Consider the following 57671-nt stretch of genomic DNA (forward strand, 5'->3'; position numbering starts at 1 on the left):
AGGGCGTGCGGCCGATGGTGCGCTTGGCCTCCGAGCCGACGGCGACCACGTCGCCCGCGGCGTTGACGGCGACCACGGACGGCTCGTTCAGCACCACGCCTTTGCCGCGGGCGTAGACGAGGGTGTTGGCGGTGCCGAGGTCGATGCCTATGTCGTACGTACCGGACGAAGTGCTGGCGGCCATGGGGAGTTCGTTTGCTCTCTCTCGGGAGGACATTGCGCCGCAGAGAGCGCCATTGGCTTACCAATGACGCTAATTACGGGCAATTATCTAGACTACTGGGGGTGCTGAATGGTTCCTGCGGGGGCGGTCTGCGGGGTAAAGAGGCGGCAAGGAGCGGGGGCGGAGGGCTGAGGGTCAGGGGTCGGGCGGCAGCGCCTCGGCGAGGTCGTCGAGGGCGTCCAGGAGGAGTTCGCAGGCGCGGACGGCGACGCCGGTGTGCTCGCCCTCGGCGTTCCACTGGGCCCAAGTCCCGTGCGGTGCGCTCCAGTCGAGGGGGGTGCCGTCGCGGATGGCGCGGTCCGCGCGGTCCAGGGCGGGGCCGAGGGCCGCGGCGAACGCGGCGGCGCCGGGCGAGGGCGCGGCGGTCGGGTCGGGCGGATGGGCCTCGACGATCATGGTGACCCGGCCCATGGTGGCCAGCGCGACGCTGGCGGCGTGGGCCGCGGGGAGCGAGAGGCCGCGGTGCCGGACCGGCTCCTTCTCGGCGCGGGCCTCGCTCGCTTCCCAGGCGGCGCGGGCCGCGCGGGCGTCCAGCAGGGCCTCGCGGACCTGCCGGGGGCGGCGTTCGGCGGGCCGGGCGTAGCCGTCGAGGACGGCGAGCGCGTAACGGCCGTTGGCGGTGAGCCAGTCCGCGAGGCGGTCGCGGAGCCGGGGCGTCTCCCAGGCGGGGAACAGCGCGTAGGACAGCATCGCCAGGACGCCGCCGATGAGGGTGAGCACGATGCGTTCCTGGACGGTCTGCTCCCAGCCGGCGCCGACGATGCCGAGCAGGAAGACGACGTAGCCGGCGACGCAGGCGGAGGTGACCGAGAAACCGGTGCGCATCAGCAGGTACATCAGGAAGATGCAGACCAGCGCGAGGGCGGCGCTGACGTACACGCCCGGGTGGGCCAGGGCCATCAGGGCGCCGGCGACGGCGACGCCGACGAGGGTGCCGGCGAAGCGGGCGACGCCGCGGGAATAGGTCTGGGCGAAGTCGGGGCGCATCACCATGACGGAGGCGAGCGGCGCCCAGTAGCCGTGGCCGAACCGCAGGGCGGTGGCCAGCACGTAGCCGGTCGCGGCGACCGCGGCGACGCGGAAGGCGTGCCGGAGGACGTGGGAGGACCAGCGGGACTCGCGGCGCAGGGCGCGCAGGGCGACCGGGACGAGTCTGGGGACGCTGGGGCGCAGCAGGTGGCCGCGTTCGGCCTCGGTGGTGGGGCGGGTGGCCTCGACGGGCTCGTCGGTGAGTTCGACGGCGTCGGCGAGGAGCGAGATCAGGCGGTAGGCGGACCGGCGGGCGGGGCCGGTGAGCATCGGGCCGGTGGCCGGGACTTCGAGGGCGGCCGTCGCCTCCGGTGGCAGCCGGACCGGTCGGTCGTGGCGCACGGCGTGCGCGACGGCGTCCAGGACGGTGGCGGCGGCGCCGAGCAGTTCGCGGGCGCGGTCGCGTTCGGGGCCTTCCAGGGGGGCGCCGACGACCGGGTCGGCCAGTGAGGCGAGCACCGGGCGGACGCGTTCGGCGAGGCCCCGGGGGCCGTGCAGTTGCACCGGGCGGCGCTTGGCCTGGCGGGGGGTGACGGCGGAGGCGAGACGGGCGTCCATCAGGGGCGCCGGGTCGAAGGGGGCGACCGGGTCGTGGCGCAGCCGGCGGGCGTAGTCGGCCTCGGCGGCCAGGGCGTCGGCGAGGGCGTCGCGCTGGATGCCCCAGGGGCGGACCGGGAAGAGGACGATGAGGGTGGCCTGGACGAGGCCGCCGAAGGCGATGAGCGCGGCGTGCGCGAGGGCGCCGAGGACGGACGTCGGGAGCGTGACGGTGATCAGCATGATCGCCACGGTCTGGGTGCCGATGAGGCCGGAGACCGGGCCGATCGCCCAGGCCAGGCCCGCCAGGAAGGTCCAGCCGGTGAGCAGCAGGACGAACGCGACGAGGTGGGCGGCGGCCAGGTAGCCGAGGAAGGTGGAGACCGCCAGCGCGCCGGCGACGGCCAGCGCCAGGACCGGCCGGGGGCGCATGCTGCGCTGGAAGGTGGCGATGCCGGCGGAGAACGCGCCGAAGGCGGAGGAGACGGCGAGGGCGGGGCTGCCCTGCCACAGGCACAGGCCGATGACGACGGCCACGCCGGCGGTGCCGCGGATCGCGACCAGCGGGGTGAGTTTGGCCCGTTCGATGGTCAGCCCCGAGCGGGCGGCTTCCTTGAGCGCGCGCGACCAGGTCATAGCGAGAGGATACGGGCCGGGAGCTGGGGTGACGGGGTGTCGGGCGGCGGGAGCGGGAGGGCGACCCGGATGCCTGCCCGACGGGGTGCGGACGGGGTGAGCGGCGGGCCGGGGAAGGGCGCGCGGAGGGGTTCCGGAGGGGGAAGGAGCGCCGGGGCGCGGGCGGGCGCCGGGGTGCGGAAAGAGGGGCGCGCGGGGGTCCGTCCGGCGTCAGCGGTGCGCCCGCACCGGGAAAATCACGGTAAACCAGGTCTCCGTTGAGCGTAAACACCACAGGTCAGAGCGGGGTTGCCGGTTTCGGGCCGGGACGGTGCGAGGAAGCAGACACCGCGGGAGGGAAACCTGTCCCCGTCCGGCCCCCTCTTGCTGGCCGGTCGGGACAACTCCCGGCCGGTCCGCCAAGGAGAAGGTCCCGTGCGCACATCCCTTTTCAAACCGGTGATCGCCTTGATCGCCCTGACCGTACTCGGAACCACGGCCGGCTGCGCCACGAGCGACCAGGCCACCCCCGTACGGTTCAGTGGCCCCCGGACGGGCGCCGCCATGCAGACCGCGCCGACCAGCAAGAACTCGCTGGTGCAGATGCCCACCCACCCCATCAGCTTCCAGGAGACCAGCAAGGTCGGCGGGGCCGGCGGGAACACTCCCATAGCCTTGACCACCTACCACGGCAAGAAGTCCGGCTTCACCGGGAAGGTATGGGTCTGGGCGCCGCCGGAGTACTACGAGAAGAAGAACGCGAACAAGGGCTTCCCGGTCATGGAGGCGCTGCCCGGCGCCTACGGCTACCCGGTCAACTACTGGATCGGTGCCGACCTCAAGCTGGAGGAGAGCCTCGCCACGTGGTCGAAGGAGGGCAAGAGCCTGCCCTTCATCGTCGTGATGCCGGTGCTCAACCCCAACGACAAGCAGTACTACGACGGCAGTGACATCCCCGGTCAGCCGAAGATCGGGACGTGGCTGAGCAAGGACGTCCCCGACCTCGTCCGGGAGAACTTCCGCACCCTGAAGACCCGCAACGCCTGGTGCATCATGGGCTCCTCGTCGGGCGGCTTCTCGGCACTGAAGAACGTGCTGCAGAACCCGAAGGACTTCAAGGTGGCGATCCCCAACGGGCCGGACATCGTGCCGGACTCGCCGCTGTGGCGCGGACACCTGTCGGCGATGCGGGCGAACAACCCCGAGGTGCTGGCGCACCAGCTGATCGCCCGCGGCGGGCCGGACGTCTACCTGGCCTTCCAGGACGGCTCCAAGGAGAACACCGTGCTGCCGAAGGTGCGGAAGTTCATCGCGCAGTACGGCCGCGGACCGGTGAAGACCCGGCTGCAGGTCGTGCCGGACGGCACGCACAGCGGCGCCACCTACGTCCAGGGCCTGGGCATGGGCACGATGCAGTGGGTCAGCGCCCACATGCAGGGGCCGACCGGCTGAGGGCGGCACGCCCCGAGGGCAGCACGGCACTGAGGGCAGCACGGCCCTGAGGGCAGCACGGCCCTGAGGGCGGTCGCGGCGGACACCGGTCCGCGGCGGCCGCCCTCGTCGTACGCCGGGTCACGGTGCGCAGTCGACGTCCTGGAGGGTGATCGGGTGGGAGTCCAGGCCGACGTAGGCGGTGAAGGAACGGCGGGTTCCGCCGTCCCAGTGGGTGGTGACGGTGGCCCATCCGACGCCCGCGGACTGGGCGGTGGTGACCTTGCCGACGGTGATCGACCGCGGGGCGTTCTGGGCGCAGAGCAGCAGGTCGTAGCCGTCGGTGTGGGCGGCGCGGTCCTTGAGGTGGGCGGAGACCTGGTGGTCGCGCTGGTGGCGGGTGGGGCCGTGGTGGCCGTAGAAGCCGGTCAGGAAGCGGTGGACCTCGGCGGCGGTGTGGCGGCCGTTGGGGTCGCTGCGGACCGTGGCGGCGGCCGGGCCGGTGGCGGCGAGGGTCAGGGCGAGGGCCGCGGCGCAGGCGGCGACGGCGGTCGTGACGCGGGTGGGATGCGGTGCGGTACGGGACATGGCAGGTCCTCACCTTCGGGCGGGTTACTGCCTAGACACGCACACCCGACGGAAGGTTGCGTTCCGGGGCGGCCCGGGCAAAGGGGACAGGTGTTCGTGGCCGGGCGGCCGGGCCCGGGGGCCCGGCCGGCTAGGACACCACGTCCTTGCGGGCGAAGCCGCGGAAGGCCAGCGCGGTCAGCACCAGCGCGTAGGAGACCGACACCGAGGCGCCCTGGAGCATCCCGGTCCACTCCAGTTGGGGCTGGAGCGCGTCCGCCCACGAGTACTGCCAGTGGGCGGGCAGCACCGCGCGCCAGTCGCCGAGCGCGGTGACCTGGTCCAGGACGTTGCCGACGATGGTCAGTCCGACGGCGCCGCCGACCGCGCCCAGCGGCGCGTCGGTCACGGTGGACAGCCAGAACGCCAGCGCGGCGGTGACCAGTTGGCTGACGAAGACGTAGCCGGTCACCACGGCCAGCCGCAGCACCGCGTCGCCCGGGGCGAGCGCGCCCCCGGTGGGCAGTTGCAGCGGCCCCCAGCCGTACGCGGCGGTGCCCACCGCCAGGGCGACCACCGGCAGCAGCAGCATCGCGGCGGCGCTGAAGACCAGCCCCACGGTGAACTTGCTCAGCAGCAGGCGGGCCCGGGGCACCGGGGCGGCCAGCAGGTAGCGCAGCGAGGACCAGCTCGCCTCCGAGGCGACGGTGTCGCCGCAGAACAGCGCCACCGGCACCACCAACAGGAAACCGGCGGAGACGAACAGCGCGGTGGCGGCGAAGTTGGCACCCGAGGCGGTGGCGGTCGTCATCAGGCTGATCCGGCCGGTGGAACGGGTGCCGGGGTCGCCGCCGATCGCGAACGCCGCGACGAGGACGAACGGCAGCAGCGCCAGGATCGCGCCGATCACCAGGGTGCGGCGGCGCCGGAGTTGGCGGCGGGCCTCGACGCGCAGCGGCAGGGTGCGCCGGGCGCGGTAGCCGGGCGCCGCCGCCGGGGTGGTCGCGGTCATCGTCCGTCTCCTTGGATCAGGGTGAGGAAGGCGTCCTCCAGGCGGCGGTGCGGGCCGACGCGGTGCACCGGGACGTCCATCCGGACGAGGTCGGCGAGCAGCTGCGGGGTGCCGCCGGGCGCGGCGAGCCGGACCAGCAGGCCCTCGTCGGCGCGGGCCGCGAAGTCCACGCCGGACAGCGCGGCGACCTTCTCCACGACGGCGTCGGACAGCGGCGCGGCGTCCCCGACGTCGATCAGCACGGTGTCGCCGGAGCCCACGACGTCGCCGACCGGGCCGGCCTGGACGAGCCGGCCGCGGTCCATGACGACCAGGTGGGTGCAGCTCTGCTCGACCTCGGACAGCAGGTGGCTGGAGACGATGACGGTGCGTCCGGCCGCCGCGTAGCGGATCATCACCTCGCGCATCTCGCGGATCTGCGGCGGGTCCAGGCCGTTGGTCGGCTCGTCGAGGATCAACAGGTCCGGCAGGCCCAGCATCGCCTGGGCGAGGGCCAGGCGCTGCCGCATGCCCTGGGAGTAGGTGCGCACCGCGCGCTGGAGGGCGTCGCCCAGGCCGGCGATCTCCAGGGCCTCCTCGGTGTGCGCGTCGGCGGCGGGCCGGCCGGTCGCCTGCCAGTACAGGTCGAGGTTGGCCCGGCCGGACAGGTGCGGCAGGAAGCCGGCGCCCTCGACGAACGCGCCGACCCGGGACAGCACCGGCGCGCCCGGCCGGATCGCCTGGCCGAACACCCGCACCTCCCCGCCGTCCGGCCGGATCAGGCCCATCAGCATCCGCAGGGTGGTCGTCTTGCCGGCGCCGTTGGGTCCCAGCAGCCCCAGTACCTGGCCGCGTTCGACGCGGAAGGTGAGGTCGCGGACGGCGTACCGGTCGGTGGACTTGGCGTAGCGCTTGGTCAGGTCGGTGATCTGCAGCGGGACGTCGGCCAGGGCCGGGTCGGGGGCGGGCGCCGCGGTCCTGCGGCGGGCGGTGAGCAGCAGCAGCGCGGCGAGGGCCGCGGCGCCCGCGGGCAGCGCCCAGGTCCAGGCCGGCAGCGGGGCGGCGGCGCTGCGCACCTCGGGCGCGGTGGGCACCTCCAGGGTGCCGGTGGCCGCCGGGCCGCCGGCCAGGGAGACGGTGTAGGTGGCGGGCTCGACCGGGGTGGCGTAGGCCAGGTCGGTGGCGGACAGGACCAGGCGCAGCCGGTGGCCGGCGGCGAAGTCGTGGTCGACGGTGGGCAGGCGCAGCCGCACGGTGCGGCCGTCCCCCGCCCCTTCGACGCGGTACGGCGTGACCAGTTGGGAGGGCAGCAGTTGGCGGCGGCCGTCCGGGGCGACGTCGTAGAGCTTGGCGAAGAACACCGCGTCCGGGGAGCTGGAGCGGATCCGGACCGTGGTGGTGGGGCTGCCGGTGAGGTGGACGGAGCCGCGCAGCGGTGCGGAGTCGAAGTGCGCGTACTGGCCCGGGAAGTCGAGGGAGAGGCCGCCGGCGCCGAGGGCGGAGAGGTTGCCGAGGGCACCGGCGCCGGGCACCGCGGAGATCGCCGGCGGGGCGGCGCCGGCGGGGTTGGCGAAGCGCTGCTCGCGCCCCGTCAGCGGGATCGGGCGCGGGTCGTGGTCCAGGCCCGGGTACTGGTCGGCGCTGGCGCCGCGCAGCCGTACGGTGCCGGCGGTGGAGTCCACTCCCCCGGTGCGGCTGACCCGGAACGCGGGCCCGGTGGCGGCGTGCCGGTCGCCCTTGAGGTAGCGGTCGAACCAGGCCGTGGTGCGGGCGGTGAGGCGGGCGGTCTCCCGGTCGCCGCCGTCGTGCCCGCCGGCGATCCAGTCGACGGCGACGGGGGCGCCGTTGCGGCGCAGCGCACGGGCCGCGGCGTCGGCCTGGTCGAGGGGGAACAGCGAGTCGGTCTGGCCCTGCATCAGCAGCGCGGGCACCTTGATGCGGTCGGCGACGGCGGACGGGCTGCGGGCCGCCAGCAGGTGGCGGGCCGCGGCGTCCGGCTTCCCGCTGACCGCGACCCGCTGGTACATCGCGCAGAGGGCGGGCGCGAACCGTCCGCAGCCGCCGGCGGTCGCGGACGCGCCGGCGGGACCGGCCGGGTTGGCGGAGTCGGACGGGCCGGGTGGGGCGGCGGGGCCGGCCGGGGTGGGTGCGGCGGACGCGCCGGTCGGGTCGCCGGTGGGGGCGGCCGAGCCGGTGGTGAAGAAGATCCCGGCCCACAGCTTCTTGAACACCCCGTTGGGGAACAGGGCGTCCGCGAGGTTCCAGTAGGTGATCTGCGGGGCGATGGCGTCGACCCGCGGATCGTGGCCGGCGGCCAGCAGCGCGACGGCGCCGCCGTACGAGGCGCCGGCGACGCCCACGCGCGGGTCGCCGGGCTTGTCGAGCCGCACCTCGGGGCGCTTGGCGAGCCAGTCGATCAGGCGGCTGACGTCGGCGACCTCGCCGTCCGGGTCGTTCAGTCCGATCGTGCCGGTGGACTTGCCGAAGCCGCGCGCCGACCAGGTCAGCACCGCGTAGCCGTCCCGGGCCAGTTGTTCGGCCTCCGGGCGGACGTCGGCCTTGCTGCCGCCGAAGCCGTGGCCGAGGAGGACCGCGGGCCGCCGGCCGGCGGCACCGCCCGCGGTGAAGAAGGAGGTGTCGATCCGCACCGTCCGGGCCGCGCCCGGTGTCTCGGGCATCGTCAGGACGTGGTCCTCGCGGTGCACGGCGGGCGGGGCGTCCGAGGCGGCGGCCGCCCAGGTGCCGCCCCCTATCAGCAGGGTCAGCGCGGCCAGGGTGGCGTGGAGCCGGCGCCCGCGCAGTCGGAGATCCATGGCTGAATCCTAGGGAGCGGTCGGGGCGGGCGGCCCGTCCCGGGGGCGGAACCGGGCGCCCTCCCGGGGGAGTAGTCCCGGCCGGCGCCGTACCGCGTCCGTGGTAGGCCGGGTGCGGCCGGTGGTCCGGCACCCCGCCGCCGGGCCTGACCGCACGTCAACCGGCTTCGGCCGTGCGCACGTACGGAAGACGGCGGTCACCGGCCCTCGGACCGGTGACCGCCGTCTTCACTGCGTTCCCGGCGTCAGTACTGCGGCGGGCCGAAGCCGCCCGGCGGGGGCTGCGGGACGCCGGGCGGCACGGGCGGGACGCCGGGCGGCACCGGGGGGCCGCCGACCGGGGGCATGAGCGGCGGGCCGGGCTGCTGCCAACCGGCCGGCGGCGGGGCCGCGGGGCCCGGGACGAAGCCGGGGGCGGCGAACGCCATGGCCGGCGACGGCGGTTGCCAGGCGGGCGCGACCGGCTCGCCGCGGACCATCAGCGCGCCCAGCGCCAGCGAGCCGAACAGGTCGAGCGCCAGCTGGGCGCAGATGATCACGCTGAGGCCCGGCGTCGACTTGGTCATCTCCGCGAACGCGTCGGTGCTGAGGAACGAGACGACACTCAGCACGGCGTTGGGCAGCAGCGCGACGGCCAGGCCCAGGGCGAGGCCGCGGGCCGCGCAGCCGCGGGCCAGGCAGGTGATCCCGGCGATCGCGGTGAGCAGGAGGAACACCACCGCGTACCAGCCGGGGGCGAGCGCCAGGAGCGAGGAGAGCGCGCCCTTGCCCAGGTAGAGCAGGGGGAGGGCGTCCGTGCCGTACTGCACCAGCAGGTAGAGCTGGTAGGCGACGTAGCCCAGGGCCATCGCGCCGAGCGTCAGGCCGCCGATCACGCCGGCCGCCTTGGCCGGGCGGGCCGGCGGTCCGCTGGGGGCCTGGCGCGGCCAGGACCGCATCCCGGCCAGCAGCACCACGCCCGCGACCAGGGTCAGCAGGAACAGCGGCAGGCTGCTGAGGAAGACCCCGTCGAAGGTGGCGGTGCCGGTCTCGGCGTTGCGGAACCAGCGGTCGTCGCTGGTGTGGTTGCCGACGCTGATCAGGGCCTGCAGTGCGGTGGCGAAGGTGACGGTGGTGGCGACGGCCAGCAGCCCGCCGGCCGAGCGGCGGCCCGCGAACGCCGCGCCGGCGGCGGTCAGTTGCAGCAGGCAGAAGCCGAGCTGGACCGGGTCGGTGACCTGGTTGGTGCCCGGCGCACGGCTGCCGGTCCAGCTGTCCCAGACGCCCACGACGCCGAACTCGCCCACGTCGACGGCGAGCCAGTACGCCGTCCAGAAGAAGAACAGCAGGCAGAGAACGCCCGCGGTGATCCGCGCGCCCTTGGCCAGCGCGGTGCCTTGTGCCATGTGGTCCCCCGTTGTGTCGGTGCCGCGCGGCGGTTGCGTCCCGCGGCGCGAGCAGCACCGTAGCAATGCCCGACCGCGGGGTCCGCCCCGGACCGGGGCCGTGCGGCGCCGCCGGCCTCGGCGGTCTCCGGCGCCCGGCGCCGGTGGTGGCGGACGTGCGGACTCCCTGCCGGCGGGGGACCGGCAGGGAGTCCGGACGGCAGCGCCCGTGAGGGGGGCGCGTCCGTCGGTCGGGGGCGGGCTCCGGTCAGTGGTTGCTCGGGAAGCCCAGGTTGATGCCGCCGTCGGACGGGTCGGGCCAGCGGGTGGTGACGACCTTGCCGCGGGTGTAGAAGTGCACGCCGTCGTTGCCGTAGATGTGGTGGTCGCCGAAGAGCGAGTCCTTCCAGCCGCCGAAGGAGTGGTAGCCCACCGGGACCGGGATCGGCACGTTGACGCCGACCATGCCGGCGTCGACCTCCAGCTGGAAGCGGCGGGCCGCGCCGCCGTCCCGGGTGAAGATCGCGGTGCCGTTGCCCCACGGCGAGGAGTTCATCAGCTCGATGGCCTGCTCGTAGGTCTCGACGCGGACGACCGAGAGCACCGGGCCGAAGATCTCGTCGCGGTAGGCGTCCATCTCGGGCGTGACGTTGTCGAGCAGCGAGACGCCGATCCAGTGGCCGTCCTCGTAGCCCTCGACGGTGTAGCCGGTGCCGTCGATGACGACGTCGGCGCCCTGGGCGGCGGCGCCGGTGACGTAGGAGGCGACCTTGTCGCGGTGGGCCTTGGTGATCAGCGGGCCCATCTCGGACGCCGGGTCGTCGCCGGGGCCGATGCACAGCTTGTCGGCGCGCTCCTTGATCTTGCCGATCAGCGGGTCGGCGGTGTCGCCGACGGCGACGACCACGGAGATCGCCATGCAGCGCTCACCGGCCGAGCCGTACGCGGCGTTGATCGCGGAGTCGGCGGCCAGGTCGAGGTCGGCGTCCGGGAGGACCAGCATGTGGTTCTTGGCGCCGCCCAGCGCCTGGACGCGCTTGCCGTTGGCGGTGCCGGTGGTGTGGATGTAGCGGGCGATGGGGGTGGAGCCCACGAAGGAGACGGCGGCGACGTCCGGGTGCTCCAGCAGGGCGTCGACGGCCACCTTGTCGCCGTTGACGACGTTCAGCACGCCGTCGGGCAGACCCGCCTCGGCGGCCAGCTCGGCGAGCTTGTAGGCGGCGCTGGGCACCTTCTCGCTGGGCTTGAGGATGAAGGTGTTGCCGCAGGCGACGGCGAGCGGGAACATCCACATCGGGACCATCGCGGGGAAGTTGAACGGCGTGATGCCGGCGACCACGCCCAGCGACTGGCGGATCGCGGCCACGTCCACCCGCGTCGACACCTGGGTGGACAGCTCGCCCTTGAGCTTCTCCGTGATGCCGCAGGCCAGCTCGACGATCTCCAGGCCGCGGGCGACCTCGCCCAGCGCGTCGGAGTGCACCTTGCCGTGCTCGGCGGTGATCAGCCGGGCCAGCTCGTCGCGGTGCGCGTCCACCAGCTCGCGGTACTTGAACAGCACCGAGGTCCGCTTGGCCAGCGAGCTGGTGCCCCAGCTGCGGTACGCCTCCTTGGCGGTGCGGACCGCGGCGTCGACCTCGTCGACGGAGGCGAAGGCGACCTGCTTCTCCTGGGCGCCGGTGGCCGGGTTGTAGACCGGCCCGAAGTTGCCCGAAACACCCTCGACGGGCTTCCCGCCGATCCAGTGGTTGATGGTCTTCATGCGAGGGGCCTTTCGTACGGTGCGGCGGAGCGGATGTCAGAGGTGGCGGCGGCGTGCGGCGGCGTGCTCGTCGTACGCCCGGCGGGCGGCGACCGCCGCCGGACGCGTCGCGGTCTCGGCAACGGGTACATCCCACCAGGCTTGCGCCGGTGGCGCGCCCGGCACAGTGTCAGTCGTTTTGGTCTCCACGTAGACACATGTGGGCGTTTTTGCGCCGCGGGCCTCGACGAGCGCGGTGCGCAGTTCGGCGACGGTCGTGGCACGCAGCACCCGCATGCCCAGGGAGGCGGCGTTGGCGGCGAGGTCGACGGGCAGCGGCGCGCCGGTGTACGTGCCGTCCGGGGCGCGGAAGCGGTAGTCGGTGCCGAAGCGCTCGCCGCCGGTCTGCTGGGAGAGGCCGCCGATGGAGGCGTAGCCGTGGTTCTGGATGAGGACGAGGGTGATGTTGATGCCCTCCTGGACGGCGGTGACGATTTCGGTGGGGTTCATCAGGTATGTACCGTCGCCGACGAGCGCCCACACCGGCCGGTCCGGAGCGGCCATCCGCACTCCGATCGCGGCCGGGATCTCGTAGCCCATGCAGGAGTAGCCGTATTCGAGGTGGTACTGCCTGCGGGACCGGGCGCGCCAGAGTTTGTGCAGGTCACCGGGGAGGGAGCCGGCCGCGTTGACGAGGATGTCGGAGGCGTCGACGAGCGCGTCGAGCGCCCCGAGGACCTGCGTCTGCGAGGGCTGCGCGGCGGGGTCGGGGGCCGCGAACGCGGCGTCCACCCGACGCTCCCAGTCGGCCTTGGCCGCGGCGTACTCCGCCTCGTAGGCGGCGTCCACCCGGTGGCCGGCGAGGGCCTCGCGGAGCGCGTCGAGTCCGGCCCGGGCGTCGGCGACCAGGGCGAGGGCACCGAGCTTGTGGGAGTCGAACGCGGCGACGTTGAGGTTGACGAAGCGGACCCGGGGCTCCGCGAAGAGGGTGGCGGAGGCGGTGGTGAAGTCGGTGTAGCGGGTGCCGACGCCGATCACCACGTCGGCCCGCCGGGCCAGTGCGTCGGCGGTGGCGGTGCCGGTGTGGCCGATGCCGCCGACGTCAGCGGGGTGGTCGTGGCGCAGCGATCCCTTGCCGGCCTGGGTGGCGGCGACCGGGATGCCGGTGGCGTCGACGAGGTCCCGCAGCGCCTCCTCGGCCTCGCTGTGGTGGACGCCGCCGCCGGCGACGATCAGCGGCCGGCGGGCCGCGCGGACCGCCCGCACCGCCTCCGCCAGGGCGTCGGCGTCGGGCGCGGACCGGGGCACCCGCCACACCCGGTCGGCGAAGAACTCCACCGGCCAGTCGTACGCCTCGGCCTGCACGTCCTGGGGCAGCGCGAGGGTGACGGCGCCGGTCTCGACGGGGTCGGCGAGCACCCGCATCGCCTGGAGGGCCGCCGGGACGAGCGCTTCCGGGCGGGTGATCCGGTCGAAGTAGCGGGAGACCGGGCGCAGGGCGTCGTTGACCGACACGTCGCCCGCTGACGGCACTTCGAGCTGCTGGAGCACCGGGTCGGCGGGCCGGGTGGCGAACACGTCGCCGGGCAGCAGCAGCACCGGGAGGCGGTTGACGGTGGCGAGCGCGGCTCCGGTGACGAGGTTGGTGGCACCGGGGCCGATGGAGGTGGTGACGGCTTGCGCGCTGAGGCGGTCGCACTGCCGGGCGTAGCCCACCGCGGCGTGCACCATGGCCTGTTCGTTGCGCCCCTGGAGGTAGGGGAGCTTCGGGGGCGCGTCGGTCGCCTCCGGGGCCGCCGCGCTGCCGGACTCCAGCAGCGCCTGACCGATGCCGGCGACGTTGCCGTGTCCGAAGATGCCCCAGCAGGCGGTGATCAGGCGGTGCCGGCGGCCGTCCCGCTCGGTGAACTGGTGGGCGAGGAACTCCACCAGGGCCTGCGCCACGGTCAGCCGGCGGGTGCCGGCCGGGCCGGTCGCCGCCCGGTCCGGCGCATCGCGCGACGGGCGAGGGGTCGAGGCGCTGGTCGGGTCGTTGGTCGGCGCGGTCATCGCGGGTCTCCTGCCGGTGCCGGTGCGGTGTACAGGGGGAGTCGGGGGTCGACCGGCTGCTGCGGCCAGGTCGAGCGGATCCAGCCGTGGTCGGGGTGGTCGCAGATCAGCCACTCACGCGTCCGGCCCGGCCCCGCCATGACGTTGAGGTAGTACATGTCGTGCCCGGGGGCGGCGATGGACGGGCCGTGCCAGCCGTCCGGGATGAGCACCGCGTCGCCCGTGCGGACCTCGGCGAGGAGGTCGGTGCCGCGCCCGTGCCCGGAGGGCGTCACCCGCTGGTAGCCGAGGCCCGCCGTCCCGTGGGCGGCCGCGATCTCGAAGTAGTAGATCTCTTCGAGTGCGGACTCCTCGCCGGGGCGGCACTCGTCGTGCTTGTGCGGCGGGTACGACGACCAGTTGCCGCCGGGGGTGAGCACCTCCACCGCGATCAGCCGGTCGCAGTCGAACGCGTCGGCCGCGGCGAAGTTGTTGACCTGCCGCGAGCAGGTGCCGGAGCCGCGCAGTTCCACGGGCACGTCGGACGCGGCGCCGTGGCGGGCGGGCAGCCGGCGCGTGCAGCGGGCTCCGGTGAGCGCGAACCGGCCGCCGGCCGGGCTGGTGATCCCGACCCGCGCGTCCCGCGGCACGTAGGCGAAGTCCGTCACCCCGTGGAACACGCTTCGCCGCCCGGCCAGTGCGAACGTCCCGCCGTCGGGGCCGTCCGCCCGGACCGTGCAGCCGCCGGAGAGCGGCAGCACGATCCACTCGCTGTCGCCGGTCGCGAAGGAGTGGGCGCCGCCCGGCGGCAGTTCGAGGATCCGCAACGAGGAGTGGCCCCAGCCGGCCGTCTCCGGCGCGACGTCGAGGGCGTACGGCCCCGCGGCGGCGCGGCCCGCCGGGAGGTGGAAGGAGGAGGCGGCGGCGGGGGGCTCGGTGCTCCCGCCGTGGGGGGTGTCGGGCCCGTGCGGCGTGTCGTGCCCGCGGGCCGGCTGGGTGTCTGCGAACTCGGCGCTCATGACTGCAAGTCTCCTACTCGCCACTGACAGTGAGGTTCTGCGGCGGTGCGGCGCCCTGCGCGGGCCGCCCGCCGCGGCGGCGTCGCCCGGACCTAGAGCAGCCCCACCGCCGTGTCGACCGCGCCCGCCACGTCGCCGTCCGGCGGGTAGAGCAGCGAACGGCCGACGACCAGGCCGTGCACGGTCGGCAGCCGGAGCGCCTTGCGCCACTTCTCGTAGGCGGCCTCCTGTTCCCGCACCGTCCCGCCGACGTCGCCGCCGAGGAGGACGACGGGCAGGGTGGAGGTCTCGCAGACCCGGGCCATCGCGTCGGGGTCGTCGGTGACCGGGAGCTTCAGCCAGGTGTAGGCGGAGGTGCCGCCGAGGCCGGAGGCGATGGCGACGGAGCGGGTGACCGCGTCGGGGCTGAGGTCGTTGCGGACCGTGCCGTCCACCCGCCGGGAGAGGAACGGTTCGACGAAGGTGGGCAGTTCCCGTTCCGCCATCGCGTCGATGGCGCGCGCGGTGGCCTCCAGGGTGGCCAGCGAACCGGGGTCGTCGTAGTCGATCCGCAGCAGCAGCTTGCCGGCGTCGAAGCGGAGCCGGGCGATGTCCTGGGGGCGGTGGCCGGTGAACCGGTCGTCCATCTCGAAGGCGGCGCCGGCGATCCCGCCGCGGTTCATGGAGCCCATGACGACCTTGCCTTCGAGGGCGCCGAGCAGCAGCAGGTCCTCCAGGATGTCGGCGGTGGCCAGCACCCCGTCGACGCCGGGCCGGGACAGTGCCAGCACCAGCCGTTCGAGCAGGTCCAGGCGGTTGGCCATGGCCATGCGGCGGTCGCCGACGGCGAGCGCGCCCCGGGCCGGGTGGTCGGCGGCGACGATCATCAGCCGGCCGCTGTCGCCGAGCAGCGGGCGACGGGTGCGGCGGGCGGCGGCCTCCGCGACGGCTCCGGGGTGCCGGGCCCGTAGCGCGGGGAGGTCACTGATCCGTGGGGACAAGGCTCAACTCACCTTCTTGAGGACGCGAATGGGGGCGGGGCGGGCGAGGCGGGAGGCGGACCCGCTCACCGTGCCGCGAGGAACTCCTCGACCTCCGCGGCCGTCGGCATCGCGGACGAGCAGGCGAGGCGGGAGGCGACGATCGCCCCGGCGGCGTTGGCGTGGCGCATCATCGGCTCCAACTCCCACCCGGCCAGCAGCCCGTGGCACAGCGAGCCGCCGAACGCGTCCCCGGCGCCGAGCCCGTTGACCACCTCGACCGGGGTGGGCGGCACCTCGGCCGAGCGCCCGTCCCGATGGACGGCGAGCACCCCCTTGGGTCCCTGCTTGATGACGGCCAGTTCCACGCCCTGGTCGAGCAGCGCCTCGGCGCACGCCTTCGGGTCCCGCAGGCCGGTGGCGACCTCCGCCTCGTCGACGTTGCCGACCGCGACCGTGGCGTGCCGCAACGCCGCCTCGTAGTACGGCCGAGCGGCGGCCCTCGCGGCCGCGCCGGTGGCCCCGCCGGCCCCTGAGGCGCCGCCCTCGCCGCCCCAGAACATCGGCCGCCAGTCCAGGTCGAAGACGGTGGTGCCCCTACGGTCCCGCGCCTCCAGCGCGGCCATGGTGGCGGCGCGGCTCGGCTCCTCGCACAGTCCGGTGCCGGTGATCCAGAAGATCCGGGCCGCGGCGACGGCCGCCAGGTCCAGTTCCTCGGGGTGGATGGCGAGGTCCGGAGCCTTGGGGCGGCGGTAGAAGTACAGCGGGAAGTCGTCCGGCGGGAAGATCTCGCAGAACGTGACCGGCGTGGGGAGGCCCGCCACCGGGGTCACCCAACGGTCGTCGACGCCGAAGTCGCGCAGCGCCTGGTGGAGGTAGTCCCCGAACGGGTCCCGTCCGGTGCGGCTGATGACGGCGGTGCGGCGGCCCAGCCGGGCGGCGGCCACCGCCACGTTGGTGGCCGAGCCGCCGAGGAACTTCCCGAAGGTCTCCACCTGGGCGAGCGGCACCCCCGTCTGCAACGGGTAGATGTCCACCCCGATGCGCCCCATGGTGATCAGGTCGTACGGCTCGGTCATTGCAGGCCCCTTCGGGTCACCCGGTGCGACGGTGCCGGCCCCTGCTCCAGCGGAGCCGAGAGCGCGGGGCGGCCGACGGCGGATCGGTCGGTCGGAGCCGGCTCTCCCCGCCGGCTCCCGCTCCGAACAAAGGTCTAACCGCCCGCCACAAACCCTGTCAACACTTTGTCCTTACATTAAGACGTCAACCGTCTCCCCTCGGCCATCGAGCCCCGCACTCATCCGGCACGCCCGCCACCCCTCCCGCCCCTCCAAGTCCTTAAGTCCTTATGTCAGGACGAAGTCTTGACACTCCCCAGGACGGCAGAGAGGCTGTGCCCCACAACCGACCCCAGCGCCTCCCGGTCACCGTCGACCGGCGAGAGGAGAGCCGCAGCATGTCCGCACCCCGTGCCGCCTCGCCCGTCCTGGACCGCCTCCGCATCGGTTCCGCCCCCGACTCCTGGGGCGTCTGGTTCCCCGACGACGCGCAGCAAGTCCCCTGGCAGCGCTTCTTGGACGAGGTCGCCGAAGCCGGCTACGAATGGATCGAACTCGGCCCGTACGGCTACCTGCCCACCGACCCCGCGGCACTGCGCGCGGAGACCGACCGGCGCGGCCTGAAGGTCTCGGCCGGCACCGTCTTCACCTCACTGCACCACGGCCCGCCCGTATGGGACGAGACCTGGACCCACGTCCGTGAAGTCGCCACCCTCACCCGGGCGATGGGCGCCGGGCACCTCGTCGTCATCCCGTCCTTCTGGCGGGACGACAAGACCGCCGAGATCATCGAACCGCCCGAGCTGACCGTCGAGCAGTGGAAACACCTGACCACCGGCATGGAGCGCCTCGGCAAGCGGGTCCGCGACGAGTTCGGGCTGGACATCGTCGTCCACCCGCACGCCGACACCCACATCGACACCGAGGAGCACGTCGCGCGCTTCCTCGACGTCACCGACTCCGACCTGGTCAACCTCTGCCTGGACACCGGCCACTACGCCTACTGCGGCGGCGACAGCGTCAAGCTCATCCGCACCTACGGCGAACGGATCGGCTACCTCCACCTCAAGCAGGTGGACCCGGACGTCCTCGGCGACGTCGTCGCCAAGGGCACCCCGTTCGGCCCGGCCGTCCAGCAGGGCGTGATGTGCGAGCCGCCGCTGGGCGTCCCGGCGCTGCCGCCCGTCCTGGAGGCCGCCCAGGAGTTGGACGTCGACCTCTTCGCCATCGTCGAGCAGGACATGTACCCGTGCCCGCCCGACCGGCCGTTCCCGATCGCCCAGCGGACGCGCCGCTTCCTGCGGTCCTGCGGGGCGTGAGCGATCCTCGGCAGTGCGGCCGACCGCGGCCCGTGGGCGAACGGGGTGCGCGCGCAGGAACGGCGCGCGCACCGGGGACGACGAGGTGCGAGAGGAACGGCGTGAGGGACGACATCGGCGAGACGAGGGACGGCATGGGCGAGACGCGCGAGACGGGCACGGCGGACGGGAGGAGCACGGTGGGGCGGACGCCGGGAGCAGCGGCGACACGGGGAGCGCACGGGACCGCGGGCCTCCCGGGCACGTTGGGCGTCGCGGTCATCGGGACCGGACGCATGGGCGCCGACCACGTGCGGCGCCTCCACGACGTGATCAGTGGGGCCAGGGTGGCGGCCGTGGCCGACCTCGACGCCGACCGGGCGGAGCGGTTGGCCAAGGACATCGACGGGGCCACCGCCTACACGGATCCGGCCGCCGCCATGGACGACCCCGGGGTGGACGCCGTCCTGATCGCGTCGCCGGGGCCGGCGCACGAGGCGGCGCTGCTGGACGCCTTCGCCCGCGACCTGCCGGTGCTGTGCGAGAAGCCGCTGACCCCGGACGCGGCCTCCGCGCTGCGGGTCCTGGAGGCCGAGCAGGAACTGGGCCACCGCCGCGTCCAGGTGGGGTTCATGCGCCGCTACGACGCCGGCTACCGCACCCTGAAGTCCCTCCTGGCGAAGGGGACTTACGGCCGTCCCCTGATGCTGCACAACAAGCACCGCAACGCCGACACGCCGCCCGGCTTCACCAACGCGATGATGATCAACGACTCGGTGGTGCACGAGATCGACGTGACGCGCTGGCTGCTCGACGAGGAGATCACCGCGGTGCGGGTCCTGCGCCCGGCCCCGACCGGCAACGCGCCGGAGGGACTCAGCGACCCGCAGCTGATCCTCTTCGAGACCGCGGCCGGTCAGGTCGTCGACACCGAACTCTTCGTCAACTGCGGCTTCGGCTACCAGGTCAGCTGCGAGGCGGTCTGCGAGGGCGGCACCGCCCGGATCGGCGACGACCACGGGGTCTTCGTCAACGCCGCCGGCCAGTGGGGCGGCACCGTCCCGCCCGGCTTCGTGGAGCGCTTCGAGGACGCGTACGACCGGCAGGTGCAGCACTGGGTGGACGCCACCCGGCGCGGCGAGGTCGAGGGCCCGAGCTGCTGGGACGGCTACGCCGCAGCCGTGGTGTGCGAGGCGGGCGTCCTGGCCCAGGCCAGCGGCGAACGCGTCCCGGTCGAACTGATCGAGCGCCCGGACCTCTACCGCTGACGGGCCCCACCGGACGAGGGGCCGCCCCGGCGGGTGGCCCCTCGCGGGAGGGCCCCTCCCCATGGGGCCCCTCCCCGCGGGGGCCCTCCCGGTGGCGGCCCCCTCCACCGGCGGCCTGCGCCACCACAGTCGACTTATCGACTCGCCTGGACACCGAGCCCCCGGGCCGTCCACCCGGGCCGCCCACCCGAGCAGTCACCCCACCGAAAGGCCGCACCATGCGTACCGCGCACGGTCCCCGCCCGCCCCACGGGCCGGCGGTTGGGGGCAGTTCCCCCGAGCCGCCCGTCCCGTCGCCTCCCCCACCGGGGACGCCCTCCCGCGCCGCCCGACGCTTCATCGTCGCCATCGCCGCCATCGCGGCGCTCGGCGGTGCGCTCTTCGGCTACGACACCGGGGTGGTCTCCGGCGCGCTCCCCTTCATGGAGGAGCACTTCGGCCTCACCTCCCTCGGCGAAGGCGTCATCACCAGCGCACTCCTGATCGGCGCCGCCTTCGGCTCGCTGGCCGGTGGACGGATGGCCGACGCGCTGGGGCGGCGCAACTCGCTGCTGTGGGCGGGCGCGGTGTTCACCGGCGGGGCGGTGGCGGTCGCCCTGGCGCCCACCGTGCCGTTCATGACCCTCGCGCGCTTCGTGCTGGGCCTCGCCGTCGGCAGCGCCTCCGTCATCACCCCGCTCTACCTCTCCGAGATCGCGCCCCCGCACGTCCGCGGCCGGCTGGTCTCGTTCAACTCCCTGATGATCGTCAGCGGTCAGCTGCTGGCGTACCTCGTCAACGCCGTGCTGGCCCATTGGGAGGCGTGGCGCTGGATGCTGGGACTGGCCGCGCTGCCCGCGGTGGCGCTGCTCCTCGGCGTCCTCTTCCTGCCCGACACGCCGCGCTGGTACGTCAGCCGGGGGCGGCGGGACGAGGCCGGCGCGGTGCTGCGCCGCACGCTGGCCGCCGAGGACGTCCCGGAGGAGCTCACCCGCATCGAGCGGGCCCACCACCTGGAGGCCGACGCCCGCCGCGGCGGCTGGCGCGAACTGCAACGCCCCTGGGTGCGGCGCCTGTTGCTGATCGGCATCGGGCTGGCGGTCGTCCAGCAGATCACCGGGGTCAACGCGGTCATCTACTTCGCCCCCAAGATCCTGGCGACGACCGGGCTGGGAACCAACGCGGCGATCACCGCCACCCTCGCGATCGGCGCCGTCTCCGTCATCGCCACCGCGATCGGCATGTCCCTGATCGACCGGGTGGGCCGCCGCCCCATGCTCCTGTGGGGGCTCTCCGGGATGACGGTGTCGCTGGCGCTGCTGGGCGCCGCGTTCCACCTGCCGCACTCCACCGCCGTCAGCTTCCTCGTCCTCGGCCTGATGGTCCTGTACATGGGCTTCATGCAGGCGACCCTCAACACCGGCGTGTGGCTGCTGCTCGCCGAGATGTTCCCGCTGAAGGTGCGCGGGCTGGCCATGGGAGCGGCGGTGTTCGTGATGTGGCTGGTCAACTTCGGGATCGCCCTGGCCTTCCCGCTGCTGCTCGACGCGGTCGGCTCCGCCGTCACGTTCTGGCTGTTCAGCGCGATGTGCGTGGTCTCGCTGGTCTTCTGCAAGCGGTACGCGCCGGAAACCAAGGGGCTGGCGCTGGAGGACCTGGAGCAGGAACTCCGCAGGACCGCGAACGGATCCACCGCGGACGCGGCCTGACCCCGGACGCGCCCCGGGACGCCCGACCGACCGCAACGACGGACCCGACCACCGCCACGACCACGACCACGACCACGACCACTTCTGGAAGAACCGATCGGAACCGCCGGTTCCTCGGACACTTCAGGCCAATCGCCGAGCCGCCCGGAACCGCGCGTCGCCCCCGTCGCGCCAAGAGGTGCGCTCACATCCAACGCGCCCAACGGGGGGAAGCAATGGAACACGTGAAAGCCCATCGCACAGGCACGGGCGCGGGCGCGGGCGCGGACAGCCGTCAGGACGTGACCGGCTCCTTCGGCGCCAAGACCCGGACCGCGGTCGAGGGGTTCCAGACCAGGCACCACCTGACCGCCGACGGCAAGGTCGACAAGAAGACCTGGCGGGCCCTGTTGCGTGACCCCGCGCCCCAGCACGTCGCCACCCGCTGACGGGGCCCACGATCGGCGGATCGCACGTCGGCCGCGCGGCCGACGTGCGCATCGTCCCGCCGGCGTCACGGCCGTCCCTCCCCTGTCACGGCTGTCACCGTTACGCGGGCCTTCCGTCACAGCCCTTCAACAGCCCCTCGCCGACGGTCACTCACCGTCGTTGTCCGGGCACAGGGTGAGTGATCACCCCGCCGCACGCAGGCCCCCGCCGGCTCGCCGGGCCGACCCTGCGCGCGGCACCGAGGAGGTGCGCAGAGATGACCGACCGAAGGCTCTGGTCGTACAAGGAAATCGCCGCCCACATCCAGGTGCAGCCGGACACCGTGCGCTCCTACCGCAAGCACGGACTGCTGCCGGAGCCGGATCTGGTGGAGTGCGGCAAACCGTACTGGTACGCGGACACCGTCAGAGCCTGGGTGGCACGGCGCCCGGGCCAACGCGGACGGCAGTGACGGCCCCCGAGGGCACCTTCCCGTGAACCGTGGCCAGCAGCGGCCCCGTTGGGCGAGCGGCGATCCCCCACCCAACGGGCCGGCCCCCGCACCCCGCTCGGTCACGACGCCCCGCCCGCCCCCTCCCCCGCGTCCTTGCGCGGCGGTGCCGTGGAGCCCCGGACCTCCAACGACGGTGTGACGCGCTGGTGGTCGGCGGGCGCGTCGGGGTGCGCCATCCGGTCCAGCAGGCAGCGGGCGGCGCGACGGCCGACCTCGTGGCTGGCGTTGTCGACCGAATCCAGCCAGAGGTGGCGGATGCGGGCGAGGGAGGTGTTGTCGTAGCCGACGAGCGACAGGTCGGCCGGCACGTCGAGCCCCAACTCGCCGGCGGCGGACAGCGCGCCGACGGCGGCGAGGTCGTTGAACGCGAGGATCGCGGTGGGGCGGCGGACGCCCCGGGCCGGGCCGAGCAGCCGCACCGCGGCGCGGTAGCCGCCCTCCTCCGTGCCGTCGCCGCCCTCCACCACGGCGTGCGCGGCCAGTCCGTGCGCACCCATCGCGGCCTCGAAACCGCGCCGACGCAACGCGCCGACCGGCCCCCGGCCGGCGAGGTGGGCGATCCGCCGGTGCCCGAGGCCGATGAGGTGCTCGGTGGCGAGGCGGGCGCCGTACTCGTCGTCGTTGGCGACGGTGTCGGCCCGCGGAAGCCGGGGCCCGTGGTCGCCGGCGATGACGGTCGGCAGCCGCTCGGCGACCTCGGCGAGCCCCGCGGTGTCCGGAAGCGTGCCGACCGCCACCAGGCCGTCGACGCGGAGTTCCTGGAAGGTGCGGGCGAACTCCCGGCCGGTGCGCCGGTCCAGGCGGCCGTCGGCCATCACCATCCGCAGGCCGTGCGCGTGCAGCAGGGAGTTGAGGCCGTCGAGGACGTCCGCGAACCACGGGTTGCGCATGTCGTCCAGCAGCACGCCGACGGTGTCGGTGCGGCGCGCAACGAGGCTGCGGGCGGCGGCGTTGGGCCGGTACCCCAACTCGTCGATGGCCGCCAGGACGGCCTGCCGCTTGGCGTCGCTGACCCGGGGCGAGCCCTGGAGGACGAGCGAGACCAACGATTTGGAGACACCGGCGCGTGCGGCGACACCGCGGATCGTCGGGGGCCGGTCGGCACCGGGAGGCGGCTTGGGGGGCTCGCCCGGCGAGATAGCGGGCCGCTCGTTGGACCGTTCCATGAGGGGAAATCCTTCCATCGGCGCAGGTCAACGTCAATGCACGGGTGTACACCTCCCGTGCGTTCACCGGCGGCGCCAACGGGCGACACCGCCCCGGCCGGCGGGGCGCCGCCGCCCCACCCCGTGTACACCGGGCTCCACTCCTTCCACAGCACGGGAGTTGACCCACCACGCAGGGGTTGACATCCGGACATACGCACATGCAGGGTGCCGAGGACGCCACGTTTGGACCGTTCCAACGCCCCGCATGCCCGCCCGCCCCGCCAAGGCCACACCGGCGACCACCGCCCCGCCCTCGCCCCCGACACGGCCCGGCTCCCCTTGCCTCCCCCTGAGCCCCTCCCCCGCCCCTCCTCTCCCCCTCTCCCTCCCCAGCACCTCCCGCCCCAGAAAGGACCCCCGTGAAGATCGGTCTCATCGGTACCGGGCGCATTGGCGCGTTCCACGCCGCGACCTTGCAGAACGTCCCCGGCGTCACCGACCTCGTGGTCGCCGACGCGGACCCGGTGCGGGCCGCCGCGCTCGCCGGCGACCTGGGCGTACGGGCCGCCGACGACATCGCGGCGATGTACGCGGACGGCCTGGACGGGGTGGTGATCACCGCCGCGACCAGCGCGCACGCGACCTTGCTCCATCAGGCCCTGGACGCCGGCGTGCCGGTCTTCTGCGAGAAGCCGGTGGCACTGGACGTACCGGGCACCCGCGCCGTCGTGGCACGCGCCGAGGCCGGCCGGGTGCCCGTGCAGATCGGTTTCCAGCGGCGGTTCGACGCCGGGTACCGGGCGGCGCGGGCGGCGCTGCGCTCCGGCGAGCTGGGCTGGCTGCACACCCTGCGGGCCTGCACCAGCGACCAGTCGCCGCCGCCGGCCGCCTTCATCCCCACCTCCGGCGGGCTGTTCCGGGACTGCAGCATCCACGACTTCGACGTCATGCGCTGGCTGACCGGTCGCGAGGTCGTCTCCGTCTACGCCCAGGGGGCCAACCGCGGCGCGGACTTCTTCGCCGCCGGCGACGACGTCGACACCTGCGCCGCGCTGCTGCGCTTCGACGACGACACCCTGGCCACGGTCACCGCGACCCGCTACAACGGCGCGGGCCACGACGTCCGGTTGGAGGTCTGCGGCTCCGCCGGGGCCCGCTTCGTCGGCCTGGACGACCGGGCGCCGATGCCGTCCGCCGAGACCGAACTGTCCTGGCGCCGGGCGGAGGCCCCGTACGCCACGTTCATGGAGCGGTTCCACGACGCGTACGTGACCGAACTGGAGGTCTTCGCCGAGGTGGCCGCGGGCCGCATGCCCAGCCCGTGCACCCCCGCCGAGGCGTTGGAGGCGCTGTACGTGGCGGAGGCGTGCGACCGCTCGCGCCGGACCGGCCGGCCGGTGGCCGTGGCGGACGTGCGGGCGGGCGGGGCCGGGGCCGACGGTGCGACGCCCGGCGCATGACCGGCGCCCGGGTCCCGACGGGGCGGTCGCCGGTCGGGTCCGTGAGGTGCGCCGTCAGCGGCGGGCGGGCGCCGCGCCGGTGGCCGGGGCTAGCCCCGGCCACCGGTCGTCGCTCCCGGCAGCGTCGCCCGCCACTCGTTGGCCCGTAGCAGATGGTCCTTGGGGTACGTGATCTCGCACGGCCCCAGGAGGGTGAAGCCGGCTTTGCGGCACACCGCGTTGGACGCGGCGTTGGCCACGGCGGGGAAGGCGTGGACGGTGCGGTGGCGGCCCTCCGCGGCGGCGGCCGCGAGGACCTGCCGCACCGCGCTCGCCGCGATGCCGCGCCCCTGGAACGCGGAGAGCACGCACCAGCCCGCCTCGTAGACGGGCGCGTCCCGCCACTGCGCCTCCCAGAAGCCGACGGTGCCGACGGCCTCGCCCCGCGGCAGCAGGATGCGGTACATCCGGCCCGGGCCCTCGCCGCCGAGGTATCTCAGGTGGCGGCGGTCGAGCTGCTCCGCGGTCTCGGGTCCGCCCAAGTGGCGCGTCATCTCGGGGGTGTTGGCCTGCTCCAGCAGCGCGCGGTCGGCTGCCGTCCAGGGCGCGATCCGCACCGCGGGCGCGGCTTCGCGTGCTGCGGTTTCCCGTTCCGTCGTCATGCCCCCAACGTTACGGACGACCACTGACAGTCATACCGCGGTGATCGACGACGCCTGGTCACCGCCCTCCTCGCGGCCCGCGCGGGGAGGGGTGCCGGGGCCCGTCGCGCGGCCCGGGCGCGCAGTGCGCGGCGGTGGACGACCCACTGGACGGCGGTCCCGGCGGCGGCCACGAGGACGGAGACGCCGATGCCGATGGCCGCGGCGCAGAAGGGGTTTCCGGCGGCGGCCCTGCCGAGGTAGCCGAGACCGACGGAGTAGGTGGCCCACAGGGACTCGGCGAGACCGGCGCCGATCAGGTACTTGCGCAGCGGGTAGTGCAGCACCCCGGAGGCCAGGGCCCCGGCGATCCGCCCGCCGGGCAGGAACCGCACGGCGATCACGAAGGGCACGCCGTGGCGCCGGATCCGCCGGGACGTCCACGCGAGTGCCGCCCGGCGGCTCGGGCGGCGCAGCATCCAGGCCCGGACGGGACGGCCGAAGCGCCGCGCGGCCAGGTACATCAGGGACGTGGCAACGCGTGCGGTCCGGGGCGTCCCGGGGTTGGCTCGATACCCCTAGGGGGTATACAGTGGCGAAAGTCGGGAGGACGACACCGGCCGCCACCGCGCTCCCACGCGCCACTTGGGCACCACACTGGGCGCAACGGCCACATCGCCCGTACCGGCGCATGTCGGCACACACGGCACCACGAGGAGAAACCCATGGCTGAGAACGGCTCCTGCTGCACCCCCGAAGGCTCCTGCCACACCGGCGGCGGCACCGCCGTCGAGGTCGGCGCGGTGACCACCACCTACAAGGTCACCGGCATGACCTGCGGCCACTGCGAGGGCGCGGTGTCGTCCGAGATCGGCGAGATCGCCGGCGTGAGCGCGGTGCAGGCGGTCGCGGCGACCGGCCTGGTGACCGTCACCTCGAAGGCGCCGCTGGACGAGGCCGCGGTCCGCGAGGCGGTTGACGAGGCGGGCTACGAGCTCGTCGGTCTCGCCTGACGCCGACACACGCACACGCACGAGGCGCAGGGCGCCCCGCTCTGCCGGCGGGGCGCCCTGCGCCTCGTGCGCACGCAGTGGGACCGCCCGCAATCGGGCACTGACGGTAATCGCCGCAGACCGGGACGATCAGCGACGAACGGTCACAACCTCAGAGGTTGGTCACAAGAATTCACATGGCCCTTACAACTCGCACAACACCCATACGTCGGGGCAGCGATCTACAAAAGGAAGCCCTTGACCAGATTCGCCCCTATATGGCATGAGACCCAGATCACACTCATCGGAACGTAACCATTGAGGGGGGACGCGAGTCTAACCGGGCAGTGCAGGCACCCCGGCGGGGCTTGCACTGCGACAGCCGTGCAGGGTCTTTGGGGGACCGTGTTCGGCTCCGCGTTGGCCGGGGCGACGCGCCCGGGGAGCTTTGAGCGGCCCTCCCGAATGTGCGCGTCCCGGCAGAGCGCGGTGCAACCCGGAACGCCCGGACGGATCCCGTGGGGGGAATCCGCACCGGGACACGGGAAGCGCCCCGCACTCTGGACCCGTGGGGGGATCCGGAGGCGGGGCGCTTTCTCTTTCCCGCGCACCGCGGCGCCGGCGCGCGGCCGGCACGGCCCGCGAGGGCACGGAAACGCATTTGCGCGATTATCGATCACCGGTGTGCAACGGCTGGTGTCGGCCCAGCCGTTACGCCGGGGCCGGGTTCAGCGCTCCTGGACGGGCACGAAGTCGCGCTCGACGACGCCGGTGTAGACCTGCCGCGGACGGCCGATGCGGGAACCGGGCTCGGTGATCATCTCGTGCCACTGGGCGATCCAGCCGGGCAGCCGGCCGAGCGCGAAGAGCACGGTGAACATCTCGGTCGGGAAGCCCATCGCCCGGTAGATCAGGCCGGTGTAGAAGTCGACGTTCGGGTAGAGCTTGCGCTCGACGAAGTAGTCGTCGGCCAGCGCGTGCTCTTCCAACTTCAGGGCGATGTCGAGGAGCTCGTCGCTCTTGCCGAGCGCCGAGAGGACGTCGTGCGCCGCCGCCTTGATGATCTTCGCCCGGGGGTCGAAGTTCTTGTAGACGCGGTGCCCGAAGCCCATGAGCTTCACGCCGTCTTCCTTGTTCTTCACCTTGCGGATGAAGGTGTCGACGTCGCCGCCGGCGTCCCGGATGCCTTCCAGCATCTCCAGCACCGACTGGTTGGCGCCGCCGTGCAGCGGGCCCCAGAGGGCGTTGATGCCGGCCGAGATCGAGGCGAAGAGGTTCGCCTGCGAGGAGCCGACCAGGCGCACGGTGGAGGTCGAACAGTTCTGCTCGTGGTCCGCGTGCAGGATGAGCAGCTTGTCGAGCGCGCTGACCACGACCGGGTCCAGGTCGTACTCGGCGGCGGGGACCGAGAAGGTCATCCGCAGGAAGTTCTCGACGTAGCCGAGGTCGTTGCTCGGGTAGACGACCGGGTGGCCGACCGACTTCTTGTAGGCGTAGGCCGCGATCGTCGGAAGCTTGGCCAGCAGGCGGATCGTGGAGATGTGCCGCTGCCGCTCGTCGAACGGGTTGTGGCTGTCCTGGTAGAACGTCGACAGCGCGCTGACCACGGAGGACAGCATGGCCATCGGGTGGGCGTCCCGGGGGAAGCCGTCGTAGAAGCGCTTGACGTCCTCGTGCAGCAGGGTGTGGTACGTGATGTCCTGCTTGAAGGCCGCCAGCTCATCGACGGTGGGCAGCTCACCGTTGATGAGGAGGTAGGCGGTCTCCACGAACGTGCTGCGCTCCGCGAGCTGCTCGATCGGGTAACCGCGATAACGAAGGATGCCCTTCTCGCCGTCGAGATAGGTGACCGCGGACTGGTACGCCGCGGTGTTGCCGTAACCGGAATCCAGGGTCACCAGACCGGTCTGGGCGCGCAGCTTCGAGATGTCGAAGCCCTTGTCGCCGACCGAGCTGTCGACGATCGGGTAGCTGTATTCGCCGTCCCCGTAACGCAGTACTACAGAGTTGTCGCTCACGTCATCCCTCACCGACGTTGTGCCTCTTCTTCGAGGTGCCCTGACTGCCTATACCTTCCCCCATTTGGACCTTGGATGTGCACTCGGGGTCGGCCATAGGGCCTCATCGCGGCACTCAGTGCCGCGTACGGGGTCCATCCTGCTCCCGTTCGCCCCGATTAGGAAAGAGGGGCGACCTCACCTCACTCCGGCGAGCCGGTGATCCAGGGCCGTATGCCTCCGACCGGCGGATACCGTCCGCACGGCCTGTCCGAGGGCCCTGCGGGACCCCACCAGCACCACCAGGCGCTTCGCCCGCGTCACCGCCGTGTAGAGCAGATTGCGCTGGAGCATCATCCAGGCGCTGGTGGTGACCGGAATCACCACCGCCGGGTACTCGCTCCCCTGGGAGCGGTGGATCGTCACCGCGTAGGCGTGGGCGAGCTCGTCCAGTTCGTCGAAGTCGTACGGGACCTCCTCGTCCTCGTCCGTGAGGACCGTCAGGCGCTGCTCGACGACGTCGAGGCCCGTGACCACCCCCACGGTGCCGTTGAAGACGCCGTTGCGGCCCTTCTCGTAGTTGTTCCTGATCTGGGTGACCTTGTCGCCGACGCGGAAGACCCGGCCGCCGAAGCGGCGCTCGGGGAGGTCCGGGCGGGCCGGGGTGACCGCCTGCTGGAGCAGGCCGTTGAGCGATCCCGCGCCGGCCGGGCCGCGGTGCATCGGGGCCAGCACCTGGACGTCCCGGCGCGGGTCGAGGCCGAACTTCGCCGGAATACGGCGCGCCACCACGTCGACCGTCAGCCGGGCGGCCTCCTCCGCGTCCTCCTCCGGGAACAGGAAGAAGTCCGGCAGGCCGCTGGTCAGCGGCGGGACGCCGGAATTGATGCGGTGCGCGTTGGTCACCACACCGGACTGCTGGGCCTGGCGGAAGATCTTCGTCAACCGGACGGCGGGCACGGGCCCGTCCGGCGCACGACCGTCCTCCCCCTCGGACGTGCCGCGCCCGGCCCCTCCCCCGGCGAGCAGATCGCGCAGCACCTCGCCGGCACCCACCGACGGCAGCTGGTCGACGTCCCCCACCAGCAGCAGGTGGGCGCCGGGCGGCACCGCCTTGACGAGCTTGTTCGCCAGCAGCAGATCGAGCATCGACGCCTCGTCGACCACCACCAGATCGGCGTCCAGCGGGCGGTCCGCGTCGTAGGCGGCGTCCCCGCCCGGCTTGAGCTCCAGCAGGCGGTGGACCGTGGAGGCGTCCGTGCCCGTCAACTCCGCCAGCCGCTTGGCGGCCCGGCCCGTGGGGGCCGCCAGCACCACCGTGGCGCGCTTGGCGCGGGCCAGCTCGACCACCGAGCGGACGGTGAACGACTTGCCGCAGCCCGGGCCGCCGGTGAGCACCGCGACCTTGCTCGTCAGCGCCAGCCGGACCGCCGCCTGCTGCTCGGGGGCCAACTGCGCCCCCGTGCGCCGCGCCAACCACGCCAGCGCCTTGTCCCAGTCCACGTCCTGGAAGGCGGGCATCCGGTCGTCGTCCGTGCGCAGCAGTCGGGTCAGCCGCCCGGCCAGGGAGATCTCGGCGCGGTGGAACGGCACCAGGTACACCGCGGTGACCGGAGCGCCGTCCTCCGGGCCGGGCACCTTCTCGCGGACCACGCCCTCCGGGTCCTCGGCCAGCTCGGCCAGGCAGTCGATGACCAGCCCGGTGTCCACTTGGAGCAACTTCACCGCGTCCGCGATCAGTTGCTCCTCGGGCAGGAAACAGTGGCCCTGGTCGGTGGACTGCGACAGGGCGTACTGGAGGCCGGACTTGACCCGGTCCGGGCTGTCGTGCGGGATGCCCACCGCCTGGGCGATCCGGTCGGCGGTCAGGAAGCCGATGCCCCAGACGTCGGCGGCCAGGCGGTAGGGCTGGTTCTTCACCACGGAGATCGACGCGTCGCCGTACTTCTTGTAGATCCGCACGGCGATGGAGGTGGACACGCCGACGCCCTGGAGGAAGACCATCACCTCCTTGATCGCCTTCTGCTCCTCCCACGCGGCGCCGATCAGCTTGGTGCGCTTGGGCCCCAGGCCGGGCACCTCGATCAGCCGCCCGGGCTCCTGCTCGATCACGTCGAGGGTGTCGATGCCGAAGTGCTCGGTGATGCGGTCGGCGATCCGGGGGCCGATGCCCTTGATGAGGCCCGAGCCGAGGTAGCGGCGGATGCCCTGGACCGTGGCCGGCAGGACGGTGGTGTAGTTCTCCACCGTGAACTGCTTGCCGTACTGGGGATGGGAACCCCAGCGGCCCTCCATCCGCAGCGACTCCCCCGGCTGCGCACCCAGCAGGGCGCCGACGACGGTCAGCAGGTCGCTGGAGCCACGGCCCGTGTCGACCCGGGCGACCGTGTAGCCGTTCTCCTCGTTGGCGTACGTGATCCGCTCCAGGACCCCTTCCACCACCGCTGCGTTGACCATGCCTCGACGGTACCGCCGGGGACCGACAGCGGTGCGGGCGGCGGGTTCCGCACCGGGCCCGGGGGCGGGGCGGCGGGCCGGGCCTCCCGGCCGGTCAGACCACGTGCCGGACGAAGCGGGCGATGACCTCCGCGAGGACCTCGGCGCCGTCGCGGGACCACAGGGACGGGTTGAAGATCTCCACCTCCACGGGCCCCCGGTAGCCGGCCGCGTCGACGCGCTCGCGGAACCACCGCAGGTCCACCGCGCCGTCGCCCAGCTGCCCCCGCCCCAGGAGGACGCCCTCGGGCAGCGGCGTGACCCAGTCGGCGAGTTGGAAGGCCGCGATCCGGGAGGGCGGGCCGGCCGCGCCGGTGACGGTGGCGGTGTCCGCGGCGCCGGCCCGGGCGAGTTGCGCGCCGACCGTGTCGTCCCACCACAGGTGGTAGGTGTCCACCACCACGCCCACCCGGTCGGCGGGGAAGCGCTCGGCCAGGTCGAGGGCCTGGGCGAGGGTGGAGACCACGCACCGGTCCGCCGCGTACATCGGGTGCAGCGGTTCCAGGGCGAGCCGCACGCCCCGTTCGGCGGCGTACGGGGCCAGTTCGGCGAGCGCGTCGGCGACCCGCTCCCGGGCACCGGGCAAGTCCCGGCTGCCGGGCGGCAGTCCGCCGGAGACCAGGACGAGGGTGGCGGTGCCGAGCGCCGCGGCCTCGTCGATCGCGGCCCGGTTGTCCGCCAGGGCCACCCGCCGCTCCCCCGGGTCTTCCGCGGTGAAGAAGCCGCCCCGGCACAGACTGGAGACGGCGAGCCCGGCGTCCCGTACGAGACGGGCGGCGGCGGCCACCCCGTAGGCGCGCACCGGGGCCCGCCACAGGCCGACGCCCCGCAGGCCCGCACGGGCGCAGCCGTCGGCCAGTTCGGGCAGCGACCACTGCCGGACGGTCTCCTGGTTGAGGCTCAGCCGGGACAGCAGGGGCGCCGCGGTGTCCGTCACGGGGCGCTCGCCTCCTCGACGCCGTGCACGGCCAGGAGGGCGCGCATCTTGGCGGCGGCCCGTTCGGGGTCGGGGAACAGCCCGAGCCCTGCCCCGAGTTCGTGGGCGCGGCGCAGGTGCGGGAGGGAGCGGGCGGACTGCAGGCCGCCGACCATGGTGAAGTGGGACTGGTGCCCGGCCAGCCAGGCGAGCAGGACCACGCCGGTCTTGTAGAAGCGGGTGGGGGCCTGGAAGAGGTGGCGGGCCAAGGGGACGGTGGGGTCGAGGACGGCACGGAAGCCCGCCGGGTCGCCGGCGTCCAGGCGGCGCACGGCCTCGGCCGCCAGCGGGGCGAGCGGGTCGAAGACGCCCAACAGGGCGTCGCTGGCACCGTGGGCGTCACCGGCGATCAGTTCGGGGTAGTGGAAGTCGTCGCCCGTGTAGCAGCGCACCGCCCGCTGTCGCCCGTACTCGGCCGAGGCCGTGCCCCCGCCCGTGGGGGCCGTCCCCCTCGTCCCGAGCCGGCGGCGCAACCGGACTTCCCGGGCGGCGTCCAGGAGGGAGACCTTGACCCCGTCCACCGCCCCGGGGTTGTCGGCGACGATGCCGAGCAGGTTCTCCGTGGCGACGTCGAGGTCCGCGCTGCCCCAGTAGCCGGCCAGGGCCGGGTCGAACGCCGCGCCGAGCCAGTGCAGGATGACCGGGCGGGTGGTCTGGCGCAGCAGGTGGCCGTAGAGGTCGCGGTAGGCGTCCGGGCCGACGCCGAGCGCGGCGAGGTGGCGGGAGGCCATCAGGACGGGCTGGGCGCCGGCGTCCTCGACGAGGGCGAGCTGCTCCTCGTAGGCGGCCCGGACGTCGGCCAGGGAGAAGCCGTTCAGCGGGAGTTGGTCGGTGCCGACGCCACACGCGAGGCGCCCGCCGACCGTGCGGGCCTCGGCGGCCGAGCGCCGGATCAGTTCGGCGGCGCCGGCCCAGTCCAGGCCCGCGCCGCGCTGGGCGGTGTCCATCGCCTCGGCCACGCCCAGACCGTGCGCCCACAGATGGTGGCGGAAGGCGAGGGTGGCGTCCCAGTCGAGGGCGGCCGGACCGTCCGGGGAGGTGTCGGCGTGCGGGTCGGCGACCACGTGGGCGGCGGCGAAGACCGTACGGGAGCGCAGGGGCGGCGCCGCTCCGGTGGGGGCAGCGGGTTCCGGGGCGGTCAACGGGTCAGCTCCGGCACCGGCAGCCGGCGGCCCTCGGCCGAGGAGCGCAGGCCCAGTTCGGCGAGCCGGACGCCGCGGGCACCCGCCCACAGGTCCCACTGCCAGGGCCCGTCGGCCACCACGTGCCGCAGGAACAGCTCCCACTGCACCTTGAAGGCGTTGTCGAACTCGGCGTTGTCGGGCACCTCCTGCCACTGGTCGCGGAACGGCTCGGTCGACGGCAGGTCGGGGTTCCACACGGGTTTGGGGGTGCCGGCCCGGTGCTGGAAGCGGCAGCGGCGCAGCCCGGCGACGGCCGAGCCCTCGGTGCCGTCCACCTGGAACTCCAGCAGTTCGTCGCGGTGGACCCGGACCGCCCAGGAGGAGTTGATCTGCGCGAGGACGCCGCCGTCGAGTTCGAACAGGGCGTAGGCGGCGTCGTCGGCGGTCGCCTCGTAGGGGGTGCCGGACTCGTCCCAGCGGCGCGGAAGGTGCGTGGTCACCCGGGCCTGGACGGCGCGGACCGGCCCGAACAGCTCGTGCAGCACGTACTCCCAGTGCGGGAACATGTCGGAGGCGATGCCGCCGCCGTCCTCGGCGCGGTAGTTCCAGGACGGGCGCTGGGCCGGCTGCCAGTCGCCCTCGAAGACCCAGTAGCCGAACTCGCCCCGCACGGACAGCACCCGGCCGAAGAAGCCGGCGTCCAGGAGGCGGCGGAGTTTGCGCAGCCCTGGCAGGAAGAGCTTGTCCTGGACCACGCCGTGTTTGACGCCGGCGTCCTGCGCGCGGCGGGCCAGGTCCAGGGCTTGGGCCAGGCCGGCGGCGACGGGCTTCTCCACGTAGAGGTGCTTGCCGGCAGCAATCGCTTTCTGCACAGCCGGTTCGCGGGCCGCGGTCACCTGGGCGTCGAAGTAGATCTCGACGGTGTCGTCGGCGAGGACGGTGTCGAGGTCGCGGCTCCAGGCGAGGCCGTGGCGCTCGGCCAGGGCCCGGACCCGTGGCGCGGAACGGCCGACGAGCACCGGTTCGGGCCAGATCACCGTGCCGTCGTCCAACGGGAGTCCGCCCTGTTCACGCAGGGCGAGGAGGGAGCGGACCAGGTGCTGGCGGTGGCCCATGCGCCCGGTCACGCCGTTCATGGCGATGCGTACGGTCCTACGTGTCACGGCCCGGCCTCTCTGCGCGCTCGGCGGGTGGGGTGCGTGCGGGGTGGGGCGGGTGGTGCGCGGATGGGGGTACCTGTGGACGGTAAGCGCTTTCTCTCAGCAGGGACGCTAGCCTGCGTGGCAGGTCGCCAACAAGGGTGCGATCGAGGGGCGTTGGGGGATGCGGGAGGGCGCGATGGCGGTGACGCTGGCGGATGTGGCGGCACGTGCGGGGGTGTCGGCGGCGACCGTCTCGCGGGTGCTCAGCGGCAGCTATCCGGTGACCGAGGGCACCCGCGGCCGGGTGCTGCGCGCGGTCGCGGAGTTGGAGTACGTCGTCGACGGCCCGGCGAGCGCACTGGCCGGCGCCGGCTCCGACCTGGTCGGCATCGTGGTGAACGACATCGCGGACCCGTTCTTCGGAGTGCTGGCGGGCGCCGTCCAGGGGGAGCTGGGCGGCGCCGGTCCCGGCGGCGAGAAGCTGGCCGTGGTGTGCAGCACCGGTGGCTCCGCAGCGCGCGAGCTGGACCACCTCACCCATCTCCAGCGGCAGCGGGCCGCCGCGGTGGTGCTGACCGGCGGCGCCCCCGAGGACCCCGGGCACGCGCGGGCCCTCGCCGCCAAGCTGGCGCGGCTGGCGGCGACGGGCACCAGGGTGGTGCTCTGCGGGCGTCCGCCGCAGGAGCCGGAGGTGACCGCAGGGGCAGCGGGGGCGGCGGGAGCGGCGCCGGCGGTGGGCCGGGCCCGGGGCGCCGTGCCGCCGGTCACCCTGGCGTTCGACAATCGCGGCGGGGCCCGGCGGCTGACGGCGCACCTGCTGGCGCTGGGGCACCGCCGGATCGGGTGCGTGACGGGGCCGGCCGGGCGCACCACCACGACCGAGCGGCTGGCCGGCCATCGGGACGCGCTCGCCGCGCACGGCGTCGTGGACGTGCCGGCGCTGACCGTCCCCGGGGCCTACGACCGTTCCTCGGGCTATGACGCCGCCCTGGAGCTCCTGCGTCGGGAGCCGCGCCTGACGGCCGTCGTGGCGGCGAACGACACCGCCGCGCTGGGGGTGTGCGCGGCGCTGCGCGACCGGGGCCTGCGGATACCCGAGGACGTCTCGGTGGCCGGTTTCGACGATCTGCCCTTCAGCGTGGACGCCGCGCCCGCGCTCACCACCGTGCGGCTGCCGCTGCGGGAGGCGGGGGCCCGGGCCGGGCGGCTGGCGCTGGGTCGGGCGGTGGCGCCGCCGGGCGGGGTGGCGAGGCTGCCGGCGGAGCTGCTGGTGCGCGAGTCGACCGGTCCGGTGCGGCCCGCGGCGACGTCGGCCGGGGGTGCCGGGGGTGCGGGGGGTGCGGTTTCGGGCCCGATCGGGTCGGGCAGGGTTGGCGCCTGACGTGGCGTCAGCAGTGCTGGGAGGCGGGATGAGCGGGGACGGCGCGGACGGGGACGGCGGTCCGGTGGCGGTGCGGGCGGCGTTCTCGACGCTCGGGGTGCCGGGGCTGCCGGTGGCCGACGTGGTCCGGCTGGCCGTGGCGTGCGGCTATCAGGGCGTGGAGGTGCGGGCGCACCCCGAGGAACCGGTGCATCCGCTGCTGGGCGCGCGGGAGCGGGCGGAGGCGCGCGGGCGGTTCGCGGACGCGGGGCTGGAGGTCCTGGCCGTCGCCGGGTACGCGAGGGTCGCGGCGGAGTGCGCGGGCCCCGCGGCGGAGGCGGAACTGTCCCACGAGCTGGACGAACTGGTGCTGTTGGCGGCCGACTTGGGGGCTCGTTTCGTGCGGGTCTTCCCCGGGGGCGGCGGTCGTCCGGCGGAGCGGGCGGCGGCGGACGCGGTCCGGCGGCTGGGCGCGGTGGCGCCGCTGGCCGCGGAGCGCGGGGTGCGGGTGCTGCTGGAGACCCACGACTCGCACCGCACCGGTGCGGCGGTGGCCGGGATCCTGGCGGCCGTGGACGATCCGCACGTGGGCGCCCTGTGGGACGTGCTGCACAGCTGGCTCGGTGGGGAGGCGCCCGCCGCGACCCGGGCCGCGCTGGCCGGTCACCTGGGGTACGTGCAGGTCAAGGACGTGGCGTCGGCGCGGGATCTGACGCCGCTGCCGTTGGGGGCGGGGGTGCTGCCACTGCCGGAGGTGGTGGCGGCGCTCGGGCCGGGGGCCGGCGGCTGGTGGTGCTGGGAGTACGAGCAGCGGTGGTTCCCCGGTGCGGCGGGGCTGCCGGGGCTGTTGGCGCAGGGGCGGGCGCACGTGGCGCGGCTGTTCGGCGGCGGGGGCGGGGACCGGAGGCGGGGCGGCGGCTGACCGGCGTGCCCGGCCTCGGGCGGCGGTCCGCGAAGCCGGCCCCGTGCGCGCCCACCACACCCCGGCCCGCCCCGCAATCCCGGGGCGGCGCCGTGGTTCTCCGTCATTGACCGGCAGTTGTTTTCCGGCTATCCGTGTCTCCTTGGAAGTTTCCTTCACCTGTTCGAGGAAGCCCCCCGGAAGGAGCGCAGATGCACTCCAGACGTACCGTCCTGACCACCGCCGCGGCAGCAGCCGCGGCCGCCGCCCTGGGTGTCGGCGAGGCGCACGCCGTCCCCTCCCCCGTCCCGTCGCCGCCGCCCGCCACCGTGGAGCGGCTGCGCCGGCTGATCGCCCGGATGTCGCCGGAGGAGAAGGCCGGCCAGCTCTTCGTGATGCGGGTGTACGGGCACTCCGCGACCGATCCCGACCCGGCCGACGTCGCCGCCAACCGCGAGGAGATCGGCGTCGCCAACGCCGCCGAGCTGATCGCCGAGTACCACGTCGGCGGCATCATCTACTTCGGCTGGGCGCACAACACCCGCGACCCGCACCAGATCGCCGCGCTGTCCAACGGCATCCAGGAGGCCGCCGCCCGGCTGCGCGTCCCGGTGCCGGTGCTGATCTCCACGGACCAGGAACACGGGATAGTGGCCCGGATCGGGGCGCCGGCGACGCTGCTGCCCGGGGCGATGGCGCTGGGCGCCGGCGGGTCCGTGGAGGACGCCCGCACGGCGGGGCGGATCTCCGGCCAGGAGCTGTTCGCGATGGGCGTCCGGCAGGACTACGCGCCGGACGCGGACGTCAACGTCAACCCCGCCAACCCGGTCATCGGGGTGCGGTCCTTCGGGGCCGATCCGCAGGCCGTGGCCCGAATGGTCGCGGCGCAGGTGGGCGGCTACCAGAGCGCGGGGGTGGCGGCCTGCGCCAAGCACTTCCCCGGGCACGGCGACACCGACACCGACAGCCACGTCGGGCTGCCGTACATCCACCACTCCGCCGAGGAGTGGGAGCGGCTGGACGCGCCGCCGTTCAAGGCCGCGATCGCCGCCGGCATCGACTCGGTGATGACGGCGCACATCGTGGTGCCGGCCCTCGACCCCAGTGGCGATCCGGCGACGCTGTCCCGGCCGATCGTCACCGGCATCCTGCGCCGGCGGCTCGGTTACGACGGGGTGGTGGTGACCGATTCGCTGGGCATGGAGGGCGTCCGGGTGAAGTACGGGGACGACCGGGTGCCGGTGCTGGCGCTGAAGGCCGGGGTGGACCAGTTGCTGAACCCGCCGGACCTGTCCGTCGCGCACGCGGCGGTCGTCCGGGCGCTGCGGGACGGGGAGCTGAGCGAGCGGGAGATCGACGCCAAGCTGTTGCGGATCCTGTCGTTGAAGGAGCGCCGGGGGCTGTTCGCCGATCCGTACACCTCTCGGGAGCAGGTCGACCGGGTGGTGGGGGTGCGGGCGCATCGGGCCGCCGCGGACCGGATCGCGGACCGCACCACCACGCTCCTGCTCAACAGGGACGGGGTGCTGCCGCTGTCCCGGCGGCGGACCGGCCGGCTGCTGGTGGCGGGCGCGGATCCGGCCGCGCCGTCCGGCACCGGTGGGCCGCCGACCGCGGTGCTGGCCGAGGAGCTGCGCCGGTCGGGCTTCACGGCCACCGTGTTGCCGACCGGGACGGCGCCGTCGCGGGAGCTGATCGCCCGGGCCCGGGCGGCGCTGGCGCAGCGGGACGCGGCGGTGGTGGCGACATACGACATCGCCTCCGCCTCGTCGGCGCAGCGCGCGCTGGTCGAGGAGTTGGTGGCGACGGGGAAGCCGGTGGTGCAGCTGGCGGTGCGCAATCCGTACGACATCGCCTTGTTGGACGGGGTGGCGGCGGCGCTGGCCAGTTACTCGTGGACGGACGTGGAGTTGCGGGCGGCGGCCCGGGTGATCGCCGGGCGGCGGGACCCGGTGGGCCGGCTGCCGGTGGCGATAATGCGCGCGGACGCGCCGCAGACCGCGCTGTTCCAGATCGGGCACGGGCTGCGGTACTGAGCGGGCCGGCCGGCCCGGTGGGTGTGCGTCCCGCGCGTGGTGCGGGACGCACACCCGGTGGGGCGGGTGCGGTGCCGGGCTACGGCCGCAGGGTCCGGCGCTGGGCGAGTTCGGGCCGGTCGAGGGTGCTGTTGTGCGGGGCCTGGGCGGCGGCCCGGCCGTCGGCGGGCACCGGGAGGCCGGCCCAGCCGAGGAGTTCGGCGGTGGCCTTGGTGCGGTCGGCGTCCTTGAGCGACGCGATGTTCGCGCCGTGGTTGCCGCCGGGGACGGTGAAGAGGTACGAGTCGCGGGCGCCGCGGCCGAGTTCGAAGTGCTTGGCGCTCCACGGGTCGAACTGTCCGTTGACGAACATCATGCGGGTGGCGTGCTGGCGCACCCAGCGGTCGACGTCGGGCATGGCGCGCCGGTCGAACCGCATCGGGATCTCGCGGGGCACGAAGCTGCGGGAGTTGTTGATGCCCGGGTAGCGCAGCAGGCCGCGGAGGTTGGGGTAGTGGTACTTGGGCTCACCGAGCTGGGTGCCGGCCTGGTAGTAGTACGGCTGGTACTTCTCCAGGCCCTGGTCGGTGTAGGAGTCGAAGCCCCCGACCTTGTCCATCCAGGTCCACAGGGCGTCCGTGGGGGCGGTGGGGGCGGGCACCTCGGCGCAGGCGGTCGCGGCGGGCTGGTACTGCCAGAAGCCGAAGACCAGGTCGGTGACGAGGACTTCGTAGGCCCGGTCGGCGTTGCCGATGAGGCGGAAGGTGCGCTGGTGCTCGCCGGCCCACTTCTCGTAGCGGTTCACGATCTCGTCCCGGCGGAGCAGCGCCTCGCGCTCGACCTTCCCGACGGCGGCGCGGCACTCGGGGGTGCCGACGGTGGCGAAGAAGCGGTCGTAGGCGGCGGAGTCGTCGCGGTCGGGGTTGTTGGGGGCGACGTAGGCGACGGTGCCGTTCATGTCGTGCGGGAAGAAGCGGCGGTAGTAGGTGGCCGTCATGCCGCCCTTGCTGCCGCCGGTGGCGATCCAGTTCTCGGGATACAGCGCGTGCAGGGCCTGGAAGACGCGGTGCTGGTCGTTGGCGGCCTGCCGGATGTCGAGCTTCTTCCAGTCGGTCGGCACCGGGCGGGACGGGGTGAAGTAGCGGTATTCCAGGGAGACCTGGTTACCGTCGATGATCTTGGTGGGTTCGCTGCGGGACGGGGTGGTGCTGACGTTGTAGCCGGAGGTGTAGAAGACCGTCGGGCGGTCCACCGCCTTGTGGAGCAGCGTCAGGCGCTGCTGGAAGGTGCCCTTCTCCGGGTGCCGGTGGTCGACCGGCTGGGTGTAGTCGAGGACGAAGTAGCGGTAGCCGTCGACCGGCTTCTCCTCGATCAGGCGCATTCCGGGGATCGCGAGGATCCGGTCCTTGATGTCCGTGCCGTCCGGTCCGGCGGCGGTGGCCGCTCCGGCTGGTGCGCCGACGCTCGCCGCACTTATGAGTACGGCGAGCGTCAGCAGCCATCTCTTGCCCTTGCGCATGGGCCCTCCCCTTGGGATGTCACAGGTCGGGCCGAACCTATCCGCGCGGCGGGGGCGCCACCAGCCCCCATTGGGACGCCGCGCTCACACGGTGAGGCTCTCCTCCTCGCCGCTGTAGGTCCGCCACAGCTCCGCGTAGCGGCCGTTGCGGGCGAGCAGTTGGGCGTGGGTGCCGTCCTCGATGATCCGGCCGTGGTCGAGGACCACCACCCGGTCGGCGCGGGCGGCGGTGGTGAGCCGGTGGGCGACGATGAGGGTGGTGCGCGCGGGAGCGGGCGGTGCGGGGAGCGGGCCCTCCCCCGACCACACGGGGTCGGCGCGGCGGCCGGCGAGCCGGTCGGTGGCTTGGTTGACGACGGCTTCGGTGGCCAGGTCCAGGGCGGCGGTGGCCTCGTCGAGGAGCAGCACGTCCGGGTCGGTGAGTTCGGCGCGGGCCAGGGCGAGCAGTTGGCGCTGGCCCGCGGAGAGGTTGCGGCCGCGCTCGGCGACCTCGTGGAGGTAGCCGTCGTCGAGGGTGGCGATCATGTCGTGGGCGCCGACGGCGCGGGCGGCGGCCTCCACCTCGGCGTCGGTGGCGTCCGGGCGGCCGTAGGCGATGGCGTCGCGGACCGTGCCGGCGAAGAGGTAGGACTCCTGGGGGACGACGCCGAGCCGGCGGCGGTAGCCGGTCAGGTCGAGTTCCCGCAGGTCGGTGCCGTCGATGCGGACCGCGCCGGCCGTCGGGTCGTAGAAGCGGGCGACCAGCTTGACGAGGGTGGACTTGCCGGCACCGGTCTCGCCGACGAAGGCGACGGTCTGGCCGGCCGGGATGGTGAGGTCGATGTCGGCCAGGGCCTGCTCGTCGTGGTCGCCGTAGTGGAAGTGGACGCCGTCGAAGGTGAGGTCGCCGCGGAGGGCCGGGACCGGGCGGGGGTGCTCGGCGGCCGGGGTGGACGTGGGCTGGGCGAGGAGTTCGCGGATCCGGCCGAGCGAGACGGACGCCTGCTGGTAGCCGTCGAAGACCTGGGAGAGCTGCTGGACGGGGGCGAAGAACAGGTCGATGTAGAGGAGGTAGGCGACCAGGGCGCCGGCGGTCAGGGTGTGTCCGCCGACCCGGTCGGCGCCGACGATCAGTACCAGGGCGGACGCCACGGACGACAGCAGCTGGACGAACGGGAAGTAGACGGATATCAGGAACTGGCCGCGCACCCGGGCCTGGCGGTAGGCGTCGCTGTGTGCGGCGTACCGCTCGGCGCCGTGCCCCTCGCGGCGGAACGCCTGGACTATCCGCAGTCCGGCGACGTTCTCCTGGAGGTCGCCGTTGACGGTGCTGATCCGTTCGCGGGCGAGTTCGTACGCCGTGATGCTGCGCTTGCGGAAGACGTAGGTGGCGAGGACCAGCGGGGGGAGGGTGGCGAAGACGACCAGGGCCAGCTGGACGTCGAGGGCGAGCAGGGCGAGCAGGATGCCGAAGAAGGTGAGCACCGAGACGACGGCGGTGACCAGACCGGTCTGCAGGAACGTGGACAGCGCGTCGACGTCGGTGGTCATCCGCGTCATGATCTTGCCGGTCAGTTCGCGCTCGTAGTAGTCGAGGCCGAGGCGCTGGAGCTGGGCGAAGATCTTCAGGCGGAGGGAGTACAGGATCCGTTCGCCGGTGCGGCCGGTCATGCGGTTGGCGCCGATCTGGGCGACCCATTGGGCGGCGACGACGACCAGAGCGAGCCCGGCGGCGGTCCAGACGCCGGCCAGGATGCCGCGCCGGACGCCGTCGTCGATGCCCTGGCGGATGAGGACCGGCAGCAGCAGCGAGGCGAGGGCGTCCACGGCGACCAGCAGCAGGGCCAGCGTGAGCGGCCGGCCGAAGCCGTGCAGCAGCCGGCGCAGGCCGTAGGCGGGCTCGGGGCGGACCGCGGCGGCCTCGTCGACGTCGGGGGCGTCGGTGGCCGGGGGCAGCGCGGCGACCTGGGCGAGGAGTTCGGGGGTGGCGGGGCTGCCGGCCGTGGCGGCGGCGATGCCGGGGCCGGCGGCGGTGGCCGCGCGGGTGGCGGTGCCGGCGGCGCCCGCCTCGGCCTCCTGCTCGCGGCGGACCCACAGCTCGGGGGTGATGCCGCCGGTGGCGGCCGCGGCGGCGGCACGGTCGGCGGGCTCGGCGGGCTCGACGTCGACCAGGGCGCCGGGGCGGCGGACGGGTCCGTCGGGGTGCGGCCGGTCGCCGTCGGCGGCGGGCTCCAGCAGCCCGGTCGTCCCGGACGCCGCGTACTCGCCGTCGAAGAGGCCGGCCGCTCCGGCGGGGTCGTGCGGGACGTCGCCCAGCTCCTCCGGGTCGGTCAGCAGCCGGCGGTACAGGGCGCAGCGCTCGGCCAGCTCCTCCTGGGTGCCGATGTCGGCGAGCCGGCCGTCGTCGAGGACCGCGATCCGGTCGGCGAGCGCCAGGGTGGACGCGCGGTGGGCGATCAGCAGGGTGGTGCGGCCGGCCATGACGCCGCGCAGCGCCTCGTGGATCTCGTGCTCGACCCGGGCGTCGACGGCGGAGGTGGCGTCGTCGAGGACCAGCAGCCGGGGGTCGGTGAGGATGGCGCGGGCCAGCGCTATGCGTTGGCGTTGGCCGCCGGAGAGGGTCAGGCCCTGTTCGCCGACCTTGGTGTCGTAGCCCTGGGGGAGTTCCGCGATGAAGCCGTCGGCCTGGGCGGCGCGGGCGGCGGCGCGGACCTGGGCGTCGGTCGCCTCGGGGTGGCCGTAGGCGATGTTGTCGCGGATCGAGTCGGAGAACAGGAAGCTGCTCTCGGGGACCAGTCCGATGGCGGCGCGCAGCGATTCCAGGGTGAGGTCGCGGACGTCGTGGCCGCCGACCAGGACACGGCCGGCGGTGACGTCGTAGAAGCGGGGCAGCAGCAGGGACACGGTGGACTTGCCGCTGCCGGAGGCGCCGATCACGGCGACCGTCTCGCCGGCGTCGATGCGCAGCGAGAAGTCGTCGAGGATGGGGCGCACGGGGCGGGGCGCGGGCGTCGCGGCCCCCTCGCCGTCACCGGCCGCGGCGTCCTGGCGGCCCCGGCCGTCCTGGCTGCCGGTGGCCGGGGCGTGGTGGGGGCCGTAGCCGAAGGTGACCCGGTCGAAGACGACGGTCGCCGGGGCGTCGGCGGGCAGGGCGTGGGCGCCTTCGTGCTCCGTTATCGTCGGCTCGGTGTCGATGAGTTCGTAGACCCGCTCGACGCCGGCGCGGGCCTGCTGGCCGACGGTGAGCATCATGGCCAGCATCCGGACCGGGCCGACGAGCTGCGCGAGGTAGGTGGAGAAGGCGACGAAGGTGCCCAGGGTGATGTGGCCCCGGGTGGCCATCCAGCCGCCGAGCGCCAGCATCGCGACCTGGCCGAGGGCGGGGACGGCCTGGAGGGCCGGGGTGTAGCGGGCGTTGAGGCGGACCGTGCGCAGTCGGGCGGCGAAGAGGCGGCGGCCGACCTCGCGCAGCTTGCCGGTCTCCTGCTCCTCCTGGCCGAAGCCCTTGACGACGCGGACGCCGGAGACCGCGCCGTCCACGACGGAGGCCACCGCGGCGGCCTGGCCCTGGGCGTACCAGGTGGCCGGGAAGAGGCGGGCGCGGCTGCGGCGGGCGATGATCCACAGGGCCGGGGCGACGGCCAGCGCGACGACCGTCAGCAGCGGCGACAGGACCGCCATCACGGCCAGCGAGACGGCGAAGAGCAGGACGTTCCCGATCATCATCGGGAGCATGAACAGCAGGCTCTGGATGAGCTGGAGGTCGCTGGTGGCGCGGCCGACGACCTGGCCGGTGCTCAGCTCGTCCTGCCGCCGCCCGTCGAGCCGGGCTATCGCGTCGAACATGCGGGTGCGCAGGTCGTGCTGGACGTCCAGGGCGAGCCGGCCGCCGTAGAAGCGGCGGAAGTAGGTGAGGACGTAGACCACGACGGCGGCGACGACCAGCAGGGTGGCCCAGGGGGCCAGCGCCCGATCGTGCCGGACGATCACGTCGTCGATGATCAACTTGGGGATGAGCGGGACGAGCGCCGTGACGCCCATCCCGAAGAGCGAGGCGCCCAGCGCGAGCAGCACGTCCTTGCGGTACCGCCAGCAGTCCCGGCTCAGCCGCCGTGCCCAGCCCTGTCGTGCCGTGTCCGTCCCCGCCACCCGATGCCTCCCGTGCGTCGTCTGTCGCACGGGAGCAACACGCGGGGCGGCGGATTTCATCCCGCCGCAACAATTCACGGCGCCCGGGCCGGAGGGAACCGGCCACAGGGCCGCGGCCGGGGTCAGGGCGCCCGGGTCACCTCCAGCTCGGTGAGGCCCGGGCGGGGTGCGGGCTTGCCACCGGGTCCGGGCCGGGTGGCGCCGTGCACCACGATCCGGACGTACCGGGCCGGACTGCGGCCCGCGTAGCCGGTGCCGGTCCAGTGCCGCCCGTCCTGTGAGACCTGCACGACGTAGGACGCCGGGCGGGTGGCGGTCCAGTGCGGGGTGATCCGGCCGACGGTGACCGTGCGGCCCAGGTCGACGGTGAGGGTGCCGTCGGCGGCGTCCGGGACCCAGGCGGTGGTGGCGTTCCCGTCGACCGCGGAGCCGGCGTACAGGCCGGGCTCCTCGGAGGTGGCGGTGGCGGTGGCGCACCGGGCGACGTCGGTGGTCGCGGCGAGGTCGGGGCGGCGGGTCTTGAGGACGGCCGGGACGCCCCTGCTGACCAGCTTGTCGCCCTCGGGGGTGGCGAGCGGCAGGGCGGGGCCGGCGGTGAGCCGGACGGTGGTCTGGTGGGCGCCGAGCGCGACGTCGAAGGTGCGGCCCTGCCAGTGCAGGCCGCGCAGGGTGACGCCGGCGGCCAGTTGCGGCGGCAGCATCGGGTCCAGGTGCACCCGGTCCTCGTCGAGGCGCAGACCGGTCAGGCCGTGGGTGAAGACCTGGAGGAAGCCGCCCTTGCCGGTGAGGAAGTCCTGGGCGGGGCGGCCGGCGTGCGGGTCGCCGGCGCCGGCCTTCGCGCCGCGGGCCTCGGAGAACTCCGCGAACGGTCCGCGCACGAACGGCCTGATGGCGCGCTGGAGGTAGGTGTGGGTGACGCAGCCGGGCTCGCCCAGGGCGGCGGCGTCGACGGCGTGCACCGAGTCGGTCATGGCCGGGCCGTCGGGGTCGGTGCGGGCCGCGTAGTAGTCGAGGGTGGCGGCGGCCTGCTGCCGGGTCATCGGCCATTGCAGCGGGTACATCAGGAGCACCGTGTCGGCCTGCTTGATGGTCGTCCCCTTGTACCCGGCGTACTGCTCGAAGACCTTCTTGGTGCCGTCGTAGGGGATCCGCAGCCGGTCGGCGACGGTCTTCCAGGCGGCGGGGGCCGGTTCGCCCAGGAGGGCGGCGGCGCGGGTGGCGTGGCGCAGGGCGGTGGCGGCGCCGGCGTTGGTGAAGACCGCGTCGTCGACGCCGTTGCTGTACTCGTCCGGGCCGGCGACGTCCTTGATCGAGTAGCTGCCGTCGGGGTTGCGGGTGGCGCGGGAGGCCCAGAAGTCGGCGATGCCCGCGAGGACGGGCCATCCGCGGGACTTCAGCCAGGCGGTGTCCTTGGTGGCGAGGTAGTACTGCCAGGCGGCCAGCGAGATGTCGCCCATGAGGTGGTTCTGGGTCGTGCAGTGCGGCGGGTCCCAGCTGTGGCACTCGGTCCACAGGTCGCCGGTGCTGCCGCTGGTCCAGGAGTAGAAGAGCCCCCGGTAACCGAGCCGGCGGGCGTTGGCGCGGGCGGCGTCGCGGGTGCGGTAGCGGTAGTCGACGACGGACCGGGCGAGGTCGGGGTGGGTGGCCAGCAGGCCCGGGTACATCCAGGTCTCGGCGTCCCAGAAGATTTCGCCGGCGTAGTTGTCGCTGGTCAGGCCGGTGGGGCCGATGCTGTTGGCGCTGCCGGCGCGGGTCGAGGCCAGCAGTCCGTACTGGGCGGAGCGGATCCAGGACTGGAGCTCGGGCTGCCCGGCCACCTCGATGTCGCTGCGCCACAGCTTCTGCCAGGCGGCGCGGTGCCGGGCGGACAGGGCGGCCCAGCCGGAGTCCGCGGCCCGCCGGGAGGCGGTCTCGGCTGCGGTGCGCGGGGCGCGGGAGGTGAGGGCGGTGTCCACGCCGACGTACTTGGTCAGCTCGTAGGTGTGGCCGCGGCGGACCGGGAGGGTCAGTGCCTGGTGGGCGGTGAGGGCCTCGGCCGTGGTGGCGCCGGGGCGGGGCGCCGCGGCGCGCGGGGCGGGGCGGGCGTCCGGGGTGCCGGGCCCGGCGCGCAGGGTGGAGGCGACGGTGCCCGCGGTCCCGGTGCCGTCGGTGCGGAAGCCGACGGCGACCGTTCCGGGCCGTTTCCCGTCGGCGCCCGGGGCCGGGCCGGCGGGGCGCAGTCGGCGTGCGCCGCGGCCGTCGAGGGTGTCGGTGACGGTCGTCTCGCCGCTCCAGTGGGGCGTCATGCGCAGGCGGACCGCGGCGGTGTGCGCGTCGGCCCGGTCGGCGAGCACGTCGTAGACCAGGTCGGTGACCCGGCCGTCGGCGGCGGTCCAGGTCAGCGCGGTGCGGACGAAGCCGCAGCGCAGCGAGAGGGTCTGGCGGTAGTGGCTGATGCGGCCCCGGGCGGTGGCCGAGGAGAACGTGTCGGGGTGCGGGCCGCCGGTGGTGACGTCGAGGGTGGTCCAGGTGGGGAGGGCGGCTATCGCCTGGCGGCCCTGGAGGTTGGCCGGGCCCTTGGCGTAGAGGCCGGAGACGAAGGAGCCGTCGTACTCGGGGGTCTTCAGGGGCCAGCCGGTGGTGCCGCCGGGGGCGGCGTAGCCCGTGCCGTTGGGCGGGACGCGCTGGCCGAGGTAGCCGTTGCCGACGTAGGCGTGGTGACTGTCCTCGGGGTCGATGGCGGTGGCGGTGGGGGCCCAGCCGTCGGCGGTGCAGGAGGGCGGCGCGGTGGCGTCCGGCGCGGGGTCCGCCGCGGCGGACGGGGCGGCGGCCGGGGCGAGGGCGGCGAGCAGGGTGCCGGCGAGCAGGGCGGCGAGCGGTCCGCGCGGGCGGCGGGGGCCGCTGCGGCGGGCGGCGGGCGGCTCCGGGCGCGGCCCGCGGTCGTTGCGGTCGCCCTGCCGCGGTGTCCGCTGCGTGTGGTCCATGGCTCTCCGTCCCCGTGCGGCCGGTGCCGCGCGCTGAGGCACGGACCCAGCCTCGGCGCTGCCCGACGTCTGCGCACCCTATGGGCCGGCAGCCACTCGGGTCACCGGTTTCCCGGGAGATTCAGCGTTTTCCGGCCGCGACCGTCGCTTTCCGGCCGTCACAAAGCCCTCGATTGGTCAATACGGGCATGCGTACGGCACACTTTTAGACTGACCAGTCAGATCAAAAGGAGGGGCTGTGGAGACCACCCGCCAGGGCGCGGCCGTCAACGCCCGGGGCATCGGAGTGAAGGGCCCACGCGGCTGGGCCTTCAGAGGCGTCGACCTCACCGCGGACCCGGGGGCGCTGATCGCGGTGCGGGGCCCGTCGGGCTCCGGCCGCACCTGCCTGCTGCTCGCGCTCACCGGCCGGATGCGGATCACCGAGGGGCACGCCACGGTCGCCGGGTTCCCGCTGCCGAAGCGGATGGGAACGGTCCGCGGGCGCACCGCGCTCGCGCACGTACCCGGCGTCGCCGACCTCGAACCGGCCCTCACCGTCGCCGAACACCTCCGGGAACAGGCACTCTTGGGCCGCCGGGGCGCGCCGTTCCTCTGGGGCAGCCGCCGCAGGGAAGCCACCCGGGCCGTGGTGGACGCCGCCCTGGCGGCCGCCGGCCTCGACCCGGACACCCTGCCCAAGGGCCTGCGCACCTGCGTGCGCGACCTGGAACGGCTGGAGGCGCTCCGGCTGTCGGTGGCGCTCGCCGTGATGCACCAGCCGCACCTGCTGGCCGTCGACGACCTCGACCTGAAGCTGTCGGCGGAAGAGCGCGCCACGGCCTGGCAGTTGCTGCGGGACGTGGCGCTGGCCGGCACCACCGTGGTCGCGGTCGCCTCCGACGCCCCGGCGGACGCCCTGATCGTCACCACCGGCGCGACGGCCACCCGCGACACCACCGACACCACCGACTCCCCCGCCACCGGCGGCACCCCCGACACCCACGAGGAGGAAGCGGCGCATGCGTTCGCCGAGACTGGCCGCGCTTGAGCTGAGGCGCTTCGGCCGGGGCAAGCTCCCCCGCCTTGGCCTGGTCGCCCTCATGCTCATCCCGCTGCTGTACGGAGCGCTCTACCTCTGCTCCTTCTGGGACCCCTACAGCCGGCTGGACAAGATCCCGGTCGCGCTGGTCAACGAGGACCAGGGCGCCACCTCCGACGGCAAGAAGCTGACCGCCGGCGCCGACCTGGCGAAGAACGTCAAGGACAGCAAGACCTTCGACTGGAAGGAGGTCAGCGCCTCCGACGCCGCCAAGGGCCTGGAGAAGGGCGACTTCTACCTGTCGCTGACCGTCCCGAAGAACTTCAGCGAGAAGATCGCCTCCAGCGGCGGCGACGACCCGCAGACCGGCGCCCTCCAGGTCCGCACCAACGACGCCAACAACTACATCGTCGGCTCGATCTCCAAGACGGTGTTCTCCGAGATCCGCGCCAAGACGTCGTCCAAGTCCAGCCGGGCGTTCCTCGACAAGATCTTCGTGTCGTTCTCCGACCTGCACGACGAGACCGCCAAGGCGGCGGACGGCGCGGGCAAGGTCGACGAGGGACTGGGCACCGCCCGGGAGAAGACCGGCGAACTGGCCGACGGGCTGGGGAAGCTGAACGACGGGGCGGGCAAGCTCGACAAGGGTGTCGGGGACCTCAACAACGGGCTCGGCAAGCTGGGCAAGGGCGCGGGGGACCTGAGCAACGGAACGGCGCAGGCCGCCGCCAAGGCCAAGGAGCTCAGCCAGGGCGCCGGTCGGATCGCGGACGGCACCCAGCAGCTCGCCGACAAGGTCCAGGGCATCGCCAAGAAAGACCTGCCCTTCCTGCGGGAGCACGGCAAGGAGATCGGCGAGAAGGCGCAGGTCGTCGCCGACCTCAGCCAGAAACTCGACGACGACCTCGGCAAGCTGCCCGGCAACTCCGCCAAGGCCGCCGCCGAGGCCCGCAAGAACGCCAACGACGCCGCTTCCCTCTACCAGGAGCAGTGCGGCGGGCAGGTCTCCACGGACACCGACTGCGCCAAGCTGAAGGGCATCGCGGCGGGAACCTCCACCGCCGCCGACCTGGCGGAGAAGGTCAACGACGCCATCGCGCACACGGACTTCGGCCAATGGCAGGCCAAGCTGCGTGAGCTGCACCAGGGCGCCGTGCTGGTCGCCCAGCAGGCGCCGGGCATCGCCGACCGGGCCGACACCGCCATCGGCCAGATCAACACGCTCAACTCAGGTGCCCACAAGATTGCCGACGGCGCCGGCCAGTTCGCCAACGGCATCGGTGCCCTCGCCAACGGCGCCGGCGACCTCGCCAACGGTGCCGGGCAGCTCCACAACGGTGCCGGGCAGCTCGCCGACGGGGCCGGGCAGCTCCACGACGGCCTCGGCACCGCCCACGACGGCGCCGAGCAGCTCAGCGGCGGTCTGTACAAGCTCAAGGACGGCGCCAACCAGCTGGCCACCGGGTTGCACAGCGGGGTCGCCAAGATCCCCGACTACGACAAGAAGGACCGCGACGACCGGACCGACGTGATGTCCGACCCGGTCAAGCTGGCCGCCAAGTCGATGCACAAGGCTCCCAACTACGGCACCGGCCTCGCCCCGTACTTCATCCCGCTCTCCCTCTGGGTCGGCGCGATGGTCGCGTACATGCTGCTGGCGCCGCTCGGCAAGCGGGCACTGGCCGCGGGCGCGCCCGGTTGGCGGATCGCGCTCGGCTCCTGGCTGCCGGCCTTCGCCATCGGCGTCGTCCAGGTGCTGGCCCTGATGGCCGTGCTGCACTGGGCGCTGGGGCTGGAGATGGACCGCGCGGGCGCCACCATCGGGTTCCTGATGCTGGCGACGGCCTGCTTCACCGCCGTCATCCAGTTGCTGAGCGCCTTCTTCGGCCCGGCGGGCCGGGTGTTGACGCTGGTCATCCTGATGCTCCAGCTGACCTCGGCGGGCGGCACCTACCCGGTGCAGACCAGCCCGGCGTTCTTCTCGGCGATCCACCCGTTCCTGCCGATGAGCTACGTCGTCGACGGCCTGCGCCGGCTGATCACCGGTGGTGACCTGGACGTCGTCTGGCAGGGCAGCATCGTGCTCGCCGCGTTCACGCTCGGCGCGCTGGCCCTCACCGCCCTCGCGGCGCGCAGCCGCCAGGTCGTGCGGATGAAGGACCTGCACCCGGAGCTCAGCCTGTGAGCAGCCGCTCCGGCAAGGGGGGCGGTGCCGTCGCCGGCGCCGCCCCCCGCCGCACGTCGACCCGGCGGCGGCTCTTCGACGCCGCCGTCATCCTCATCGCCGAACAGGGCTTCTCCGCCACCACGGTCGAGGAGATCGCCGAGCGCGCCGGCGTCGCCAAGGGCACCGTCTACTACAACTTCAGCAGCAAGAACGTCCTCTACGAGGAACTCCTGCGGGACGGCGTCGACCTGCTCGCCGCCTCCCTGCGCACCGCCGCCGACCGGACCGTGGCCGGCGGCGGCACCCGGGTCGACGCGCTCGACGCGATGATCCGCGCCGGCCTGGACTTCATCGCCGGCTCCCCCGCCCTCACCCAGCTCTACGTCGCCGAGCTCTGGCGCACCAACCGCACCTGGCGCGCCACCCTCACCTCCGTACGGGGCCGCGCCCTGGCGGTCGTCGAGTCGGTGCTGCGGGACGCCGTGCACGGCGGGGAGCTCAGCGACGAACTCGACGTGCCACTGACCGCCTCGGCGCTGCTCGGGATGGTGCTGGTCGCCGCGCTGGACTGGCAGTCGTTCCAGCCGGAGCGGTCGGTCGAGGAAGTGCACGCCGCGCTCGCCCAGTTGGTGCAGGGACGGGTCGGGGCGTGATCGGGCGCCCTCACGCCGTCAGGTGCGTGGGGGCGAACATCCGCAGGAGGGCCGGCAGGACGACGACCGACGGTCCGGGGGCGGCCAGCGCCGCGGCCAGGTCCGCGCCCAGCCGCTCCGGGGTGGTCCGGACCGCCGGCACCCCGAACGACCCGGCCAGCGCCACGAAGTCCGGCCGGGTGAGCTCGGTGGCCTCGGCGGTGGTCTCGCCGAACGCGTCGGTCATGTACTCGCGCAGGATGCCGTAGCCGCCGTCGTCCACGATCAGCCAGGTCACCGGCAGGTCGTACTGGCGGGCCGTGGCCAGTTCGGCGAGCGAGTACATCGCGCCGCCGTCCCCCGAGACCGCCAGCACCGGTCGTCCCGGGTCGGCGACGGCCGCGCCCAACGCCGCCGGGAAGCCGTAGCCCAGGCCGCCGGCGCCCTGTGCGGAGTGCAGCGCGTTGGTCCCCCGCGCATCGAACGCGGACCAGGCCCAGTAGGCCAGGATCGTCATGTCCCAGCAGCTGACCGCGTCGTCGGGCAGCGCCGCGCGCACCGCGGCGAGGATCTCCCGCTCCGCCGCCAGCCCCTGGCGGTCGAGCCGGTCGCGGACCCGGGCCAGCAGCGCGGCCACCGCGGCCTCGGGCCCGTCGGTGGACGGCGCCCCCACCGGGCGTCCCTCCGGAAGCTCGGCCAGCAGGGCCGCCAGCGCCGCCCGGGCGTCCGCGTGGATGCCCAGCCCGGCGTGGTTGGACTCCAACTTGCCGAGGTCCGCCTCGATCTGGACGACCCGGCCGCGCGGTCGGAAGGTGTGGTAGTTCGAGGAGAGTTCGCCGAGCCCCGAACCGACCACCAGGAGGGTGTCCGCGTCCTCCAGGAAGTCGGTGGTGTGGCGGTCCTCCAACCAGGACTGGAGGGAGAGCGGATGCTCCCAGGGGAAGGCGCCCTTGCCCCCGAAGGTGGTCGCCACCGGCGCCCGCAGCCGCTCGGCCAGCGCCAGTAGTTCGGCCTCCGCCCCGGCCCGCACGACGCCCCCGCCGGCCAGGATCACCGGCCGCCGGGCCGCCCCCAGCCGCCGGGCGGCCTCCACGATCACCTCCCGCCGCGGCGGCAACTCCTGTGCCTGGACCGGGAGTTCGACGACCGGCGGGACGTCGACCGGCGCCAGCAGCACGTCCTGCGGGATCTCCAGCCACACCGGCCCGTGCGGGACGCTCACCGCCGACTCCCACGCCGCCGCCACCGCGGACGGGATCTGCGACGCCGTCCGCACCGTGTGCACGGACTTCACCACGCCCCGGAACGCGGCCGCCTGGTCGGGGAGTTCGTGCAGGTAGCCGTGGCGGCCACCGCCGAGCCCGGCCACCGGCACCTGGCTGCCGAGGGCCAGGACGGCGGCCGAACCGGCGGCCGCCTCCTGGAGCGCGGGCAGCGTCAGCAGCGCGCCGGGACCGGTGGAGACCAGCAGCGGGGCGACCCGGTGCGTGGTCCGGGCGTAGGCGTCGGCGGCGAAGCCCGCGTTGTTCTCCGTCCGCAATCCCACGTACCGCACGCCCGGGGCGCGGCGCAGCGCGTCGAAGAGGCCGAGGGCGTGTTGGCCGGGGAGGCCGAAGACGGTGTCGGCGCCCAGCGCGGCGAGCGACTCCATCACCAGGTCGCCGCCGGTGCGGGGCGAGGGGTGCGCCGGGGTGGCGGCAGCCGCCGCATCGGAGGTCGGGCCGGGGTTCGGGCCGGGGTTCGGGGTGGTGCTCATCGTGGTGTTCTCTTCCGTCTCGTCGGGGTCGATCGGCGCCCGGCGGGGCGCCCGGCGGTGCGCGGTCAGTCGCCGGCCGGGCCCGGGGCGCCCGCCACGGCGGCGGGCCGCGGGCCCAACCGTTCCCGCCAGGCCGCCAGGACCGCCGCGTCCGTGGGCCGGGTGGCCAGGCTGACCGCCACGTAGGACACGAGGGAGGCCAGCAGCCCGTAGTAGATGGGCTCGTTGGCGAGGACCCCGAGGGCGACCATCAGGCCGACCACGGTCACCCCGCCGACCACGACCGACGCCAGCGCCCCGGCGGCGTTGCCGCGCTTCCACAGCAGCCCCCCGAGGATGGGTACCAGCAACCCGCCGACCAGCACGTTGTAGGCGAGGGTGAGCGCCTCGACGACGTCGTTCAGCGCGAGCGCGATGACGATCACCGCGACGCCCATGAGGAGGATGAACAGCCGGTTCCCCCGCACCTCGTCGTGGCCCGCGGACGCCTCGGGGGACTGCCCCTCGGAGGACTGTTCCTCGGGGGACTGTTCCTCGGGGGACCCGCGGTGCTCCGCCGGCCGGCGCCCGGCCCCCCGCCGCACCCGCGCCCAGATGTCGTTGTTGGCCACCGTCGCGCAGGCGATCAGCGCGCCCGACGACGTCGACATCACCGCGGACAGCGCCGCCGCCAGCACCAGCCCGCGCACCCCCACCGGCAGCGCGTCCTTCACGATCGTCGCGAACGCGTCGTCGGGGCTGCCCAGATGGGGGTAGAGGACCTTGGCCGCGGTGCCGATGACCGCCCCCGCCACCGCGTACACCAGGCAGTACGTGCCGGCCGCGGTGCCACCCAGGCGCGCGACGCGGTCGCTGCGCGCGGTGAACACGCGCTGCCAGATGTCCTGCCCGATCAGCATCCCGAACGAGTAGATCAGGACGTAGGTGAAGACGGTCTGGCCGCCGATGCCCAGCGGCGCGAAGTAGTCGCTCGGCAGTTGGGCCTTCAACTGGGCGAAGCCGCCCGCCTTGACCAGTGCGAGGGGCAGCAGGAGCAGCAGGACGCCGATGGTCTTGACGACGAACTGCACCATGTCGGTCAGGGTGATCGACCACATCCCGCCGAGCGTCGAGTACGCCACCACGATCGCCCCGCCGAGGACGATCGCCAGCGTGCGGTCGAGTCCGAACAGCACGTCGAAGATGGTCGCGTAGGCGAGGGTCGAGGTCACCGCGAGCATCAGGGTGTACGCCCACATGACCACGCCGGAGATGAGCCCGGCGGCGCCGCCGTAGCGCAGGTCCAGCATCTCGGAGACGGTGTAGACCTTCAGCCGGGCGATCCGGGCGGAGAAGAGGACGCTCAGGCCCAGCAGCCCGAGGCCGATGGTGAAGACCATCCACGCCCCGGACAGCCCGTACTGGTAGCCGAGCCCGACGCCGCCGATGGTGGAGGCGCCGCCGAGCACGATCGCGGCCATGGTCCCGGAGTACATCACGGGGCCCAGCCGCCGCCCGGCGACCAGGAAGTCGCTCTTCGAGGTGGCGCGCCGCATGCCCCACCACCCCATGGCGAGCATGCCGGCCAGATAGAGAACGATCACCGCGTAGTCGACAGCCATGGGCCATCCCTTCCAACTGCGCCGAGGGGAGAGGGGAGGAGCGAGGGGAGCAAGGGCGAAGCGGGGTGAGGCGCTTCGGGGTGGAAGTGGGAGAAGAGGCGAGCGGGGCGGTGGGGGTGTCCCGTCTCGGGGGTTGACCCTAGGAGGCGCACGAACGACGCTGAAGTGTACGTTTCCTCCACTCCGGCGCCCTGGAAGTGGAGGTTCCGCACATGCCGCGTTCCCTGCCCCCGCCGTCCACCCCGCCGGTCCCCCTGGCGGACCTGCTCGCCCGGACGGACCTGGGCCTGCGTCAGCTCGCCGGGCCCCGTTCGGGCGTGACGATCCACTGGGTGCACACCTCGGAGATGGCCGACCCGGTGCCGTACCTCCTGGGCGGCGAGCTGCTGTTGACCGCCGGCGTCCACCTGGCGGAGGCGGCGGCCTCGGAGGACGGCGCCGCGCTCGACGCCTACTTGGACGGCTACGCCGCCCGCACCGTCGCGGCCGGCGCCGCCGCCCTCGGCTTCGGCATCGCCCCGGTGCACCGGACGGTTCCGCCGGCCCTGGTGGACGCCTGCGAACGACACGGGCTGGCGCTCGTCGAGGTCCCGCAGGAAACCCCGTTCACGGCCGTGGAGAGCGCCGTCTGGCAGGCCGTGACCGAGGCCCGGCACCGCGAACTGACCCGGATCGGCGCGGCCCAGCGGGCCCTGTCCGCGGCGGCCGCCCGCCCGGAACCAGCCTCCGCCGTGCTCCGCGCCCTGGCCCGCCACGCACACGGCTGGGCCGCACTGCTCGCCCCCGACGGCACCGCGCACGGCTCGGCCGGCCCGCGCCCGTCCGCCGCCTGCCGGGCCGCGGCGGTCCGCCTGGCGGGGGTGGTCACCGCCGGCGGCCCCACCTCGGCCGCTGACACGCTCCCGGGCACCCAACTGACCGGCTACGCCCTGACGGGGCGGACGCCCCCCGGCGCCCAGGAGGCCGAGCCCGCCGGAACCGGCCCGAAGGAGACCGGCGGCGGGCTCGCCCTGGTGGTCGCCACCGACCCGGACGATCCGCCCGCGCACACCATCGCGGGCGTCGCCGCCGTCCTGCTCTCGCTGATCACCGGCCCCGCCGCCACCGCGCCGGCCGGCGGCGACCACGCGGCGGCCCTGGTCCACCTCCTCGTGGGCGCCGCCCCGGCCGACGTCGCCCCGTTCCTCGGCCACCGCCGGTGGACCGTCGTGCACGCCGTACCCCGCCGCGACACACCCGCCGCCCCGGCCGGCCTGGCCCACGCCCTCAAGACCCCGCTGGTGGCACCGGCTGCCGCGCCCGACGGGCTGCGGGCCCTGGTCCCCGGCGACGGCGAGGTCGCCGCCCTCCCCGGCTGGACGCTGGGCGTCAGCGAACCCGTTGCGGTGGTCGGCCTGCCCGCCGCCGACCGGCACGCCGCGCACGCCCTCCGGCGTGCCCTGGCCCGCCGCACCCCTTTGGTGCGCCACCACGCCGCCGGCCCGAACGGCCTCGGCGCCCTCATCGACCCCGCGGACGCCGCGGAACACGCCCGGGCCCGACTGGCCCCACTCCTCGATTCCCCTTCCCTCCGCACCACGTTGCACAACTGGCTCTCCCTGCACGGAAGTTGGGACCGCACCGCCACCGCCCTCGGCATCCACCGCAACACCGTCCGCCAACGCATCACCCGCATCGCCGGCCTCCTCGACACCGACCTCGACGACCCCGACGTCCGCATGGAACTCTGGTTCGCCCTCCGCGCCCTGGAGGACGAGGCCGCCGAAACACCGAACCGGGTCATACCGAACCAGCGGAACCAAGCGACCGAAGTGACTGAAGTGACTGAAGTGGCCGAATCACACCAACACCCTTGAGACGCCGGAAAAACGGGAAATCCCGACCAACGGGCCGAGGATCTCGAACTCCCCCGGCCCGCACCCCGCCACAGGCGAACCCACTACGCTTCTCCGACGTCGGTCAAGGTGACCGGAATTCGCAGCCTTGACCTGATCTTGACTGATGCACGACGACGCGCCATGACAGCGGGCATGACCTAGCGATGCCAACGGGAGGGACCTCCATGACGGACTCCGCAGCCGGCAACCCGGCCGGGAACGCGGGCGCCACCCCCGGCGGGCAGCCGGGCGGCGCACCGGGCGCCCCGGAGGGCGCCACCGGCGGCCAGCCGCCGCTGCCGCCGCCGTACCCGCCGAGCACCGTCCCCGGCCAACAGCCCGGCGCCGGCGCCCCGCCCAAGGTGGTGCCGACCTCCGCCGACCACGCCCTGGAGATCGGCCGCGCCTACTTCCCGCCGGTCGGCGCCCCGGGCGGCCCCGTCTCGCTCCTGGTCCACGAATTCGACGAGGGCTACCTCGTCTACGCCGGCTGGCCCGCCCCCGAGGACCCCACCGCCCCGCCGGCCAGCCCTGGCGGCACCAACATCGTGATCACCAAGGCCAACGGCGACGTGACCACGGTGCCCAACTTCCCCCCGGACTCCGCCATCGCCGTCTACCGGCAGTGGTACCGCCCGGGAACCGCGTGAGGCGCACGGACGCCCGCCGGCACCAGGGGCGGACGCCCTCACAACACCTCACGGCGCCCTCGCGCATGACAACCCTGTGACAGTAGGCGTCTTGCCGAGAAGCTGACCGACGCGACTAGAATTTGCTTGAGTCCGAGCACTACGTGACGAACTCTGAACGGGGGAAAGAGCATGGCCGGCGATGGCCTGCAAGCAGACGTACCGTCACTGAAGTCGGGTGGCGGAAGCTTCACCAACATCGGCGAGCGGTACCAGTCCGCCGTGGAGAAGCTCAAGAACGGCCTCACCGATCTGGAGGGGTCCGGCACCCCGCCATGGGGCGACGACGACATCGGCTCGAAGTTCGGGGTCGTCTACGAGGGCCTGCGCGACGGCATGTACGAGTCGATGGGACATCTCGCGGCCAAGCTCCAGGAGATCGGCGGCGCGCTCACCACCATGGCGAACAACCATGAGGGCAACGAGGACTTCAACCACTCCTTGATGCAGCAGCACGTCGCCAACGCCGAGGCCGAGAGCCAGCTGATCAGCAACTTCAAGTCCCCCAACACGTAGCCCCCGGGCTCGGGGGCGGATCGGGGGCGGATCAGGGCCGCATCGGAGTCGGATCGCGTTCGGATCGCGCTCCGGGGGCTCAGAAGCCGTCCGCGTAAGCGCACTTCCCGGCTTGCCGCCCTTTCGCCCTTTCGCCCCTCCTGCTCCTACCGTTCGCTCCGCTCTCTCCGTTCTCCCAGTCTTCTCCGCTCTCTCCGTTCTCTCCGCTCCCTCCACCTCTTTCGTTTCGCGCTCACCGCCTTGCCGTCTACGGGGGATTCCCAATGTCAATCATGCTGCCGGACTGGCTTGAGTGGGTCCTCCAGATGCTCGGCTACGACTGGCCGACGGGCGACGAGGACAAGATGAACGAGTCCGCCAGTGAGTGGCGGGAATTCGCGAACATGGTGGAACAGCTCCAGTCCGAGGGCGTCACCGCGGCCGGCACCGTCCTGTCGTCGAACTCCGGCGACAGCATCGACGGTTTCAGCAAGACCTGGGACAAGTTCTCCGACGGCGGCAACGGCTACATGAACGACGCCCGCGAGGCCGCCGAGCTGATCGCCTTCGCGATGGACGCCGGATCGGGGGTGATCGTCGGGATGAAAGTGGCGGTGATCGCCCAGTTGGCGATCCTCGCGGCAGAAATCATCGCGGCCCAAGCAGCCGCCCCCTTCACCTTCGGGCTCTCCGAAGTGGGGGCCGCCGGCGCCACCCAAGCCACCCGCCTCATCGTCCGCCGCATCCTCAAGGAAGCGCGCGACGCCCTGATCGAGGCGATCATGAACACCGTCAAGCAGCCGGCCATGGACGCGCTGCAGGCGATGATCTCCGACGCCATCGCCCAGGGCGTCAACATGTCGTTCGGCGCCCAGAACGGCTTCGACGTCAACCGCAGCCTCAAGACCGGCGCCGACACGGCCACCGACTCCCTCAAGAACACCGGCGAGAACTTCGGCACCAACTTCCGCGACGCGCTCGGCGGCAAGGCGGGCCAGCACGCCCGCACCGGCCTGGACCACGCGGCCGGCCACGGCGGCG

The 57671-nt window shown here is 73.8% G+C and carries 42 protein-coding genes (2 of these 42 running past the window's edge); 18 read left to right on the forward strand and 24 right to left on the reverse strand.

All coding sequences use genetic code 11. The features are described 5' to 3' along the window. Together ACJ6WD_RS16305 and ACJ6WD_RS16310 are read right to left on the reverse strand one after the other, a co-directional pair. On the reverse strand, positions 1 to 184 hold the start of the coding sequence (locus ACJ6WD_RS16305) for a rod shape-determining protein (RefSeq protein ID WP_233657674.1). Its footprint begins 941 nt before the window's first position; the window shows 184 of its 1125 coding nt (coding positions 1–184); its start codon is at positions 182 to 184; its stop codon lies beyond the left edge, outside the window. Between the two features lie 174 nt (positions 185 to 358). Beyond that, positions 359 to 2425: an FUSC family protein gene (locus tag ACJ6WD_RS16310; RefSeq protein ID WP_376556687.1), complete on the reverse strand. Its 2067-nt coding sequence runs from the start codon at positions 2423 to 2425 to the stop codon at positions 359 to 361. 414 nt (positions 2426 to 2839) lie between these two features. On the opposite strand from ACJ6WD_RS16310, the gene ACJ6WD_RS16315 reads away from it, so the two are divergent. After that, complete coding sequence (locus ACJ6WD_RS16315; RefSeq protein WP_016571347.1) at positions 2840 to 3856, forward strand: esterase family protein; 1017 nt, start codon at positions 2840 to 2842, stop codon at positions 3854 to 3856. Positions 3857 to 3976: 120 nt separating this feature from the next. Here the strand turns inward: ACJ6WD_RS16315 and ACJ6WD_RS16320 are convergent, their stop codons facing one another. The 9 genes from ACJ6WD_RS16320 to iolC form a co-directional block, all read right to left on the reverse strand. Next, positions 3977 to 4423, reverse strand: a complete 447-nt coding sequence (locus ACJ6WD_RS16320; protein ID WP_407616020.1) for a hypothetical protein — start codon at positions 4421 to 4423, stop codon at positions 3977 to 3979. A 130-nt stretch (positions 4424 to 4553) separates the two neighbouring features. Further along, positions 4554 to 5414, reverse strand: coding sequence for an ABC transporter permease (locus ACJ6WD_RS16325; RefSeq protein ID WP_016571345.1), 861 nt, complete (start codon positions 5412 to 5414; stop codon positions 4554 to 4556). Continuing rightward, positions 5411 to 8206 carry an alpha/beta fold hydrolase gene (locus ACJ6WD_RS16330; protein ID WP_331247073.1) on the reverse strand — a complete coding sequence of 932 codons (2796 nt, stop codon included), beginning with the start codon at positions 8204 to 8206 and terminating at the stop codon, positions 5411 to 5413. Before ACJ6WD_RS16330 ends, ACJ6WD_RS16325 begins: the two co-directional genes overlap by 4 nt. Before the next feature lie 245 nt (positions 8207 to 8451). Then, positions 8452 to 9591 (reverse strand): hypothetical protein, encoded by a 1140-nt coding sequence (locus ACJ6WD_RS16335; protein ID WP_407616021.1) that lies wholly within the window; start codon positions 9589 to 9591, stop codon positions 8452 to 8454. A gap of 247 nt (positions 9592 to 9838) precedes the next feature. Continuing rightward, positions 9839 to 11332 carry a CoA-acylating methylmalonate-semialdehyde dehydrogenase gene (locus ACJ6WD_RS16340; RefSeq protein ID WP_407616022.1) on the reverse strand — a complete coding sequence of 498 codons (1494 nt, stop codon included), beginning with the start codon at positions 11330 to 11332 and terminating at the stop codon, positions 9839 to 9841. Positions 11333 to 11368: 36 nt separating this feature from the next. Continuing rightward, the gene (iolD, locus tag ACJ6WD_RS16345; RefSeq protein ID WP_331247075.1) at positions 11369 to 13360 is read right to left on the reverse strand and encodes a 3D-(3,5/4)-trihydroxycyclohexane-1,2-dione acylhydrolase (decyclizing); all 1992 of its coding nucleotides are present in this window, start codon (positions 13358 to 13360) and stop codon (positions 11369 to 11371) included. Beyond that, positions 13357 to 14358: a 5-deoxy-glucuronate isomerase gene (gene iolB / locus ACJ6WD_RS16350; protein WP_233657666.1), complete on the reverse strand. Its 1002-nt coding sequence runs from the start codon at positions 14356 to 14358 to the stop codon at positions 13357 to 13359. Before iolB ends, iolD begins: the two co-directional genes overlap by 4 nt. Positions 14359 to 14450: 92 nt before the next feature. Then, on the reverse strand, positions 14451 to 15338 hold the full coding sequence (locus ACJ6WD_RS16355) for a hypothetical protein (protein ID WP_016576677.1): 888 nt from the start codon (positions 15336 to 15338) through the stop codon (positions 14451 to 14453). A 65-nt stretch (positions 15339 to 15403) separates the two neighbouring features. Then, complete coding sequence (iolC, locus tag ACJ6WD_RS16360) at positions 15404 to 16396, reverse strand: 5-dehydro-2-deoxygluconokinase (RefSeq protein ID WP_407616023.1); 993 nt, start codon at positions 16394 to 16396, stop codon at positions 15404 to 15406. Positions 16397 to 16773: 377 nt separating this feature from the next. Between iolC and ACJ6WD_RS16365 the strand changes: the two genes are divergently transcribed. The 5 genes from ACJ6WD_RS16365 to ACJ6WD_RS16385 all read left to right on the forward strand — a co-directional run bounded on the left by ACJ6WD_RS16365 (position 16774) and on the right by ACJ6WD_RS16385 (position 21509). Continuing rightward, complete coding sequence (locus ACJ6WD_RS16365) at positions 16774 to 17694, forward strand: sugar phosphate isomerase/epimerase (protein ID WP_233657664.1); 921 nt, start codon at positions 16774 to 16776, stop codon at positions 17692 to 17694. A gap of 245 nt (positions 17695 to 17939) precedes the next feature. Next, on the forward strand, positions 17940 to 18941 hold the full coding sequence (locus ACJ6WD_RS16370; RefSeq protein ID WP_331247118.1) for a Gfo/Idh/MocA family oxidoreductase: 1002 nt from the start codon (positions 17940 to 17942) through the stop codon (positions 18939 to 18941). A gap of 218 nt (positions 18942 to 19159) precedes the next feature. Beyond that, positions 19160 to 20629, forward strand: a complete 1470-nt coding sequence (locus ACJ6WD_RS16375; RefSeq protein WP_331247077.1) for a sugar porter family MFS transporter — start codon at positions 19160 to 19162, stop codon at positions 20627 to 20629. A gap of 215 nt (positions 20630 to 20844) precedes the next feature. After that, complete coding sequence (locus ACJ6WD_RS16380; protein WP_407616024.1) at positions 20845 to 21057, forward strand: peptidoglycan-binding protein; 213 nt, start codon at positions 20845 to 20847, stop codon at positions 21055 to 21057. A gap of 257 nt (positions 21058 to 21314) precedes the next feature. Then, the gene (locus ACJ6WD_RS16385; RefSeq protein ID WP_016574064.1) at positions 21315 to 21509 is read left to right on the forward strand and encodes an AlpA family transcriptional regulator; all 195 of its coding nucleotides are present in this window, start codon (positions 21315 to 21317) and stop codon (positions 21507 to 21509) included. Positions 21510 to 21610: 101 nt separating this feature from the next. On the opposite strand, the gene ACJ6WD_RS16390 is transcribed toward ACJ6WD_RS16385, so the two are convergent. Beyond that, positions 21611 to 22717 carry a LacI family DNA-binding transcriptional regulator gene (locus ACJ6WD_RS16390; protein WP_407616025.1) on the reverse strand — a complete coding sequence of 369 codons (1107 nt, stop codon included), beginning with the start codon at positions 22715 to 22717 and terminating at the stop codon, positions 21611 to 21613. Between the two features lie 401 nt (positions 22718 to 23118). Here ACJ6WD_RS16390 and ACJ6WD_RS16395 point away from each other — a divergent pair, with 401 nt between their 5' ends. Next, positions 23119 to 24159: a Gfo/Idh/MocA family oxidoreductase gene (locus tag ACJ6WD_RS16395; protein WP_331247080.1), complete on the forward strand. Its 1041-nt coding sequence runs from the start codon at positions 23119 to 23121 to the stop codon at positions 24157 to 24159. Between the two features lie 89 nt (positions 24160 to 24248). Here ACJ6WD_RS16395 and ACJ6WD_RS16400 read toward each other — a convergent pair whose 3' ends face one another. Then, entirely contained in the window at positions 24249 to 24800 is a 552-nt protein-coding gene (locus ACJ6WD_RS16400) for a GNAT family N-acetyltransferase (RefSeq protein ID WP_233657658.1), read from the reverse strand. Then, the gene (locus ACJ6WD_RS16405) at positions 24797 to 25303 is read right to left on the reverse strand and encodes a DedA family protein (protein ID WP_407616026.1); all 507 of its coding nucleotides are present in this window, start codon (positions 25301 to 25303) and stop codon (positions 24797 to 24799) included. The genes ACJ6WD_RS16400 and ACJ6WD_RS16405 overlap by 4 nt, the downstream gene beginning before the upstream one ends. 201 nt (positions 25304 to 25504) lie before the next feature. Here ACJ6WD_RS16405 and ACJ6WD_RS16410 point away from each other — a divergent pair, with 201 nt between their 5' ends. Beyond that, a complete protein-coding gene (locus ACJ6WD_RS16410) occupies positions 25505 to 25792 on the forward strand; it encodes a heavy-metal-associated domain-containing protein (RefSeq protein ID WP_016570279.1) in 288 nt (95 codons plus the stop codon). Positions 25793 to 26499: 707 nt separating this feature from the next. Here ACJ6WD_RS16410 and ACJ6WD_RS16415 read toward each other — a convergent pair. The 5 genes from ACJ6WD_RS16415 to ACJ6WD_RS16435 all read right to left on the reverse strand — a co-directional run bounded on the left by ACJ6WD_RS16415 (position 26500) and on the right by ACJ6WD_RS16435 (position 33527). Next, complete coding sequence (locus ACJ6WD_RS16415; protein ID WP_016570280.1) at positions 26500 to 27789, reverse strand: citrate synthase; 1290 nt, start codon at positions 27787 to 27789, stop codon at positions 26500 to 26502. A gap of 177 nt (positions 27790 to 27966) precedes the next feature. After that, complete coding sequence (locus ACJ6WD_RS16420) at positions 27967 to 30225, reverse strand: ATP-dependent RecD-like DNA helicase (protein ID WP_233657656.1); 2259 nt, start codon at positions 30223 to 30225, stop codon at positions 27967 to 27969. Between the two features lie 94 nt (positions 30226 to 30319). Beyond that, a complete protein-coding gene (locus tag ACJ6WD_RS16425; RefSeq protein ID WP_407616027.1) occupies positions 30320 to 31201 on the reverse strand; it encodes a sugar phosphate isomerase/epimerase family protein in 882 nt (293 codons plus the stop codon). Further along, positions 31198 to 32382 carry a dihydrodipicolinate synthase family protein gene (locus ACJ6WD_RS16430; protein WP_331247084.1) on the reverse strand — a complete coding sequence of 395 codons (1185 nt, stop codon included), beginning with the start codon at positions 32380 to 32382 and terminating at the stop codon, positions 31198 to 31200. Before ACJ6WD_RS16430 ends, ACJ6WD_RS16425 begins: the two co-directional genes overlap by 4 nt. Then, a complete protein-coding gene (locus tag ACJ6WD_RS16435) occupies positions 32379 to 33527 on the reverse strand; it encodes a Gfo/Idh/MocA family protein (protein WP_407616028.1) in 1149 nt (382 codons plus the stop codon). The genes ACJ6WD_RS16430 and ACJ6WD_RS16435 overlap by 4 nt, the downstream gene beginning before the upstream one ends. Before the next feature lie 175 nt (positions 33528 to 33702). On the opposite strand from ACJ6WD_RS16435, the gene ACJ6WD_RS16440 reads away from it, so the two are divergent. From ACJ6WD_RS16440 to ACJ6WD_RS16450, 3 genes are all read left to right on the forward strand, one after another. Beyond that, positions 33703 to 34887, forward strand: coding sequence for a LacI family DNA-binding transcriptional regulator (locus tag ACJ6WD_RS16440; RefSeq protein WP_233657652.1), 1185 nt, complete (start codon positions 33703 to 33705; stop codon positions 34885 to 34887). 28 nt (positions 34888 to 34915) lie between these two features. After that, positions 34916 to 35788 (forward strand): sugar phosphate isomerase/epimerase family protein, encoded by an 873-nt coding sequence (locus ACJ6WD_RS16445; protein WP_407616029.1) that lies wholly within the window; start codon positions 34916 to 34918, stop codon positions 35786 to 35788. Between the two features lie 191 nt (positions 35789 to 35979). Continuing rightward, positions 35980 to 37803, forward strand: coding sequence for a glycoside hydrolase family 3 protein (locus ACJ6WD_RS16450; RefSeq protein ID WP_407616030.1), 1824 nt, complete (start codon positions 35980 to 35982; stop codon positions 37801 to 37803). A gap of 79 nt (positions 37804 to 37882) precedes the next feature. On the opposite strand, the gene ACJ6WD_RS16455 is transcribed toward ACJ6WD_RS16450, so the two are convergent. The 3 genes from ACJ6WD_RS16455 to ACJ6WD_RS16465 form a co-directional block, all read right to left on the reverse strand. Then, positions 37883 to 39301, reverse strand: coding sequence for a S28 family serine protease (locus ACJ6WD_RS16455; protein WP_233657649.1), 1419 nt, complete (start codon positions 39299 to 39301; stop codon positions 37883 to 37885). 84 nt (positions 39302 to 39385) lie between these two features. Next, a complete protein-coding gene (locus ACJ6WD_RS16460) occupies positions 39386 to 43429 on the reverse strand; it encodes an ABC transporter ATP-binding protein (protein ID WP_407616031.1) in 4044 nt (1347 codons plus the stop codon). A 122-nt stretch (positions 43430 to 43551) separates the two neighbouring features. Next, positions 43552 to 46392, reverse strand: coding sequence for a discoidin domain-containing protein (locus tag ACJ6WD_RS16465; protein ID WP_407616032.1), 2841 nt, complete (start codon positions 46390 to 46392; stop codon positions 43552 to 43554). Between the two features lie 238 nt (positions 46393 to 46630). Here ACJ6WD_RS16465 and ACJ6WD_RS16470 point away from each other — a divergent pair, with 238 nt between their 5' ends. The 3 genes from ACJ6WD_RS16470 to ACJ6WD_RS16480 are packed head-to-tail and all read left to right on the forward strand — an operon-like array spanning position 46631 to position 50233. Next, a complete protein-coding gene (locus tag ACJ6WD_RS16470; protein ID WP_038519600.1) occupies positions 46631 to 47422 on the forward strand; it encodes an ATP-binding cassette domain-containing protein in 792 nt (263 codons plus the stop codon). Continuing rightward, a complete protein-coding gene (locus ACJ6WD_RS16475) occupies positions 47394 to 49598 on the forward strand; it encodes a YhgE/Pip family protein (protein WP_376553874.1) in 2205 nt (734 codons plus the stop codon). The genes ACJ6WD_RS16470 and ACJ6WD_RS16475 overlap by 29 nt, the downstream gene beginning before the upstream one ends. Continuing rightward, positions 49595 to 50233: a TetR/AcrR family transcriptional regulator gene (locus ACJ6WD_RS16480; RefSeq protein WP_233657645.1), complete on the forward strand. Its 639-nt coding sequence runs from the start codon at positions 49595 to 49597 to the stop codon at positions 50231 to 50233. The genes ACJ6WD_RS16475 and ACJ6WD_RS16480 overlap by 4 nt, the downstream gene beginning before the upstream one ends. A 10-nt stretch (positions 50234 to 50243) precedes the next feature. On the opposite strand, the gene ACJ6WD_RS16485 is transcribed toward ACJ6WD_RS16480, so the two are convergent. Continuing rightward, on the reverse strand, positions 50244 to 51968 hold the full coding sequence (locus ACJ6WD_RS16485; RefSeq protein WP_407616033.1) for a thiamine pyrophosphate-binding protein: 1725 nt from the start codon (positions 51966 to 51968) through the stop codon (positions 50244 to 50246). A 65-nt stretch (positions 51969 to 52033) separates the two neighbouring features. Continuing rightward, on the reverse strand, positions 52034 to 53569 hold the full coding sequence (locus ACJ6WD_RS16490) for a sodium:solute symporter (protein ID WP_407616034.1): 1536 nt from the start codon (positions 53567 to 53569) through the stop codon (positions 52034 to 52036). 212 nt (positions 53570 to 53781) lie between these two features. On the opposite strand from ACJ6WD_RS16490, the gene ACJ6WD_RS16495 reads away from it, so the two are divergent. The 4 genes from ACJ6WD_RS16495 to ACJ6WD_RS16510 all read left to right on the forward strand — a co-directional run. Further along, entirely contained in the window at positions 53782 to 55425 is a 1644-nt protein-coding gene (locus ACJ6WD_RS16495; protein ID WP_407616035.1) for a PucR family transcriptional regulator, read from the forward strand. Positions 55426 to 55631: 206 nt separating this feature from the next. Beyond that, positions 55632 to 56096: a hypothetical protein gene (locus tag ACJ6WD_RS16500; protein ID WP_233657642.1), complete on the forward strand. Its 465-nt coding sequence runs from the start codon at positions 55632 to 55634 to the stop codon at positions 56094 to 56096. Positions 56097 to 56267: 171 nt separating this feature from the next. Further along, a complete protein-coding gene (locus ACJ6WD_RS16505; protein WP_038519610.1) occupies positions 56268 to 56651 on the forward strand; it encodes a hypothetical protein in 384 nt (127 codons plus the stop codon). 263 nt (positions 56652 to 56914) lie between these two features. Beyond that, positions 56915 to 57671: the beginning of a toxin glutamine deamidase domain-containing protein gene (locus ACJ6WD_RS16510; protein ID WP_407616036.1), read on the forward strand. Its footprint extends 5567 nt past the window's final position; the window shows 757 of its 6324 coding nt (coding positions 1–757); its start codon is at positions 56915 to 56917; its stop codon lies beyond the right edge, outside the window.

This window comes from Streptomyces sp. VTCC 41912, from assembly GCF_045799175.1.
GTDB classification, from domain to species: domain Bacteria; phylum Actinomycetota; class Actinomycetes; order Streptomycetales; family Streptomycetaceae; genus Streptomyces; species Streptomyces albulus_C.

Coding starts and splice junctions, on each gene's coding strand:
- ACJ6WD_RS16310 (WP_376556687.1), bottom strand. CDS start 2,425: ATGACCTGGTCGCGCGCGCTCAAGGAAGCCGCCCGCTCGGGGCTGACC.
- ACJ6WD_RS16320 (WP_407616020.1), bottom strand. CDS start 4,423: ATGTCCCGTACCGCACCGCATCCCACCCGCGTCACGACCGCCGTCGCC.
- ACJ6WD_RS16325 (WP_016571345.1), bottom strand. CDS start 5,414: ATGACCGCGACCACCCCGGCGGCGGCGCCCGGCTACCGCGCCCGGCGC.
- ACJ6WD_RS16330 (WP_331247073.1), bottom strand. CDS start 8,206: ATGGATCTCCGACTGCGCGGGCGCCGGCTCCACGCCACCCTGGCCGCG.
- ACJ6WD_RS16335 (WP_407616021.1), bottom strand. CDS start 9,591: ATGGCACAAGGCACCGCGCTGGCCAAGGGCGCGCGGATCACCGCGGGC.
- ACJ6WD_RS16340 (WP_407616022.1), bottom strand. CDS start 11,332: ATGAAGACCATCAACCACTGGATCGGCGGGAAGCCCGTCGAGGGTGTT.
- iolD (WP_331247075.1), bottom strand. CDS start 13,360: ATGACCGCGCCGACCAACGACCCGACCAGCGCCTCGACCCCTCGCCCG.
- iolB (WP_233657666.1), bottom strand. CDS start 14,358: ATGAGCGCCGAGTTCGCAGACACCCAGCCGGCCCGCGGGCACGACACG.
- iolC (WP_407616023.1), bottom strand. CDS start 16,396: ATGACCGAGCCGTACGACCTGATCACCATGGGGCGCATCGGGGTGGAC.
- ACJ6WD_RS16365 (WP_233657664.1), top strand. CDS start 16,774: ATGTCCGCACCCCGTGCCGCCTCGCCCGTCCTGGACCGCCTCCGCATC.
- ACJ6WD_RS16375 (WP_331247077.1), top strand. CDS start 19,160: ATGCGTACCGCGCACGGTCCCCGCCCGCCCCACGGGCCGGCGGTTGGG.
- ACJ6WD_RS16380 (WP_407616024.1), top strand. CDS start 20,845: ATGGAACACGTGAAAGCCCATCGCACAGGCACGGGCGCGGGCGCGGGC.
- ACJ6WD_RS16385 (WP_016574064.1), top strand. CDS start 21,315: ATGACCGACCGAAGGCTCTGGTCGTACAAGGAAATCGCCGCCCACATC.
- ACJ6WD_RS16390 (WP_407616025.1), bottom strand. CDS start 22,717: ATGGAACGGTCCAACGAGCGGCCCGCTATCTCGCCGGGCGAGCCCCCC.
- ACJ6WD_RS16400 (WP_233657658.1), bottom strand. CDS start 24,800: ATGACGACGGAACGGGAAACCGCAGCACGCGAAGCCGCGCCCGCGGTG.
- ACJ6WD_RS16405 (WP_407616026.1), bottom strand. CDS start 25,303: ATGTACCTGGCCGCGCGGCGCTTCGGCCGTCCCGTCCGGGCCTGGATG.
- ACJ6WD_RS16410 (WP_016570279.1), top strand. CDS start 25,505: ATGGCTGAGAACGGCTCCTGCTGCACCCCCGAAGGCTCCTGCCACACC.
- ACJ6WD_RS16420 (WP_233657656.1), bottom strand. CDS start 30,225: ATGGTCAACGCAGCGGTGGTGGAAGGGGTCCTGGAGCGGATCACGTAC.
- ACJ6WD_RS16440 (WP_233657652.1), top strand. CDS start 33,703: ATGGCGGTGACGCTGGCGGATGTGGCGGCACGTGCGGGGGTGTCGGCG.
- ACJ6WD_RS16445 (WP_407616029.1), top strand. CDS start 34,916: ATGAGCGGGGACGGCGCGGACGGGGACGGCGGTCCGGTGGCGGTGCGG.
- ACJ6WD_RS16450 (WP_407616030.1), top strand. CDS start 35,980: ATGCACTCCAGACGTACCGTCCTGACCACCGCCGCGGCAGCAGCCGCG.
- ACJ6WD_RS16455 (WP_233657649.1), bottom strand. CDS start 39,301: ATGCGCAAGGGCAAGAGATGGCTGCTGACGCTCGCCGTACTCATAAGT.
- ACJ6WD_RS16465 (WP_407616032.1), bottom strand. CDS start 46,392: ATGGACCACACGCAGCGGACACCGCGGCAGGGCGACCGCAACGACCGC.
- ACJ6WD_RS16475 (WP_376553874.1), top strand. CDS start 47,394: ATGCGTTCGCCGAGACTGGCCGCGCTTGAGCTGAGGCGCTTCGGCCGG.
- ACJ6WD_RS16485 (WP_407616033.1), bottom strand. CDS start 51,968: ATGAGCACCACCCCGAACCCCGGCCCGAACCCCGGCCCGACCTCCGAT.
- ACJ6WD_RS16490 (WP_407616034.1), bottom strand. CDS start 53,569: ATGGCTGTCGACTACGCGGTGATCGTTCTCTATCTGGCCGGCATGCTC.
- ACJ6WD_RS16495 (WP_407616035.1), top strand. CDS start 53,782: ATGCCGCGTTCCCTGCCCCCGCCGTCCACCCCGCCGGTCCCCCTGGCG.
- ACJ6WD_RS16500 (WP_233657642.1), top strand. CDS start 55,632: ATGACGGACTCCGCAGCCGGCAACCCGGCCGGGAACGCGGGCGCCACC.
- ACJ6WD_RS16505 (WP_038519610.1), top strand. CDS start 56,268: ATGGCCGGCGATGGCCTGCAAGCAGACGTACCGTCACTGAAGTCGGGT.